This window comes from Pseudomonas neustonica, assembly GCF_003797945.1.
GTDB classification, from domain to species: domain Bacteria; phylum Pseudomonadota; class Gammaproteobacteria; order Pseudomonadales; family Pseudomonadaceae; genus Halopseudomonas; species Halopseudomonas neustonica.
Map to the genome: position 1 here is coordinate 1 of NZ_RKKU01000026.1, position 57,671 is coordinate 57,671.

The window sequence follows — 57,671 nt, forward strand, 5'->3', positions numbered from 1 at the left end:
CACACGTTCGTCCATAGGTTTCACTTCTCGCCAAGGCATGAGCACCTCCTGTCAGGTGCTCACTATTTAAGCAATGTGTTACCTATGTATTTGAATAGAACTGTTACCCATGTTCTTGAGTCGTACACACCCCCAGCCAAGCTGGCCTGCGGCTTCTCTGCGTTACTCGGATTCGAGCGGCGTCGCGGAAACTCGGCGCTTCGCACCTCAGACAGTCCGCCCCGCTGATCGCTCAAATCCTGCGTTACTCGACAGCTTGGAAGGGGGACGAAAGGCAAAGCATCGGTGGATTTCCGAATTCTATTCGTTTGGTTTAACTACGTATTACCTAACTGCACGGCCTACCAATTCCCATCTGAGCGGGCGAGTAGCGCAGAGCTGTCGGGGAAAAGGTCCTCGCGGTGTCTGAGCGAAGCGAGTTTGCGAGGGCTCCCGGCAGATCGAGCAACGCAGCGAACCCGAAGGGCCGCGCAGCTGGGTGCCCCGGGGGATTGCCAAGGGGGGATGGGCAAGCATCCCCCCTTGGCTCGCCTAGAGGCGAAATCGGTATCTAGTTAGTCAAAGAAAGTTGAACCCAACATAGATTAGTGCGAAATAAGCCCGGCGCGGCGGCGGCTAACCACCCTCCACTACAGCGCGCTTATCTGCACAAAAGCAGCAACCGCAGCACCTACCAGACATCCACTAACCAGGATAATAGCCAAAAACTGCCATACCAACGCAACCTGTTGTCGATCAGCCGCGTCGAGCAGCTTTAATAACAGGAATGTCCAGAACGAAAAAATGGCGAGTGTTGCCAACAAAGCGATAGCCGGGTTGTGAAAGCTCGCGAGCAGACCGCTAACCAGTAACCCCAATATGGGCCCAAGCACGCAGCTCCCATACCAGAAAAACTGAGCATAGCTGAGTTGCCCATGAGCAAAATCGCTGATTAAAGCGGTGACACGCTTAACAACAGAACGCCGGTCGGGTTGTTGCCAGGCGACCAGCTTTTTGCTCCAGTGGCGCAAGGGCAATACGGCAATCAGGCTGAAGCCGAGGGTGTCGAGTGGGCTGGCATAAAGTGCGTAAAAGGGTCTAACCAGGATACCCACAATACCGGTCGGCCACTCGCCAACACTTAGCTGTATCGCCACTGAGAATACCCAGCTGTAAATCAGCGCCCAGGCCAGCACCATGAGCGGTAATGTCCAAACAGTGGTGCGACTGAGAACGTGGCGTAACATGATGAAAGTGATAACAAAGCTGACGATGGGCGTGACGTGGAACTGCAGTTGGCCAGTAGTGGACGCAGTCCCTGACGCGTCGATTAGCGTATTCGCATAAACCAACTCAAAGTACAGGCTTTCAGCGGCGCCTATGGCCAGGCCCAAGGCAACCACCCAAATCAACTTAACCAGGGCGGCTTTGCGATAGGTCGGTTGGGTCGCGATAGCCAGTTCGAGGCTAGCAAGGGCCAGGGCACCCAGGCCTAACAGCACAGCTGCCGGCGTCTCCAACCAGCGGAGCTGATTATCGTAGGGGCTTGAGGTTACGACCAATAAGATATAGCTGCCAAACACCAGCAACTGAAGGGCGAGCGATCGGGCAATAATCCATGGTAGTGATGCGGGCTCTCGCTTATACCGCTCAAAAGCCACTTGCGATTGCGCCTCTGTCATGTCCATATGTACCTGTCCCTACTCATAAAAGTCGGCGGGGACTATACATTTGAAAGACGTGTGCGTCATGCAGGTCTGATCGTCTACCTCGACTGCTTCACGTTGGGAGCATAAGGTCAGGGTGAATAGCGTACTCGTGACCGATTCACGCTCACTCACCCTGCTTAGCACGCGAAAGCGGCTGCGCTGCCAACGCAGCGGTTAGCGCTGCATCGCTCCAGCCAGGGCAGTGGTCAATTCCAGCGCGGCAGCTTCACCGCCCTTGTTCATGGCCTCAACCAACGCCGACCCCACCACCACGCCAGTGGCGGTGCGGGCAAAGGCGGCAGCCTGCTCTGGCGTGCGCACACCAAAGCCAACGCAGATCGGCAAATCGCTCTGTTTGCGTATGTCGCTCAGCGCTGCATCTACCACGGCGTTGTCGGCTTGCCCTACCCCGGTGACGCCGTTTAGCGATACGTAATAGAGAAAGCCACTGGCATTGGCCAGCACGCGCGGCAGGCGTTTGGCATCGGTTGTAGGGCTGGCCATGCGGATCATGTCCAGGCCCAGATCGCGTGCCATGGGGCCCAGTTCGTTGTCGTGCTCGGCAGGCAGATCGACGATCAGCAGGCCGTCGACACCGGCAGCGTGCGCGTCGTTTAGGAAGGCTTCAGCACCGTAGCGATGGATCGGGTTGTAATACCCCATCAGCACCAGCGGGGTGGTTGTGTTCTCGGCGCGGAAAGCGCGGACCATCTCCAGCGTCTTGCGCTGCGTCTGGCCACTGTTCAGCGCGCGCACGGCGGCGGCCTGAATGGTCGGGCCGTCGGCCATCGGATCGCTGAACGGCATGCCCAGTTCGATGATATCGGCACCGGCGCCTGGCAGCTTTTGCAGCAGCGAGAGGCTGACGTCATAGTTGGGGTCGCCGCCGCAGATGTAGGTTACCAGGGCAGCACGGTTCTGCTCGGCGCACTCGGCGAAGCGTTGTTGTAAACGGTTACTCATGCTTGTTCCTCCATCAGGCGCAGCACGGTGGGCATGTCCTTGTCACCACGGCCGGACAGACAAACCACCATCAGGTGATCGCTGGGCAGGGTGGGTGCGCGGCGCGCCACTTCAGCCAGGGCGTGGGCGGTTTCCAGCGCCGGGATGATGCCTTCCATCCGGCAGCAGTTGTGGAAGGCGTCCAGTGCTTGCTGGTCAGTCACGGCGACATATTCGACGCGGCCTTCCTCATGCAACCAGGCGTGCTCGGGGCCAATGCCCGGATAGTCGAGGCCGGCGGAGACCGAATGTGCATCGTCAATTTGGCCGTCTTCGTCCTGCAGCAGGTAAGTGCGGTTGCCGTGCAGTACGCCCGGTACGCCGCCCTTGAGACTGGCCGCGTGCTTGCCAGAGTCCAGCCCGTGGCCTGCGGCTTCTACGCCAATCATCTGTACTTCCGGGTAGTCGAGGAAGTGATGAAACAGCCCCATGGCGTTGGAGCCGCCGCCGATGCAGGCGACCAGGCTGTCGGGCAGACGCCCTTCGCGCTCAAGCATCTGGCTGTGGGTTTCGCGACCAATGATCGACTGAAAGTCGCGGACCAGCGTGGGATAAGGATGCGGCCCAGCGACGGTGCCGATCATGTAAAAGGTATTATCGACGTTGGTGACCCAGTCGCGCAGGGCTTCATTCATGGCGTCTTTCAGCGTGCCCTTACCGGAGGTAACGGGGACGATCTTGGCGCCCATCAAGCGCATGCGTGCCACGTTGTCGCGCTGGCGATCAATGTCGGTGGCGCCCATGTAGACTACACAGTCCAGGCCGAAGCGGGCGCACACAGTGGCGGTAGCTACGCCGTGCATACCGGCGCCGGTTTCGGCGATGATGCGCGTCTTGCCCATGCGTCGGGCCAGCAGGACCTGGCCGATGCAGTTGTTGATCTTGTGCGCGCCGGTGTGATTCAGCTCTTCGCGCTTGAAGAAAATCTTGGCGCCGCCGTATTGCTCGGTCAGGCGCTCGGCATAGTACAGCGGGCTGGGGCGGCCAACGAACTCGGCGTTGAAGCGGTCCAGCTCGGCGATAAAGTTCGGCTCGGAGCGCGCCTGATTGTAGGCCTGCTCCAGGTCGAGAATCAGCGGCATCAGGGTTTCGGCAACGAAGCGCCCACCGAACTGGCCGAACTGGCCCTGTGCGTCGGCATCGCGGCGGTAATGTTGGTTGGCACTCGACATGATTTCACCTCCAAAGTTGATGCGCCTACATTAGGGCAGACAGCGCCGCGATAAAATCGATATGATGGCGCAAACCTGTGAGAAAAAGTGACGTATCCCATGGCCCGAGACTTACCTTCGCTGAACGCGCTCAAAGCCTTTGAAGTGGCTGCCAGACTGGAAAGCATGAGTCAGGCTGCGGATGAACTGCATGTCACGCACGGTGCGGTAAGCCGCCAGATACGGCAGCTTGAAGAGGAACTGGGGGTGGCCCTGTTCGACAAGGTCGGGCGCGGTATTCAGCTTACTGCCGCTGGCCGCCAGCTGCGCGATGCGTGCCGCGATGCCTTTGGCAGCTTGCGTGAGGTATGCGCCGAGATACGTCAGGCCGATCAACGCGGCCCTTTTCTGCTCGCCTGCCCCGGCAGCCTGTTGGCTCGCTGGTTCATTCCCAGGCTTGATCGGCTGAATGCCGCGCTGCCCGAACTCAATCTGCACCTGTCGGCCAGTGAGGGCGAGCTCGACCCGCGCCGCGCCGGTGTCAGTGGCACCCTGTTATTTGCCGCCCCGCCCTGGCCTGCCGATATGCAGGTTTACCCGCTGCGGCAGGAGCATATCGGCCCGGTCTTCAGTCCGCGCTATTCCGGCGCAGCGCGCCTGCACGGGCAACCGGCCACCGCGCTGCTGAATGAGAGCCTGCTGCATACCCAGTCCCGTTCGCAGGCCTGGGCGGATTGGGCACGATTGCAGCAGATCGATCCGGCCAAGCTGACTCAGGGGCAAGGTTTTGAGCATCTGTATTACCTGCTGGAGGCGGCTCTTTCAGGGTTGGGCGTAGCCATCGCGCCGCAGCTGCTGGTGGCCGATGATCTGGCCACCGGTCGCCTGCTGGCGCCCTGGGGGTTCGTTGAAACGCAGCATCAGCTGGGGCTCTGGGTGCCAGCGCGCCAGCCGCAGGGCGCCGCGCAACAACTGGCCGACTGGCTGATTACCCAGATGCAGGAGTCGTCGATATGAGGCGCATCGGCCTTCTGGTCATGCTGATGCTGCTACAGGGCTGCAGCTCAGTGGCCTATCTGCACCACAGTTGGCAGGGGCAGCGCGATCTGTTGTCGCGTGCGCAACCGCTAGAAGAGGTACTGCAGAACCCGGCCACCGATCCGCAGCTGGTCAAGCGGCTGCGCCAGGCGCAGCAAATAAGAGCCTATGCCAGTGGTCATCTGCAGCTACCCGATAACGCCAGCTACACCCGCTACGCCGACCTGCCCCGGCCCTACGCACTGTGGAATCTGTTTGTCGCCGAGCCACTGTCGATGGACGCGGTGGCGCATTGTTATCCCTTCTTCGGTTGCATTGCCTACAAGGGCTACTTTGATCAGGCCAGCGCGGAGGAAGCAGCCGAGCACTGGCGTGAGCAGGGCTATGAGGTCTATGTGGCTGGTATTCCGGCCTACTCCACGCTGGGCTGGTATGACGACCCGCTGCTCAGCTCGATGCTGCACTGGGATGACAACTACCTGGCTGAGTTGCTGTTCCACGAGTTGGCGCATCAGCAGTTTTACGTAAAGGACGACACCGCCTTCAACGAGTCCTTCGCCAGTTTTGTTGGCCAGCAAGGCCTGCGCGAGTGGCGCGCCGAGCAGGGGCTGGCTGCGCTGCCGGATGACCCGCGCGCGCAGGAGCGCGAGTTTGTGCAGCTGCTGTTGCACGCTCGCGAACAGTTGCTGGCGCTCTACGCCAGCGCGGCCAGTGATGCCGACAAGCTGGCTGGCAAAGCGGCGGTGTTCAGCCAACTGCGTGCCGATTATCAGCGCTGGCGAGACGCACGCTGGCAGGGCACAGGACCCTATGATCACTGGTTTGCCGGTGAGCTGAACAATGCCCGCCTGCTGCCGTTTGGGCTTTACGATCAGTGGATTCCGGCCTTCGCCGAGTTGTATCGCACGAGCGGCAGCTGGCCGGCGTTTTATCAGGCTGTCGAGCGCCTGGGCAACTTGTCTGATAGTGAGCGCACGGCAGCGCTGCTAGCTCTGCTGGAGCGCGGTGCAGAGCGGCCTTGAGATCTTAATCTGATTGATAATAATTGCTATTCAGAGTACATTGCGGGCCTGTTTTAGCCATCCCTTCCCCGGAGCCCGCATGTTCCAACTGGAGTCCGTTTCCTTTGCCGTACCCGAGCGGACGCTGTTGCAGCCGCTGGACCTGGTCCTGTCGTCGGGTCAGATGATCGGCCTGATCGGTCACAATGGCTCCGGTAAATCCACCCTGATCAAACTGCTGGCGCGGCAACAGGCTGCGACCGCAGGCCGTATTCTGCTGGACGAGCGGCCGCTGGAGGCCTGGGGCGAGCGCGAATTTGCCCGTCAGGTTGCCTATCTGCCGCAGCAACTGCCCGCCGCCGAAAGCCTTACGGTGCGTGAGCTGGTGGGCTTTGGTCGTTACCCCTGGCACGGCCTGCTCGGTCGTTTCAGTGTGGACGACCAGCAGGAAGTCGAGCGCGCCATGGAGCTGACCGACGTTACCCGCTTTGCCGATAGCCTGGTCGATACCCTGTCCGGTGGTGAACGCCAGCGGGTCTGGCTGGCCATGCTGCTGGCCCAGCACACCCGTTACCTGCTGCTGGATGAGCCGACGTCGGCGCTGGATATTGCCCATCAGGTCGAGGTGCTGGCGCTGGTTCAGCGGCTTAGCCGCGAGCTGGATCTGGGCGTTATCGTGGTGCTGCACGATATCAACATGGCGGCGCGCTACTGCGACCATCTGGTAGCGCTGCACTCCGGTCGCTTGCTGCTGCAAGGCAGCCCCGCCGAGCTGATGAACCCGCAGCATCTGGAGGCCATCTACGGCCTGCCAATGAGTGTTATCCCGCACCCGGATCAAAGCTCCAGCATCGCGGTAGCGCACGGGTGAGGCACCTCGGTCTGGCGCTGCTGCTGGCACTGCTGCCCCATCTGGCGATGGCCGACACGCCCGCCGAGCCACGCTACAGCCGCATTGCCGCCATCGACTGGGGGCTGGCGGAAACCCTGCTCGGCATTGGCGTTACCCCTATCGCTGTTGGTGGCCTGGAGAATTATCGCCGCTGGGTGGGTGAGCCAGTCATGCCGGATTCGGTGCAGGATCTGGGCCTGCGCACCGAACCCAATCTGGAGTTGCTCACGCAACTCAAGCCCGATCTGATCCTGATCACGCCGCAGTTCGAGGCCGCGCGGCCCTGGCTGGAGAAGATCGCGCCGGTCAAAAGCCTGGCCATTTACCGCCCTGACAGTAACCCGCTGCTCACCGCCGCCGAGGTGACTCGCGAGTTGGGTCGCCTGACCGGGCACGAGGCCGAGGCCGAGCGGCTGATCAGCGAGTTGGACCAGCACATTGCTGCCGTGCGTGCGCAGTTGTCCGGGCGCACGCTGCCACCCTTTTATCTGGTCAGCTTTATTGATGACCGCCACGTTCGCGTATTTGGCGACAGCAGCCTGTTTCATTCGGTGCTGGTGCGTGTCGGGCTGCGTAATGCCTGGACCGGCGAAGACAATTATTGGGGCTTCAACCAGGCGGGTATCGAGCAACTCACCGAGACGCCCGATGCCGCCCTTATCTACTTTGCTCCCATGCCATTAAACGCTGAGCGCACCCTGGCGCGCAGCATGCTCTGGCAGAACATGCCCTTTGTCCGGGCGCAGCGGGTGTATGCCTTTCCGCCCGCGTGGCAGTTTGGCGGCTTGATGTCGGCAGAACACTTTCTGCGTTTGCTGCAGGAGGCGCTGCCGCATGACTAATCCGAGCGCAGCATCACCCCGCCGTTGGGGCCTGACTATCTGCCTTTTGAGCCTGGCCATGGCGCTCTGGGTTCTGCAGCGCCAGCTGCCGCTGGCAGACCTGCCCGCCGCACTTTGGCAGCCGGACCTGTCTGATCTGGCGCAACTCAAGGTGCACTACAGCTGGTTGCCGCGCTTCTGTGTTGCCCTGCTCTGCGGCGCGGCGCTAGGGCTCGCTGGCCTGTTGATGCAGCAGGTGCTGCGCAACCCGCTGGCCTCGCCTACCACCCTGGGGGTCGCCAGTGGCGCGCAGTTGGCGCTGGCCCTCGCTACTCTCTATGCTCCCGGCCTGTTGATCGCGGGCGAGTGGGTCGCCTTGGCCGGCGGTGGTTTGGCCACCCTGCTGGCATTCGCATTGGCGAGGCGGCGCGGCCTGTCACCGCTGAGTCTGATCCTGGCCGGCCTGGTGATCAGCCTGCTGCTCGGTGCCCTGAACGTGATGTTGATGCTGCTGCAGCCCATGGGGCTGTCGGCGATGTTTATCTGGAGCGCGGGTTCACTCAGCCAGAACAACTGGGATGCGGTGCTCTTTCTGCTGCCACGCCTCGGTCTGGCGCTGGTACTGATCACCCTGCTGGTACGACCGCTGAGCCTGCTCGAACTGGATGACAGCGGCGCGCGCAGTCTGGGCTTGTCGCTGGACCGGTTGCGCGTGGTGGCGTTGGCGCTGGCCGTGTTTATGACGGCCTGTGTGGTCAGCAGCGTGGGCGTTATCGGCTTTATCGGTTTGGCCGCGCCCACCATCGCTCGGTTGATGGGCGCGCGCACCCTGCGCCAGCGACTGGTCTGGACACCGCTGCTGGGCGCCGCACTGCTGCTATTGACCGATCAGTTGGTGCAGGGCTTCGCTGGTCGCTTGAGCGAGCTGCTACCGACCGGCGGCGTCACCGCGCTGTTGGGTGCGCCCTTGCTGCTGTGGCTGATCCCGCGTCTGCGCTTGTCTACAGCCAGACCGCAAGCCAGCGCGCAGCGCACACGATCACTGCCGTTGGGCGGTCAGCGGCTATTGCCACTGCTGTTGCTGGGGCTGCTACTGCTCGCTGTGGTGGCGCTGTTGCTCGGGCAAGGACCGCAAGGCTGGAGCTGGAGTCTCGATCCGGAGTTATTGCAGTGGCGCCTGCCGCGCCTGTTTGCGGCCCTGGGCGCGGGCCTGCTGCTGGGGTTGGCCGGCTGTCTGTTGCAGCGTCTGACCGGCAACCCGATGGCCAGCCCCGAGCTAATGGGCATCAGCGCCGGTGCTGCCTTGGGATTGATGCTCACCCTCTTCGTCTGGATCGGCGCGCCCTTCTGGGTGCGGCTGATCATGGGCTTTGCCGGTGCCCTGCTGGTGTTGCTGGTGATCGTCGGCTTTGCGCGCCGCCAGGCCTACGCACCTGAGCGTCTGCTGCTGGTGGGTATTGCCATCAGCGCGCTCTTTGATGCGGTCAAGATGCTGGTGTTGTCGCTGAACGATCCACGCGGTCAATCGGTACTCAGCTGGTTGTCGGGCTCGACCTATTTCGTCGAGCTGCCGACTGGCATCATGGCGCTGCTTGCCGGTGTATTCCTGCTGCTGGTGAGCCTACCCTTGAGCCGTTGGCTGACGCTGCTACCGCTGGGTGAAAGCACGCCGCGCAGCCTCGGTGTGCCCATGCGCGGCGCGCGTCTGGGCATCATGCTTCTGGCGGCGCTTATGACCGCCATCGCCACCCTGCTGGTGGGTCCGCTGAGCTTTGTCGGTTTGATGGCACCGCACATGGCGCGGGTGCTGGGCCTGCAGCAGGCGCGCGCGCAATTGCTCGGCTCGGGTCTACTCGGCGCCTTGTTGATGGTGCTAGCCGATTGGCTGGGTCGCAACCTGATGTTCCCCGAGCAGATACCGGCTGGGTTGCTGGCGGCGCTACTAGGGGGTGGTTATCTGATTTGGGGGCTGAGTCGTAGGCGCTGAGGCTCTAGTCTTCACTGATGCTCAACGGCCTAACGATGTTTTCGCAGTTTCGATCCTCATTTCAATAAACCTAGCCGAATGCACGGAGCAAAACGTCCCATCTGAGCGGGCGAGTAGCGCAGAGCTGCCGGGGAAAAGATGCTCGCGGTGTCTGAGCGTAGCGAGTTTGCGAGTATCCCCGGCAGATCGAGCAACGCAGCGAACCCGTAGGGCCGCGCAGTTGGGTGCCCCGGAGGGATTGCTAAGGGGGGATGGGCAAGCATTCCCCCTTGGCTCGCCTAGAGGCGAAAAACGGAAATGAGATCAGCATAGAACTGACCGTTAAAGATTGCAGATAGCGATTACCCGTTCGCTGCCGTTTGCTCACCAACAATATTGATCGTTCCCATGCTCCAGCGTGGGAATGCAGCCCCGGACGCTCTGCGGCCATAATGCTACTCGCGCTACCGGGGCCTTCGCACCTACTCGCGCGACCTCGCAGTGGGTTGATCTGGTCAGCCTTTCGCCCTGATGGCGAGTCAGGGGAAATGCTTGGCCATTTCCCCCGACACCCCCTAGGCCACCCTAACTGCGCGGCCCTTTGGGTTCGCTGCGTTGCTTGGTCTGGTGGGGGCGCCTAGCCGGGGCCCTGCGGAACTCGCTTCGCTCAGACAGTCCTCGGGCTTATTCCCGCCAGCCCTGCGCTACTCGCCCGCTCAGATGGGGATTTTCAGCCCGTGCATGGGCTGGCATCGTCGCAAACCCGCAACCCCGCAACCCCGCAAACCCGCAAACCCGCAAACCCGCTTGGTCATTGGCTGCTATAACCCCTGACAAAACGCCGCCATCTCTCCCGCCAACTGCCTTAACGCCGGATTCAATCGCCGCCGATTGATTACCAGTAACATCAACGGCGATGGCTCGCCGGTTACGGCGGGTAATATCCGTACCAGTTCTCCGCTGGCCAGATGCTGGGCGATGTCCAGATAGGATTTGTAGGCGATGCCCTGCCCGCGCAGGGCCCAGCGGCGCACGGTGTCGCCGTCGTCGCTGCTGCGATCACCGCGCACGCGCAGGGTAATGGGCTCGGGCGCCTCGAAGTGCCAGCGGTCGTGCAGGCTTTCGCCCAAGCGAAAACACAGGCAGTTGTGCTGGCTCAGATCCTGAACGGACTGCGGTTCGCCGTGGCGGCTCAGGTACTCGGGTGACGCACACAGCACGCGGCGGTTGTCGGGTGCCAAGGGCAGGGCAACGAAGCTGGAGTCTTCGGGGATGCCGTAGCGCACAGCCAGATCAATGGGCTGCTGATACAGATCGGCGACGCGGTCGCTCACCTGCAGCTCCATGCGGATGCCGGGCTGGCGGGCCAGGTAGTCTTCCAGCCAGTCGAGCAGGTGGCTACGCGCCAGGTTCGAGGGCAGCGTCAGGCGCAGAGTGCCGGTCAAGGTGTTGGCGTCGGCTTCCAGCGCCTGCTCGGCATCGCGCAATGCTTGAAAGGCGGCGCGCGCATGCGGCAAATAGCGCTCCCCGGCCTCGCTCAGCCGCAAGCTTCGCGTGGTGCGTTCAAATAAACGTACCCCCAGCTGCTGCTCCAAGCGCTTAATACTGGCGCTGGCCACGGCGGGGGCTAGATTCAACTGACGGGCCGCGGCCGAGAAGCTGCCACACTCCAGGGTGTGCAGAAACACCCCGAGATCATCGATACGCTGTATTTTCATGATTTCCAATAAAGTGATTCGCTATAACGAATGTTTTTCTTTCTAAGCAATCAAGTCAAGCTATGTCCATGAATCGTTACCTATCCTGAATCAGAGGAGCAAACACATGAAAGCGGTTGCTTACACCCAGGCTGGCGCCCTTGACCGCGCCGATGCATTGATCGATATCGAGCTGGATAAGCCCACCCCTGGCCCGCAGGACCTGCTGGTCAAGGTCGCGGCCATTTCGGTCAACCCGGTGGATGCCAAGATCCGCAGCAAGCGCCCGGCCACGGTCGATGAGCCGCAGGTGATTGGTTGGGATGCGGTCGGTGAGGTGGCTGCGGTGGGCGCCAAGGTGCAGAATTTCGCGGTCGGTGATCGGGTGTTCTACGCCGGTACCCTTGACCGTCCCGGCAGCAACGCCGAGTACCAGCTGGTGGATGCACGCATCGTCGGCCACGCCCCGGAGTCATTGAGCGACGCCGAAGCTGCTGCGCTGCCGCTGACCGCGATCACAGCCTGGGAGCTGCTGTTTGATCGCCTCGGTGTGGCCGAAGGTGGTGGTGCCGGGCAGACCTTACTGGTGATTGGCGCCGCCGGTGGCGTTGGTTCGATTCTGGTTCAGCTGGCACGCAATCTCACCGAGTTGACCGTTGTGGGTACAGCTGCCCGCGAAGAAAGCGCTGAGTGGGCCAAGGAGTTGGGCGCGCATCATGTAATTGATCACAGCAAGCCAATGCTGGCGCAACTGCAGGCACTGGGTATTGAGAGCGTGGAGCTGATTGCCTCGCTGACGCACACCAAAGACCACTACGCTCAGTACATCGAGTGCATCGCACCCCAGGGTAAGCTGGGGGTGATTGATGACTTCGACAGCATTGATATCACGCAATTGAAGAGCAAGAGCGCGTCCTTCCACTGGGAGTTCATGTTTGCCCGCAGCCTGTATCAGACCGCCGATATGGCCGAGCAGGGTGTGCTGCTTAATCGGGTTGCCGAGTTGCTCGACGCCAGTGCGTTGCGTACCACCTTGGGTGAGCATTATGGGGTGATCAATGCGGCTAATTTGATGCGGGCGCATGCTTTGTTGGAGAGTGGTAAGTCACGCGGCAAGCTGGTGCTTGAGGGCTTCTAACTCGGACCTGATCGTTCCCATGCTCCAGCGTGGGAACGCAGCCCCGGACGCTCCGCGTCAATAACCCGCGCACGTTCAACCACGCAGCAGGTTGGTCTGATCAGCCTTTCGCCCTGATGGCGAGCAGGGGGAAATGCTTGGCCATTTCCCCCTGCACCCCCTAGGCCACCCCAACTGTGCGGCCCTTCGGGTTCGCTGCGTTGCTCGGTCCGGCGGGGACGCTTGCAAACTCGCTTCGCTCAGACACCGCAAGCGCCTTTTTCCCGCCAGCCCTGCGCTACTCGCCCGCGCAGACGGGGACTTGGGGTCCGTGCAGTGGTCATCTTTGATCGTTCCCATGCTCCAGCGTGGGAACGCAGCCCCGGACGCTCCGCGTCCATCCAACTACCCGCACTGCCAGAACCCGATCGTTCCCATGCTTCACCGAGGGAATGTACGCCTCGGTGGGTTGATCTAGTCAGCCTTTCGCCCTGATGGCGAGTCGGGGGAAATGCTTGGCCATTTCCCCCGACACCCCCTAGGCCACCCCAACTGCGCGGCCCTTCGGGTTCGCTGCGTTGCTCGGTCCGGCGGGGACGCTTGCAAACTCGCTTCGCTCAGACACCGCGCACATCTTTTTCCCGCCAGCCCTGCGCTACTCGCCCGCGCAGACGGGGACCTGGGATCCGTGCAGTGGTCGCGTCTTGCGTCTGACCTACTCACTCGCCACCAGATCGTTCCCACGCTCTGCGTGGGAATGCATCGCCGGACGCTCTGCGTCCATGCCCGCTGCGGCTATGAGCTTGCGCGAGCTGTGCCCGACTGCTAGCCTTCCTCTCGCTTTACCCCATTTCCTGCATGAGTTGCATGATGAACCATTCCTTGAGCATAGCTGTTGCTGTTGCCTGCGCCCCTCCCGGCGTCGGACGCGCGTGCTCGCAGGCAGTGGTTCTGTCACCGCCAGGCGCCCCTCCTCGGGTAGCCGGTGTCGTTGCTGCAGCGCCGCCTCGCGCGCTCTGAAGCACCAAAACATCCTTTTCTGTTCTTCGACGTTTCGCGCCAATTAGCGATTATTAGCGTCGGGAACCTGTGTTTTGACAGGTGATTGTCATGCTATTCAAACAACTGAACTGGGCCGCTATCGGCCCGACCGTGCTCTTTGTGCTGCTCTGGAGTGCGGGTGCGATCTTCTCTAAATGGGGGCTGGAACACGCCTCTGCGTTTGCTTTTCTGCTGCTGCGCTTTGCCCTGGCCTGTGTTGCCCTGGGGCTGCTGGCGCTTACTCGCCGCCGCTGGTTGCCGCAGCCGGGCACCCGCCGCCAGGTAGCGCTGGTGGGGGTGCTGATGACCGGCGGTTACACCATCTTCTACTTGCTCTCCCTCGACGCCGGGCTAACCCCCGGTGTGCTGGCAACCGTGCTTGGGGTGCAACCCATCCTGACGTTGATGCTGCTGGAGCGGCGCGCGAGCGTGTTGCGCGTGGCCGGGCTGCTGTTGGCGTTGGGTGGCCTGACGCTGGTGGTGCTCGATAGTCTGCTGGCGGCGCGATTCTCGCTGCTGGGCATTGGTTTGTCGTTGGCGGCGCTGTTGTGCATTACGGTGGGCTCCATCTTTCAGAAGGGTATTCAGCAGTCGCCGATGGATGTATTGCCGTTGCAATACGCCGTGGGGTTGCTGATGTGCGCTTTGGTTGCGCCCTTTCAGCCGTTCGAGGTGGAGTGGTCTGTTGGCTTTGTTGTGCCACTGTTCTACATGGGCGTGTTGATTTCAGTCGGTGCGACCTTGCTCCTGTACCGGCTGATTCGGATGGGTAATCTGGTCAATGTGACCAGTCTGTTTTATCTGATGCCGGGGTGTACGGCGTTGTTGGATTATCTGTTTTTGGGTAATCGGATGGCGGTTGGGAGTTTGGTGGGGATGGGATTGATTGTGGTGGGGTTGGTTTTGGTGTTTCGGCAGAAGGCGTGAGCCTTTCTCTGATCGTTCCCACGCTCCGCGTGGGAATGCAGCCCCGGACGCTCTGCGTCCATACCCACAACCTGCACCGCCAGAACCAGATCGTTCCTATGCTCCAGCGTGGGAACGCACACTTGGCGGATTGATCGGGTCTGTCTTTCGCCTTGATGGCGAGTCAGGGGGAATGCATGGCCATTTCCCCCGACACCCCCTAGGCCACCCCAACTGCACGGCCCTGCGGGTTCGCTGCGTTGCTCGGTCTGCCGGGGACGCTTGCAAACTCGCTTCGCTCAGACATCGCAAGCGCCTTTTTCCCGCCAGCCCTGTGCTACTCGCCCGTGCAGACGGGGTTTGAGTATGTGTGGGGCTTTATATGCGGTGTATACCGAATACAAAACTCAAAACAAATTCAAGGTTGGCAAAAGTGTAAGTTAGTAGCACTATAAAATCACAACAGTGATTCCAAACAGCCTCGTGGAAAGATTAGATGCCATGTGCCTTCTTTATTTTCCGAAAGCAGAGCGCGGAGCAGATGTAATGTCGAGAAGTTACGCTGATCCGAATTGTATAAAATCAGGTTATCGATGTGCTAACTAAATATAAATTTAAAATTGAAAGCGGGGTTAGGGTTGATCGTGTTTTTCCGTTAAGCGTCGATCAATATGTCATAAATTTTGAAATCAAAAACGAAGAGATTGTTGCAATAGAGATTCTGGAGCCAACTGATTTAACCCAGATTTCAAAGGTTACTAGTGAGGCTGGCAAAATAAAAAATATAGACGTTCGAGGGGTAGATCCTAATAAATTTCGCTCTCACTTAAAGCTCGCTGAGGGCTTGCTTTCAGTGTTTGGTATTAGGTCTATAGATGTAGACGGTTGCGTTGTGACATGGATTCCCGCAAATGAAGAAGAAAGTAAATTATTAGAGCTATATGAGTTTGGTTTTGGACTTATAGGCCCAGATGAGAATAAAGAAAAAATACCATTTTCCCTTGTGGCTCAGGCAGTCATAGCAGGATTTGATAACAAATGTTATGAGGTCTCGCTATCTTTTTATCGCAAAGGGAAAAATGATATGGCAGTTAGAGAATATGTTGATGCATTCTATGATTTTTACTTTGTTTTGGAAACCTTGTTTGGCGATGGAAAAACTAAAAATGCTCAAATTGAGAAAAATCTCTTGTCCTCAAAAAAGGTGTCTTTAGCTATAGGCGAGGCGAAAAAGCAGTCTCATCTAATTGAGCTGGTATCTAAAGAGATAGTAAGTCCTTTCGATTATATGAACTCCTCGCCGGAGGAGATTATAAAGCACATAGTTTTAAGAAGAGGATTTCTTCATCATCATAATCCAAGACACCCTAGGGCGTGGAGTCCAGATTTGCAGAAAGAGTTTCACCTTGATGCGGCCTTTATTATGAGCGTCGCGCATCATATAATTTGGGGAAAAGTAAAGAGTTACATTTATGCTGAAAAAGTCATAAGTACTCTCCAAACTTCGTACCGGCTAGGAAGGTAATTGCTTCGGGAGTTTAGGTCCGGAATTGGTGTAATGGAATTGGGATCAGATGAAAATTAATCGCGTATAAATTTTCATCTGATCTCCGTTTTCTAAAGGGATTTTCGGTAATTTACTTGGAGTATTGCTATGCCTCTTTATACGCGGAATGTCTTCATCGATACAGAGCCTTTTGTAAAAGCGGGCCTTGATTTTTCATCTAAAACCATCGAATCGTTCAAAGGGCTTTGTGGCGACGGAGAGCTTAAACATATCACCAGCACTATTGTGGTAAAGGAAGTACAAAGAAAAATTTCTGAGCAAATCAGAGAAGCGGTGAGTGGTGTTGCAGATTTTCGCAGAAAGGCAAAAACTTTAAAAAACTCTAATAATCAGGTTGTAAAAAATCTTTTTGAGGAGCTTGATCAGAAATTGATTGAAGATGAAGCCCTTCATGTATTTGGTGATTTCCTTTCTGCATCACGGACTAAAATAGTTGATTTGAAAAAGGTTGACGCGAACGAAGTAATGGATATGTATTTTGAACGCAAGCCTCCTTTTATAAATGAAAAAAAGAAAAATGAGTTTCGCGATGCATTTTCACTTCTAGCAATTAATTCTGCGATTCCGGACGGTGATAAAATTTATGTTATCTCTGCCGATGCCGACCATATCGCATACTGCGAAGAAAACCCGAAGTTTATAAGCGTTGATAGTCTTAGTAAATTTTTGGATCTTTATAACGCGCATGCTGATAATCGAACTCAGTTCATCAAGGAGTTCCTTGATGAGCAGGTTGATGAGATAAAGCAGGAAATTAAGTCTCAAATAGAGGCTGCTGAAGCTTATAATGATTCCGCTTGGGAGCATTCTGAGGTAGATAGTTTTTCGATAGAAGATGTCGAGGATTTTGAACCTGAAATCGTTTTTATCGATGATGAGGAATGTCAAATTGTTTTTGATGTAAATGTGAATTATGTGGTCTCTGTTACTGGGCCGGACTACGCTAACGGCACCTATGATAAGGAAGATGGAGTTACTTATACTTTTGATGATGCCACTAGAGTTGAAAATGGGGATAGGGAATTTTCTGTTGAGGTTTATCTTTCGTATGAGGCTGGTGGCGGCTGTTTTGTTAATAAAGATATGCAGATAATCGTTAAAGATCTTTCTGGCGGCATTGATTTTTGCGTAGAAGAAAACTCGAGTGATTACTATTATTAATATTTAGCAAGTATTGTTTGAGTTTTTTGAGGAAACTTAGGTCGGATGAACATTAATTACGCAGAAATGTTCATTTGACTCCGGTTTTATTTACTACACATCACACTTCCCGCTTCCCGCTTCCCGCTTCCCGCTTCCCGCTTCCCGCTTCCCGCTTCCCGCTTGACGCGCCAGCGTTCACCAGCTTACCTTTACGTTAACGTAAAGCAGTCATCAAAGACGACCCATGACCCAGACCTACAGCATTTCCGACCTCGCCCATGAGCTGGATATCACCACGCGGGCGATCCGTTTTTATGAGGAGCAGGACATGCTCTGCCCTGAGCGGCGGGGGTTGGAGCGGGTTTATAGCGCTCGGGATAAGGTGACGCTCAAGCTGATTTTGCGTGGTAAGCGCATTGGCTTTTCGTTGGCTGAGTGCAAGGAGCTGATCGAGCTGTACGACCCCAGTTATGGCAATCAGAAGCAGCTGGAAACCTTTATGCAGAAGATTGCCCAGCGCCGTACGCAGTTGGCGCAGCAGTTGCTCGATATTGAACAGATGCAGATTGAACTGGATACCGCTGAAGATCGGTGCCGCGCGGCGTTGGCGCAGACGCTCTAGTCTGGTGTTAGCCATCGTTTTGGACTGAACAACAACAATAAAAGCAGGTGGAATCATGCATTATCCGTCGCTCAACTTCGGTCTTGGCGAGACCATTGAAATGCTGCGCGATCAGACGCGCAGTTTTGTGGCTGCCGAGCTGGCGCCGCGTGCGGCGGAGATCGACCGGGAGAACCAGTTCCCGCAGGACATGTGGCGGCGTTTTGGCGATATGGGTCTGTTGGGTATTACGGTGCCGGAGGAATACGGCGGGTCCGGGTTGGGCTATCTGGCGCATGTAATCGCCATGGAAGAAATCAGCCGCGGCTCGGCGTCGGTGGGGCTGTCTTACGGGGCGCACTCCAATCTCTGCGTGAATCAGATCAACCGCAACGGCACGCCGGAGCAGAAGACGACATACCTGCCCAGGCTGATCAGCGGTGAGCATGTGGGCGCGCTGGCGATGAGCGAGCCGAATGCCGGGTCGGATGTGGTCAGCATGAAGCTGCGCGCCGATAAGCACGGCGACCATTACGTGCTCAACGGCAGCAAGATGTGGATCACCAACGGGCCGGAGGCCAACGTCTATGTGATTTACGCCAAGACCGAGCCGGACAAAGGCGCGCACGGCATAACGGCTTTTATCGTCGAGCGCGATTCTCCTGGTTTCTCGCGTAGCCCCAAACTCGACAAGCTGGGCATGCGAGGTTCCAACACATGCGAGCTGGTGTTCGATAACGTCGAAGTACCGGCTGAGAATATTCTTGGTGCGCTGAATGGCGGCGTTAAGGTGTTGATGAGCGGGCTGGATTACGAGCGTGTGGTGCTCTCCGGCGGCCCGACCGGGATCATGCAAAGCTGCATGGATGTGGTGGTGCCCTACATCCACGACCGCCAGCAGTTTGGCCAGAGCATCGGCGAGTTTCAGCTGATCCAGGGCAAGGTGGCGGATATGTATACCCAGCTGAACGCCAGCCGCGCCTATCTGTACGCCGTGGCGCAAGCCTGCGACCGCGGCGAAACCACCCGCAAGGACGCCGCCGGTGTCATTCTCTATACCGCTGAAGCGGCCACCCGCATGGCGCTAGATGCCATTCAGATTCTCGGCGGCAATGGCTACATCAACGACTACCCCACCGGCCGCCTGCTGCGCGACGCCAAGCTCTACGAGATCGGCGCGGGCACCAGCGAGATTCGGCGCATGCTGATTGGGCGGGAGTTGTTTAATGAGACGCGGTGACCCAGCCGCAAGCTATAAGCTGCAAGCGGCAAGCAGCACTGAGATGCCTTGGGGTTGGGTGCACCTAGTTAACGTGGGTGGCGAAGTCCTGTCTGGCAAAAATGGTGGAGCGGCTAGGGTTGGCTTGCAGCTTGCGGCTTGTGGCTTGCAGCTGGCCGGGGAGCAAAAGCGATGAGCGTCCTGCAAACCCAAATCACCCCCAGCTCACCGGAATACGCGGCTAACGCAACGGCCATGCGCTCCATGGTCTGCGAGCTACAAAGCCTGCTGGCAGGCATTGCAAAAGGCGGTGGTGAGGTTGCGCAGGGGCGGCATTTGGCGCGGGGTAAGCTGTTGCCGCGTGACCGGGTGGATGCGCTGCTGGATGCCGGCTCGCCCTTTCTGGAGATTGGCCAGCTGGCGGCGCATGAGGTGTATGGCGAGTCGGTGCCGGCGGCGGGGGTGATTGCCGGGATCGGGCGGGTCGAGGGGGTGGAGTGCATGATCGTCGCCAACGATGCGACCGTGAAAGGCGGCTCTTACTATCCACTCAGCGTTAAGAAGCACCTGCGTGCGCAAGCCATCGCGCAGCAGAACCGCCTGCCCTGTATTTATCTGGTGGATTCCGGCGGTGCCAACCTGCCCCGCCAGGACGAGGTATTCCCCGACCGCGAGCACTTTGGCCGCATCTTCTTCAATCAGGCCAACATGAGTGCGCAGGGCATTCCGCAGATCGCCGTGGTGATGGGCTCCTGTACTGCCGGGGGCGCCTATGTGCCAGCCATGGCGGATGAAGCCATCATGGTGCGCGAGCAGGCGACTATCTTCCTCGCCGGTCCGCCGCTGGTGAAGGCCGCGACCGGTGAGGTGGTCAGTGCCGAAGCCTTGGGCGGTGCCGATGTGCATTGCCGCACCTCCGGCGTGGCCGATCACTACGCCGAGAACGACGAGCACGCCCTGGCCCTCGCCCGCAGCTGCATCAGCAATCTGAACTGGCGCAAGCAGGGCGAGCTGAACGCCCGCGCTCCCATCGCCCCGCGTTACCCGGCAGGGGAGCTGTACGGCATTATTCCTGCCGATGCCAAGCAACCCTTCGATGTGCGCGAGGTGATCGCCCGGCTGGTGGATGACAGCGCCTTTGATGAATTCAAGGCGCTCTATGGCACCACGCTGGTGTGTGGCTTCGCGCATTTGCACGGTTACCCGGTGGCGATTCTGGCCAACAACGGCATCCTCTTTGCCGAGTCGGCGCAGAAGGGCGCGCACTTTATCGAGCTGGCCTGCCAGCGCGGTATTCCGCTGCTGTTTCTGCAGAACATCACCGGCTTTATGGTCGGCAAAAAGTACGAGGAAGGCGGCATCGCCAAGCACGGCGCCAAGCTGGTCACTGCCGTGGCCTGCGCGCGCGTGCCCAAGTTCACCGTAATTATCGGCGGCAGCTTTGGTGCGGGTAACTATGGCATGTGTGGCCGCGCTTACGACCCGCGCTTTCTGTGGATGTGGCCCAACGCGCGCATCTCGGTAATGGGCGCCGAGCAGGCCGCCGGGGTGCTGGTGCAGGTCAAGCAGGAACAGGCCGAACGCAGCGGCGATACCTTCAGCACCGAGCAGGCCAACGCCCTGCGTCAGCCGATCCTCGACCAATACGAAAAACAGGGCCACCCCTACTACTCCAGCGCCCGCCTCTGGGACGACGGCGTGATCGACCCGGCGCAGACGCGGGATGTGCTGGGGTTGGCGATATCGGCGGCCCTCAACGCGCCAATCGAAGACACGCGTTTTGGGGTGTTTAGGATGTAGCGGCGCGCACAGCGCGCCAGCTGGAAGCTGAAAGCGCGAAGCTGGAAGTAGTCCGAGCGATGCAGGTGTGAGGAGTTTTTGACAGACACCGCAGCCGCAAACCGGCATAAAGTTCGACTGCTGCACGAGCTGCTTCCAGCTTCTAGCTTCTGACTTCCAGCTGCGCGAGCAAGCCACCAATCGAGAAGAACCGAATGAGCCAGTACCAGACTATAGAACTCGAATTCACCGACAACGGCATAGCGACCCTCTGGCTTGCTCGCGCCGACAAGAACAACGCCTTCAACGCCTTAATGATCAGCGAGTTGTTGCAGGCGCTGGATGAGGTGGCGGCGGATGAGACGGTGCGTTTTATGCTGCTGCGTGGGCGGGGCAATCACTTTTCTGCCGGGGCGGATCTGGAGTGGATGCGTGACTGTGCGGCGCTGGATTACAACGCTAACCTGAATGACGCCCGCGAGTTGGCGCAGTTGATGGCCAGTCTGGCGCAGCTCAAAGTGCCGACGCTGGCGGTGGTGCAGGGTGCGGCCTTTGGTGGCGCGCTGGGGTTGATCAGTTGCTGCGATATGGCGATTGGCGCGGAGGAGGCCACCTTCTGTCTGTCCGAGGTGCGCATTGGGTTGCTGCCGGCGGTGATCAGCCCTTACCTGGTGCAGGCGATGGGCGCGCGCGCGGCGCGGCGTTTTGCGCTGACGGCAGAGCGTTTTCATGGTGAGCGTGCGCGCGAGGCAGGGCTGTTGGCCGAGTGTTATCCGGCGGCGGAACTGGAGGATGAGTTGCTGCAGTGGCTGGATCGCCTGCTGCAAAACAGCCCGCAGGCCATGCGCGCGACCAAGGCGCTGCTGCAAGAGGTAAAGCAGGGTGAGATGAGCACTTCACTGCGGCGTTACACTGAGGCCGCCATCGCGCGTATTCGCGTCAGCCCCGAGGGGCAGGAAGGGCTCAACGCCTTTTTGCAGAAACGCGACCCCGCCTGGCTGCCGCCCAAGCCTTGAGTCCTGACCAATACCACCATGGATAACCCGATGATCGACACCCTGTTGATTGCCAATCGCGGCGAAATCGCCTGCCGCATCATGCGTACCGCCCGCGAGCTGGGCCTGCGCACGGTGGCTGTGCATAGCGATACCGACCGCAACGCGCGGCATGTGCGTGAAGCCGATGCGGCGGTGAACCTGGGTGGCGCCAAGCCAGCCGACAGCTATCTGCGCATCGAAGCGCTGATTGCCGCCGCGCAGCACAGCGGCGCGCAGGCGGTGCATCCCGGTTACGGGTTCCTCTCGGAGAATGCCGACTTTGCCCGCGCCTGTGAGCAGGCCGGGTTGCTCTTCGTTGGCCCGCCCGCCAGCGCCATTGATGCCATGGGCAGCAAGTCGGCGGCCAAGGCGTTGATGCAGCATGCTGGCGTACCGCTGGTGCCGGGCTATCACGGCGACGATCAGCAGCTCGACACCTTCGCCCGCGCCGCCGAGGCTGCCGGCTATCCGGTGCTGCTCAAGGCCAGCGCCGGTGGCGGGGGTAAGGGCATGAAGGTGGTCGAGGCTCCCGCCGAGCTGGCCGATGCTTTGGCCTCGGCGCAGCGCGAAGCCAAAGCGTCCTTCGGTGATGCACGCATGCTGCTGGAAAAGTACGTGCTGCAGCCGCGTCACGTGGAGATTCAGGTGTTTGCCGACAGCCAGGGCAACGCGGTCTATCTGCACGAACGCGACTGCTCGATCCAGCGGCGGCACCAGAAGGTGGTGGAAGAAGCGCCCGCGCCCGGCTTGTCGGCCGAGCTGCGCCAGCGTATGGGAGAGGCAGCGGTCAAGGCGGCGCAGGCCATCGGTTATGTGGGGGCGGGTACGGTAGAGTTTCTGCTTGATGCGCGTGGCGACTTCTTCTTCATGGAGATGAACACCCGGCTACAGGTCGAGCATCCGGTCACCGAGGCGATCACCGGGCAGGATCTGGTCGCCTGGCAGCTGCGCGTTGCGGCCGGCCAGCCGCTGCCGCTGACCCAGGCGCAGATTCCGTTGCATGGCCACGCCATCGAGGTGCGGCTGTACGCCGAAGATCCCGAGCAAGACTTTCTGCCAGCCAGCGGCACGCTGACCCTGTATCGCGAACCGGCTGCCGGGCCAGGGCGTCGGGTGGATAGCGGCGTGAGCGAGGGCGACAGCGTCTCGCCCTTCTACGATCCCATGCTGGCCAAGCTGATAGCCTGGGGCGAGGACCGCGAAACCGCGCGTTTGCGCCTGCTGGCGATGCTGGACGAACAAATGATCGGCGGGCTGCGCAGCAACCTGCCCTTTCTCAAGCGAGTACTGGCGCACCCGGCCTTTGCCGCCGCCGAGCTGGATACCGGCTTTATCGCCCGCCATGCCGACACCTTGCTGCCGCCACCCGCCGAGTTGCCCGCCGCGTTTTGGGCGTTGGCCGCGCGGGCCTGGCTGCTGAGTGAAGCGTCTACCGCGCGCAGCGATGATCCGCATTCGCCTTGGGCGGCCAACAACGGCTTGCGTCTCGGTTTGTCGAGCGCCCAGACGCTGCATCTGCGTTGCGAGCAAGAGACCCGGCGCGCGCTGCCGGTGGACGATGCGCTGCTGCAGGGCGATCAGCTGCTGTGGCAAGGCCAGCGCTACCCGCTGCAGCGCCGTGGCGAACGGCTGTTTCTCGGTTGGGGCGGACAGTTGCGTGAGCTTACCCGCGTTGATCCGATCAGCGCCGCGCAGCAGGCGCAGGCGCCGCAGGGTGGCCTGACGGCACCGATGAACGGCAGTATCGTGCGAGTTGCTGTGCGTGTGGGTGAGCAGGTTGAGGCTGGCACCTTGCTGGTTGTGCTCGAGGCGATGAAAATGGAGCACAGTATTCGTGCCCCGTACGCGGGCGAAGTTATAGCGTTGGGCTGTGCCGAAGGTGATCTGGTTGAAGAAGGCCGGCTGCTGATTGAGTTGCAGGCGCTGCCAGAGCCCAAGCGAGAGGAGATTCTTGAATGACCATGCCACAACAGGTTCGCCTGGTTGAAGTGGGCCCGCGCGATGGCCTGCAGAACGAGCAACAGCCGATCAGTGTGGCCGACAAGGTGCGCCTGGTGGATGATCTGAGCGCTGCCGGATTGAGCTATATCGAGGTCGGCAGTTTTGTCTCGCCCAAGTGGGTGCCGCAGATGGCCGGTTCGGCCGAGGTATTTGCCGCCATTGCGCAGCGCCCCGGCGTGACCTACGCCGCGCTGGCGCCCAACCTCAAGGGCTTTGAGGCCGCGCTGGCCGCTGGGGTGAAAGAGGTCGCGGTCTTTGCCGCCGCCTCGGAGGCCTTCTCACAGAAAAACATCAACTGCTCGATTGCCGAGAGTCTGCAGCGCTTTGCGCCGCTGATGGCGTCAGCCAAGGAGCACGGCGTGCGGGTGCGCGGTTACATTTCCTGCGTGCTGGGCTGCCCCATTGATGGCGCAGTAGCGCCCGAGCAAGTCGCGGCCATCGCCCGTGAGCTGCTCGATAGCGGCTGCTACGAAGTCTCGCTGGGTGACACCATAGGTGTCGGCACCGCCGGTGAAACCCGGCGGCTGATCGAGGTGGTTGGCCGCGATATTGACCGGCAGCTGCTGGCCGGACACTTTCACGATACCTACGGTCAGGCGTTGGCCAACATCCACGCGAGCCTGCTGGAAGGCGTGGCAGTATTCGATAGCTCGGTCGCGGGTCTCGGCGGTTGTCCCTACGCCAAGGGCGCTACCGGCAATGTGGCGACCGAAGACGTGCTTTATCTGCTTAACGGTTTGGGTATCCAAACCGGCGTCGATATGGCGGCACTGGTGCAGGCCGGGCAGCATATCTGCAACGTGCTGGGCATCGAGAACGGCTCGCGGGTGGCGCGCGCGCTGCTGGCGCGGGAGCAGGCATGAGCACGCCGCTGTGGTCGCCGTCAGCTGAGCGGGTGTCGGCCACGCAGATGGATGCCTTCCGCTGTCTGGTCAATCAGCGCCACGGACTGGCATTGGCCGATTACGCGGCGCTGCACCAGTGGAGCATTGATGAGTCGGCGACGTTCTGGCCCTTGCTGGCCGAGTTCTTTGCGGTCGATTTCAGTCAGCCGCCGCAGCAGGTGCTGCGTAACCCGCAGGCCATGCCCGGTGCGGAGTGGTTTGTCGGCGCCGAGCTGAATTTCGCCGCGCATCTGCTGCGCCGACGTGACCAGCACACGGCCCTGGTGGCCATCAGCGAAGACGGGCAGCGCGAGCAATTGAGCTACGCCGAGCTGGCCGCGCGCGTAGCTGGCCTGCAACGGCATCTGCTGGCGCTGGGCGTGGCACCCGGTGATCGTATCGCCGCGCTGATGCCCAATACCTGGCAGACAGTGGTGGGCATGCTCGCCGCCGCCAGCCTTGGCGCTATCTGGTCCTCCTGCTCACCGGACTTTGGCACCCAGGGCGTGGTCGACCGTTTCGGCCAGATCAAACCACGGGTACTGATCGCCTGCAGTGGTTACCGCTACGCTGGCAAGACGCTGGATATGAGCAGTAAGTTGCGCGAGATACTGCCGCAGCTCGCAGGCTTGCAGCAGTTGATTCTGGTGCCCTACGGCGGCGTGCCCGCTGACACCACGGACTTTGAATCCGTGGTGCCTGCTGTGGCCTGGGGCCGCGCCTGTGCGCCCGGTGGTGAGCCGGTTTTCGCCGCCCTGCCCTTCAATCATCCGCTCTACATACTCTATTCCAGCGGTACCACCGGCGTGCCCAAATGTATTGTCCACGGTGCTGGCGGTACGCTGCTGCAGCACCTGAAGGAACATGGCCTGCATACCGATCTGCGCAGTGATGATGTGCTCTTTTACTTCACCACCTGCGGCTGGATGATGTGGAACTGGCTGGTCTCCGGTCTGGCGCTGGGCGCTACCCTGGTGCTTTACGATGGCTCACCGTTTCATCCCGCGCCTGAGCGCTTGATCGATCTGATCGACGCCGAGGGCATCAGCATTTTTGGCACCAGCGCCAAGTACCTGGCCGCACTGGAGAAGGCTGGGATCGAACCCCGGCGCACGCACCAACTGAGCCGCCTGAAAGCCGTATTGTCCACTGGCTCGCCGCTGGCGCACGAAGGTTTTGATTACGTGTATCGCTGCTTCAAGACCGATCTGTGCCTGTCGTCGATCTCGGGTGGTACCGACATTGTCTCCTGCTTTGCTCTGGGTAATCCGACCCTGCCGGTCTGGCGTGGCGAGTTGCAGAGCAAAGGGCTGGGCATGGCGGTTGAGGTGTGGGGTGACGAGGGGCAGCGGGTGAGTATGGGTAAGGGTGAGCTGGTCTGCACCCGCCCCTTTCCGTCCATGCCGCTGGGCTTCTGGCAGGACGAAGACGGCAGTCGTTTTCACGCGGCCTATTTCGAGCGCTTTGCTGGCGTCTGGGCGCACGGCGATTACGCGGAAGAAACCGCCCACGGCGGCCTGATTATTCACGGTCGCTCTGATGCGGTGCTCAATCCCGGCGGTGTGCGTATTGGCACGGCGGAAATCTATCGGCAGGTAGAACAGGTCGAGGTGGTGCTGGAGTCCTTGGCCATTGGGCAACAATGGCAGGATGACGTGCGCGTGGTGCTCTTTGTGCGCCTGCGCGATGGTGTATCGCTGGATGAGGCACTGGCCAGCGAGATACGTCAGGTGATCCGCAGCAATGCCACGCCGCGTCATGTGCCGGCAAAGATCATCGCGGTAGCGGATATTCCACGCACCCTGAGCGGCAAAATAGTCGAGCTGGCCGTGCGCAACGTGGTGCACGGCCAGCCGGTGAAGAACACCGACGCGCTGGCCAATCCCGAGGCGCTGGCGCTGTTTCGGGATTTACCGGCGCTGGCTGATTAGGCAGGCAAGGCGTCACCTACCAGTGGCTTACAGTGGTTTAGTCCCACTCGGGGGCAAAGTCGGGATTGGCAATCCGCTCACCGTCGTCCAGCTCGCGGATGAACTTCAGATCATCGGCGGTGAGCTGCACGCGGTCGGCCTCCAGATTGCTCTCCAGGTGCAGGCGCTTGGTGGAAGACGGAATCACCGCAATACCCTGCAACATCAGCCAGGCCATGACCACCTGCGGTGGCGTGGCGCCGTGTTCTTCGGCAATGCGGTCCAGGGTCTTGTCCTTCATTACCTTGCCGACCGCCAGAGGCATATAGGCGGTCAGGTGCAGACCCTGTTCGCGCGCGAACTCGACCATCTTGCGGTTTTGCAGGAAGGGATGAATCTCCACCTGGTTGGTGGCGATATTTTCTGGCCCGACCAATTCAAAGGCTTCGTTCAAATTATCGATAGTGAAGTTGGATACCCCGGTCAGACGCGTCATGCCCTGCTCGCGTGCCTTCATCAGTTCGCCCAGATACTCCTGCATGGGCACCTCGCCCTTGGGCGACGGCCAATGGATCAGGGTCAGGTCGACCTGATCGAGCTGCAGTTTGTCGAGGCTTTCACGCAGGCTGGGGATCAGCTTGTCCTGGGTGAAGTTATCGGTCCAGATCTTGGTGGTGACGAACAGTTCGTCGCGCGCTACGCCGCTGTCGGCGATGGCGCGGCCCACGTCCTGCTCATTGCCATAAATCTGTGCGGTGTCGATGTGCCGGTAACCCAGCTCCAGTGCGGTGCTCACAGCCTGGTAGGCGTCATCACCCTTGAGGCGGAAAGTACCCACGCCAATGGGTGGCATGCTGAGGTTGGAAGTCGTGCTCATAATGCGGCCCTCTCGATGGTATTGCTTGTATCTGCGGTGCGCTTGCGGTCCAGGCGCTGACTGAGCAAAGTCAGTGCAGCGGCGACCATTACGGTCAGCGCGCCAATGCAAGTGGTATGCAAGAGACCGGCGTTGGCCACAATAATTCCGCCAATTCATATCCAAGGGTAAATCATCACGTCGATGGAATTTATCAGTACGCAAACGAGTCACTGAATAGTGGACCAAAACTTTGCGCACCTCTGGCGGCTGATCTCAGCCAAGGATAGACGATGACTTTTTTTATATTTCTACTTGCCTGCGGCGCTGCAGCCACCACGGGTATCATCTTCAAACCGGGCCAATGGTACGAAAACCTCATCAAGCCTGGATTTACACCGCCCAATTGGCTTTTTCCCGTTGCCTGGACGCTTATTTATATCCTGCTGGCCTGGGTTGGTTACCGACTGGCGGCGATACCGGGTAGCCAAGTAGTACTGGCGTTGTGGGCTGCGCAAATTGCACTTAACGCGCTCTGGACGCCGGTGTTTTTCGGCGCACATCGTGTGTTTACCGCTATGGTCATCATTGCCCTGCTCTGGCTGGTCGTCGCGGTGATGGTATTGCTGGCGTTCAAGCTCGACTTTATTAGCGGCCTGCTCTTGCTGCCTTACCTGGCTTGGCTTTGTGTCGCGGCGGCGCTCAACTTCTTCATCTTGCGCAAGAATCGTTGGTGATGAATGTCGAACCAGCTTGCAAGGCACTATGAGCCGCTAGCCAGCGGTAGCCTGAGCAGGTAGAGGCATTTAATGGAAAGTGGGCCTGGTTGCCGCGCTTCATTTTACGCGGGTGATCGGGCGCTGTTATTGGATAACATCTGTATGCTGGCTGACCAGTTGCACAGATCAGCAGAGGTTGAATTTCAAGCCTTGCCGTCATCATACTCAAACGCGGTGCGCGCGCCGAGAATCTGCACTTGTGTGATGTCGGCTTGCCGCTCGTCTGTGACATCGGTTGCCGCTGTCCGATTAACGCCGTACACCACCGCCCCGCTGAGCCCGCCATTGCATCAGGAGAACCCCCATGCGTCTTGAACAACTGCTCGGTACCCAACTACCCATTATTCAGGCGCCCATGGCTGGCGTGCAGAACAGCGCTTTGACGCTAGCGGTCTGTGGTGCCGGTGGGCTCGGTTCGCTGCCCTGCGCGATGCTCGGTGCGGAGGCGTTGCAGCAGGAGTTGCGGCTGCTAAGCGAGCAGGCGCAGGGCCCGTGGAATCTTAATTTCTTTGCCCACAGCACGCGGCCGGAAGACGCGGTGCGCACGCAACGCTGGCGCACCGCACTCGCGCCCTATTACACCGAGTTGGGGCTGGACATCAACACGGTCCAGCCGGGCGCCGGGCGGCGACCCTTTGATCGCGAGACCCTTGAGCTAATCGCGCCCTTTCGCCCGCCGGTGGTGAGCTTTCACTTTGGCCTGCCGGACGCGGACGTGGTGGACCGGATCAAGGGCTGGGGCGGCAAGGTGCTGTCGACTGCCACCACGCTGGCGGAGGGCAAATGGTTACAGGCACAGGGCGCTGACGCGGTGATTGCGCAGGGACTGGAGGCGGGCGGTCATCGCGGGCACTTTCTGTCCACTGACCTGAGCTTGCAGATGGGTACTTTTGCGCTGTTGCCGCAAATGGTGGCGGCGTTGGATATTCCGGTGATCGCCGCTGGCGGGATTGCCGATGCCAGCGGCGTGGCGGCGGCCATGGCACTGGGCGCCGCTGGGGCGCAGGTCGGTACGGCTTATCTGCTTTGTCCTGAAGCGACCACTACGGACCTGCATCGCACCGCGCTGAAGAGCAAGCGGGCGCAGCACACGGCGCTGACCAACGTCTTTTCTGGCGGCGCAGCGCGCGGCATCGTTAACCGCATCATGCACGAGTTGGGTCCCATGAGTGAGCTGGCTCCGCCCTTTCCACTGGCTGGCAGTGCCAGTGCACCGCTGCGTAGTGCGGCAGAAAAGGCTGGCAGCAGCGATTTTTCACCGCTCTGGTCAGGCCAGAACAATAGCGGCTGCAAAGCCATACCGGCAGCTGATCTAACCCGTGAAATGGCGGCTAAAGTGCCGCCAATGGCGTCGATAAAGCAGTAACGTCAGGTTAGTCGTTACGCCCGGCCGGGTCGTATCCAGCGGGCGGCTTATCCAGGTGGGGACAGTTGTCGCATAGCGCTTTGTCGGGCAACAGGTAGCGAATGCAGCAATGCTTGCGCTGTCGATGCAGGGTGCTTTGCCCCGCCCGTGGTACGTAGCGAACCATGTCGTATAACGGGTTGCGGGTGCCGTCGGGCCGCTGGCGCTCGCTGAGCAATTGCCTGGCCTGGGCAACCGGCTCGGGAGCAAGCCCCAAGGTACCTATTTCACCCAGAATCCATTCGTAGTAGTGGCCTACGCTGCTCCAGAATACCTTGGGTGCGACTTTGTAGCGGGCTGCCAGCTCGCGGATCAACACATCCAGATGGCCAGCGAACAGCGTGTCGAAACGCGCAAAACCATCGCTCGGCGGAGACTGCCAAACGCTGCCCTGATGCGGCAATTGAAAGGCGCTAGGCAGGCCGTCGTCGCCGACAATCACGGCGATCTCATCGAAGCTTACCGGCAAGCGCCAGTTCATCAGCAGGCTGGCAGCCACCGTGGGAGCAACCAGCCGCATAAAGTGATACTTGCCCCAGAGCGATACCAGCCCGCGTTGGTCGGCGTTCGCATACTGCGGCGCAAAGCGCTGCAACAAGTCGCCCAACTGATCACCATTGAGGTACTCGGCCATGCTCAGCGCGGGGCGCGGATCATCGTCCAGCGCCAACCACGCGCCAAGCGGCGCCAAGGGACCTTTAAACAGCGGCTCGAGTGCAGGAATCATTAGCTAACTCGGGGTTATTGCGCGGAGGGGAGACGGGCCGACAGGGTCGGCCCGGTGCACTTACCAGCGATAGGTCAGACTGGCGACGACATTACGACGGTTGCCATACCAGCAGTAGTAGTCGCAGGTGGCGACGTACTCTTTGTCGGCCAGGTTGTTAGCATTCAGTTGCAGTGTGGTGTTCTGCCAATCGTAGCTGACAACGGCGTCGTACAACGTATAGGACGGGACTTTCAGCGACTCGGTGTTATCGCCATAGCTGGCACCGACGTAGCGTACACCGGAGCCAAAGCCGAGGCCGTCGAGCGGACCGCCCTGCACGTCATAGTGTGCCCAGAATGAAGCCATGCGATCTGAGACCTGCGAGGGTGTTTTGCCCTTTTCTGCAGTGGCAGTGCCGGTCTTGGTGGTTTCCGCATCCAGCAGCGTGTAAGAGCCCACCAGGCTCAACTCGCGGGTCAGGTTGGCGTTGGCTTCCAGTTCAAGGCCGCGTACGCGCACTTCGCCCACTTGCTCGCTAGCGCCGCCTGCCACCGCCTTGCGCACGTTCTCCTGAGTCAGCTGAAAGAGCGCAGCATTGAAGCTGGCATCCAGACCGGGTGGTTGATACTTCAAGCCCAGCTCGTACTGCTCACCGGATTCCGGTTTATAAGCCTCGCTGGTGACGGTATTGACGTCGGTCACCGGCTGGAAAAATTGCGAGTAGCTGGCGTAGGGCGTCAGGCCGTTATCGAACAGATAGGCAATGCCGCCGTTCCAGGTGATTTCGTCGTCTTTGGCTTCGTTGCCGCTACCGGTAGTGCGGTTATCAAACTCGAACTCGGCGCGGTCATGGCGCACGCCGGCCAGAAACACCCAGCGATCATCCAGCTTGAGTTGGTTCTGCGCATAGACACCGATCTGGTTGACCTTGGTGTGCTTGTCTTCAAGCGCAAAGGGGGTGGTAAAGTCCCGGTTAACCGGGTTGTAAATATTCACCGGAACGGTATCTCGTGGGTAGCCGTCAGGACTGCTGTCGTTGACTTTCAACTGTTGATAATCAGCGCCCAGTAACAGGGTGTTTTCCCAACGCCCAGACTGCCATTGGCCGGTCACGCGGTTGTCCACAGAGAGATTGTCAGCGTCGCCATTGGCGTAGCTAAGACCGCGCCCCAGTAGACCTGCAGACTCGTTAACCCAGCCGAGAAAGAACAACTGCCGCAGGTCCATATCGATATGGCCGTAGCGCAAGTTCTGCTGCAGGCTCCAGGTGTCGTTGATGCGGTGCTTGAACTCGTAGCCCAGAGTGTATTGCTCGCGCTCGAATCGCTCGTAGCTAGGATCGCCTATGGGGGTATCGGTATCGATCCTGCCATTGGGGTTGTAGGTCAGCGTTCCGCTGGCTGGTAGAAACTGCAGCATGGGCTCGCCGCTGTCTTTCTGGAAGCTGGTCAGCAGGGTCAGTGAGGTGTCTTCGCTGAAGTTCAGGGTCAGGGCCGGTGCGATGGCCATACGGTCATTGTCGACGTCGTCTACCTGCGTACCAGACTCACGGACCAGACCAGTTACCCGAAAGAGTACGTTGTCGTTGTCAGTCAGCGGGCCGCCCACATCAAAGTTGATCTGTTTACGGTTATAGCTGCCGTACTGCAGGCCGACTTCACCAAAGCTGGACTCAGTGGGCCGCTTGCTGACCAGGTTGATCACGCCGCCGGGTGGGCTTTGGCCGAACAGGACAGATGATGCGCCGCGCTGCACTTCCACGCGCTGAAGCAGGTAGGGGTCAACCTGCCAGCTGTAAAAGCCGCTGGAGTAAACGCGGGTGCTGTCCTGGAACAGGCCGAAGTTGGCCTGCTTGAAACCACGAATGATAAACCAGTCCTGCTTGTTGTCTTCGCCAAAGTAACCGGCCTGTACACCGGGAGTATATTTCAGTGCGTCACTGACACTCAGTACCTGACGGTCTTCCATCTGCTCTTGTGTTACTACCGAAATGGAGCGCGGAATTTCTGCCAGAGGAGTATCGGTCTTGCTGCCAATCAAGCTGTCTTTGGCCACATAGCCGGTATCTGGACCCAGTGGTTGGCTGCGCTGTCCGGTTACGGTCAGGGCGTCCAACTCGACCGGCGCCTCGTTTTCAGCGGCGTGCAGGCTGGTGGCTGTGCAGCCGATCGCCAGCCCGATAGCGAGTGGTAATGGCTTAAGTAGGCTGCTTAGCGCGATCTGTTGACGAGACATCTGAAACTCCCCAATTGGTAAAAAGGGAGCTAATGTAAACCATTATCATTCATAATACCAACAGGCTATCTCGGCTGGCTTGTTGCCGTTGCTCTTGGCTCAGCTCATGCAGCTGGCCGCGATCCATACGCAGAATGCGGTCGGCCTGATCAAAATAGTGATCATCGTGGGTAATGGCGACCACGGTAATACCGGCGGCTTTGATGGCCGGTAACAGTTCGCGGTAGAACAGCCGACGGAACAGCGGGTCCTGGTCTGCTGCCCACTCATCCAGCAGCAGGATGTCGCGCTCCTCAAGCAGTCCGAGCAGCAGCGCCAAGCGCTTGCGTTGGCCCTGTGACAGCTTTGTGTCCAATAGCTTGCCACCAGCCACCCTGACCTTCTGATCCAGGTGCAGTTGGCGCAGCCAGTGCTGCACTTTCTCCGGGTCGGCCTCTTCGGCGTCAGGGCCCAGCAGTCGGTTGAACAGGTGAAAGTCAGTGAATACGCTGGCGAACAGTTGGCGATAGGCAACCCAGTGCTCGGCATCAACCGCCTGGTCATCGAGCAGAATGCGGCCGCTCTCGGGACGGTAGAGCCCGGTCAGCAGGCGTGCCATGGTCGACTTGCCGCTGCCATTGCCGCCGATGACAAAGACCACCTCACCGCGCTGCAGCGTCAGGTTCAACGGGCCCACATCAAAGCCCTCGCCTTCCTCGGCGGGATAGCGATAGGTCAGCCCGTCCAGCGTCAAGGTCTGCCATTGCGGTTGCAGTTTTTTCAGTCGTGCAAAGTCCTGCTGGTGCGGCGCCAGCGCCAGCTCTTCCAGCTTTTGCAGTGATACCTGTGCGGTGATCAGGTGCGGCAGCGTGCCCACCGCAGAGACCATGGGCGTGCGCAGAAACAGCATGGTCAGCGCATAGGTGGCCGCCACGCTGGCGCTGGCCCAGCCCAGTCCACCCGCGAGGAAAAAGACCAAGCCAATCAGCCCCAGCACCATGATATTGGCCCAATTGCCGGACAAACCGTGGAAGGTATCGGCGCGGATAATTTCATCCCGGTAGGCGCGGGCGTTGTCGTCAAAATCCTCTTGGTAGAGCAGGTGGGCGCGATCCCGATTCAGCGCCAGCTCCTTGCGACCCTCAATGACATCCTGGTAGTTGCCGTACAGACGATCTTCGGCATTGCGCATGCGTTGGATATGCCGGTGCACGCGGCGTACCAGTAACCAGCCGATCACAAAGGTAACACCTAGCCACAGCAGGGTGGTGATGAACAGCGGCGCCGACAGCCAGGCCAGATAGCTGAAGGCAGCGATGGTTAGCGCCAGCCCGTAGAGCATTTCCGGCATGCCGACAAAGGCGATGGTGATGTTGCGGATGTCTGCCGACAGGCTGGCCAGAATCCGCGCGCCACCAATCTGCTCCAGCCGCTCGATATCGGTATCCAGTACCCGCTTTACCAGTGACCGTCGCAGTCGGTAGACGAAGCGATGGGCGAGATAGTGCAGGCAGAGTTGTGCCGCCGTGGCGCACACCAATAACAGCGCCAGTAGGCCGAGAAAACCCAGCAGCGCCTGCCCCAGGTCGTCATTACCGGCGATCAGCCGATTGTTGACGTAGGCGATGACGGCGACGCTGAGCAGTGCGCTGCTGATGCTCAGCAGCATAATGCCGAGTAAGGGCAGACGATTATCGCGAAAGAGTAGGCTGAGAAGCTTCATGGTATGGATCCGGGCAGAGAAATCTGGCGCCGATTAAACCATATCCATGCTGAGAATGAGATTCGTTTTGTAGATTGGTGGTGTTCTCGGTTACAACGCAGTGGCAGAGCTGCGCCCCGGGGACCTTGGTCGCCGGGGCAGATTGTGGCTAGCTCTTTTGCGGACCGTCTTGCGGTCCTGAGATACAGTTACGCCCGGCATGCTTGGCCACGTAGAGGCGCTTATCGGCCTTGCCCAGCAGGTCACGCGTGTCCCACGTAGGGCCCTCACAACCGCTGATTCCTGCGCTGAAGCTGCAGAAAAAGGGCTGGTTGTTCGCAGTGAACGCCAGTGTGTTGAAGGCCTGACGTATTTCTTCGAGTATCAGCCAGGCGTCGCGGGTTCCGCAGTTGGGCAGCACGGCGACAAACTCTTCGCCGCCGTAACGACCCAGACGGTCAACTTTGCGCAGGCGCTGGCGCAACAGATTGGATAAGCCGCGAATGACGCTATCACCCACGGCGTGGCCATATTCATCATTCACCTTTTTGAAGTGATCAATGTCGATCATCACCACGCTCATGGGTTGTTCGCAGCGTTTGGCGCGCTCGATCTCAATATCGACCTGCTCCTTGATATCGGCGTGCTTGAGTAGCCCGGTCAGGCTGTCACGCGCCAGTGCTTCGCTGACCATACGTGCACGCTGGGCGCGGGCGTACACGGTGGTGAGCAGCGCGCTGTCGCTGATGGGCTTGGTGATGAAATCGTCACCGGCTTTGAGCAGCGCGGACATTTGTCGTTCGGCATTGGTTTCTGCCGAGAGATAAACAATCGGGATGCGCAGCCAATCATCATTCAGGCGGATGACTTGTGCCAGCTCAGGACCGCTGTATTCCGGCATGCTTATGTCCATCAGCACCACATCTGGGCTGAACGTGTGCATTTTTTCCAGCAGCAGGTTGGGTTCGGAATTGATATCCACCAACATGCCGGCGTTGCTGAGGACCAGTTTGTAGCGTGCTGCCAGGTCGGTATCGTCATCCACAATCAAGACCCGGAATGGACCGCCCTGATGGGTGTTGAAGCAGCGCTCCAGGCGACTTTCCAGCGCTGGCAGGTCGACCGGTTTGGTGAAGTAGCCGCGCGCACCAGCGCGCACAGCCTGCAGCCGACTGATAAAGCTGTCCTGCGAGCTGATAACCAGTAGGGGCGGCGCATTTACTCCGCGTTCAGCGAAGGGGGCGCTTTGCAGCATGTTGTAGCCTTGCGGGCTGGTATCAACTATCAACGCGTCAAGCTTGGTATCTGGCGCTATTTCGGGCTGCTTTTTGTACAGGCTGATGCGGTAACCAAAACTGGTCAGTGTGTGGCTCATCTGCAGGCCCAGTGCGGTATCCTGGATCAGCAGGCCAATATGTCTGCGGTCAACCAAGGCGGCGTCTGTCTTGGCCTGCGGCTCTAGCTCTGGCTCTTTGGTCAGGCGGCTCTGTTGCAAGCTTCGCAGGCTCGGGATCGCGCTGCACAAGGCCATCATTGTGGCGTGGTCGGGATTATCTGCGGCCATCTGGATACGGGCTTTTTCTTCCAGCTCGCGGCAGCGTGACCCCAGCTCGGCGTAGCCGAAGGTGCCAGCAGAGCCCGCCAATTTATGCAGCCGATCGCGCATTTCAGTGAGCAGGTTACTCCCTGTTTCAGGCTTTTCCTGCAGTTGACTGGCGAGGGTTTCCAGTGCTTGCAGATCACCTTTCAGGCGCTCCCGAAAGCGAGCGTCCAGTGCGGCCAATTGAGTGCCAAGCTGTTTGGATTTAGGCATGCATCTGGTTCCATATCTCGATGATCTGCTCTGACAGCGTCATAGGATCAAATGGCTTGATGATCACACCGGCGGCGCCCAGTTCACGGTAGGAAGATACCTCCTGGGTTTGTGCCTTTGCGGTCATGAAGACCACGGGTACGCCAGTCATGCAGGGTAGTTTCTGCAGTTCGGCCAGGGTTTGCGGACCGTCCATGCCCGGCATCATGACATCGAGCAGGACCAGCTGCGGATTAAAATCGGCGACTTCGGCCAATCCTTGTGACCCCGATTCGCAGCTTTTGACCGTAAAGCCGCCAACGATCTCCAGGGCGACGCGTGCCACCTCCTGAATAGAGAGGTCATCCTCAATGTGCATTATTCGTTCAAGCTTGCTCATAGGCCTTGGCTCCGTTGCTGTCGAGCACCTCAGGGATACGGTGGGCGGAAGTGGCGCTAACTGATGCGACTGGCAAGCTAATCCAGAAGCAGCAGCCCTGGCCAGGTGTTGATATGAAGCCTATACGGCCGTGCATGGCGCGCATCAGAGAGCGAGAAATCGCTAACCCCAGTCCGGTGCCGCCACGCTGTCGGGTTGCGGTAGCATCGGCTTGGGCAAAACGCTTGAATACGTTGGGCTGGAATTCCAGCGGTATACCGTCGCCCTGATCGGTGATAGACACGCGGACCTGCTGCTGTTCCTGTTCAGTACTCAGGGTGACAATCCCACCCAGGGGCGAAAATTTGATCGCATTGCTCAGCAGATTGGCCAGCACTTGCTGTAGACGGTGCTCATCGGCCACGACCTGCAGAGTGCAGGTGGCAGGCAGGCGTAAATCCACACGGGCATCGTAGGCCATAGACGATAGCATGCCTTTGGCGGCCTGTAGCTGCGCGTTTAAATCAAGCGGCTTCAGCTGCAACTGCAGCTTGTTTGCCTCGAGTTTATCGATATCCAGCAGGTCGTTGATCAGCGCGGTCAAGCGCTGGCTGTTATCTTCGGCACTTTTCAAAAGCGATGCAGCCTGCTCGGGACTGTTATCTAATACTCCACTGTTGACCAGCCTTAAGGTGCCATAAATGCTGGTTAGCGGCGTACGCAGCTCATGACTGACAGTGGATACAAAATCGTTTTTCAGCTGCTCGTTACGCAAGCGTTCTGAAATATCGCGCAAGTTAAGCATCAATTGATATTCGCCCGGCAAGCCCACGCGTGCCGCCGTCACTTCACAGTGCACACTGCCACCAAACTGCCGCAACAAGATGATTACACATTGTCCCCCTGCGGTCATCGCCTGGGACACCAGTTCCGGCAGAGGCGCTTGGCCTTCTTCCAGTAAATAGGCAAACGGCAGGTCATGCAGGCTTTCGACACTGTAACCCAATAGCTTCGACAGTTCAGGGTTTGCTCGCGATATCAGGAGCGTATCGATAGTCAGCAGCAGTATCGCATCGGAGGACTGCTCGAACTGGCTGCGCAACAGGTCACGCTCGCGTTCCAGCTCCAGTGCCTGCTGTTGTTGGCGCTGGGTCAGTTGGTTGAAAACACTGACCAGATAGCCCACTTCATCGGTGCGATCGATCTCGATCGGCTGGATGGGGCGGCGCCCCTCCATCATATCGGTGATCTGTTGCGCGGCTGAGCTGAGCGGACCCATGGCACGGCGCAGCAAGAACACCAGCGCCAGGCTAAGCAGCAGAAAAAATACTACGCCAATGAGCAGATTCTGCGTAAGAATCGGATCAAGCTTGTCGGTTATCCGTTTCAATGGTGTGAGACTGACAACTCGCCAACCGAGATAGGGCATCTCATCGGCTATGAACAGGTCTTCTCCGCCGGTTTCGACGTTGGCCAACAGGCCCATGTCCTCACCTCTGCGCAGCTTGGCCAGTAAAGCGCTGGCCCCGTCGTCGGGCAGGGGCTGCATCGCCAGCTCCGGATCGGATGCCGTGACATACATCTGGTGCGTCATGTCCATCACGAATAGCCGTGATGGGGAGCCCAGGGTTGTGTTTACTGCCACATCAAAGAGGTTTTCCTGCTCTAGTTGTATGCCCCCGGCGATCAGCCCAATGACTCGCCCTTGGGCGTTCTTGACTGGCGCGCTGATGCTCAGGATGGGGGTGCGCGTGGTGCGCCCCATGATTGGCTTGCTGATGCCCGGCTGCCCGCTATCCAGCGCTTGGCGGATATGCGGTCGGTCGGCATAGGACGTACCCAGCCGACCCTCCACCCGAGTGGACTCGCCGACCGCGATACCTGAGGCATTCAAAATCAGCACCCCACCGGGGAAGTACAGATCAATGCTTTGCTGTTGGCTAGCGATCAGCTTAGCGCTGCTGGTATAGCTTACCTGACCATCCAACGCTTGCTGTGCGGCAAGGGTAGCCAGGAAGTGTTTGCGTATATCAAGCTCACGCTCGATCAGTCTTACCGCATTGCCGTTGAGGCGCTTTTGCTGCTCAATCAGCAGGCTCTGCATATCACTGCGGAGTCCTTGCTGGGTCACTATCCCGGAGAGCAGGACCTGTAGCAATCCGGCACCGAGAATCAATAACAGTATCTTGGCGGTCAGGCGACTGGAGCGGGGCTGTTTCATTAATATTCCGGTTGGGAGTTCAGCGGTAGGCGAAACCAGAAGGTAGCGCCCTGTCCTTCTGCAGATAATACCCCGACCTCGCCGTGCATGTGCTCAATCAGCTCCTTGCAAATGGATAATCCCAGCCCCGTACCGCCCCGTTTACGGGTATCGCTAAGATCCAGCTGAGAAAACTTCTTAAACAGCTTGTCGTGTTGGTCTGGTGCGATTCCTATGCCTTGATCGATTACCCTTACCTCTACACACTCCGGGAAACGTTCACATTCCACCCGCACCGTGCTTTGTTCGTGGGAAAACTTGGCGGCGTTGGACAGGTAATTGGCCAGCACCTGCAATAATCTGCGCTCATCGACAAAGACACTCGGATTGTCGCACGGCTCGCTCAATTGCAAACTGACCTTAAAACGTTGGGCATAGGGTTTAATCGCTTCAAGTGCTTTTTCCAGTAGCGACCTGATTGGCTGCTCGTGGAACAGGAACTGCATTTTACCTGCGTCCAATTGCTCCATGTCGAGCAGGTCATTGATCAACTCGTTGAGACGGATGGTGTTCTCGTGACCTATTTCAAGCAGCCGCTGGGCTGACGCTGGCAGCGGGCCACAGGTTCCGGCACGGAGCAAGCTTATGGAACCGCCGATCGAGGTCAGGGGAGTGCGCAACTCATGACTTACGGTGGCCAGAAAGTGTTTTTTCAGCAGAGCGGTGTTACGTAACTCCGTGATGTCGTGCATCACCACCATGGCGGAGTGTGCTCCGGATTGGCCTTTTAGCGGTCCGCCGTTGCAGAGCAGAAAGCGGGGTGCCTGATGGCGGCTGTGCAGGCAGATTTCCTCGTTCTCGATTACCTCACCGCGCCAGGCGCGCGCGAGTGGAGTCTCATCATTACGCAGCTCGGTGACGCCGTCGGCACGGTAGAGGCTGTAATGCGTTGACCACTGCTCTGGCGGCAGCTGGCGCACATCCAGCCCATGCCAGAGTACGGCGGTATCGTTGAAGCGGGTCAACTCGCCCTGCTCGTTACACACCGCCACGCCAGCCTTGATATTGTCCAGCAGGCCTTCAGCCAGGGCGCGTTGCTCGCTTAACTGCAGCTCTCGCTCTACTGCCTGCAACAGGTTAAGACGTAACTCCAGTTGGTATTCGACCATGCGCGTAAGACGTTCCATAGTCTCTTGCTGCTGGCGGTTGAGCTGCCGGGGCTTGGTATCGATTACGCAGAGCGTTCCCAGGCGATAACCCATAGGTGTGGTGATCGGCATACCGGCATAAAAGCGGATGTGCGGATCCTCGGTGACCAACGGATTATTGCTGAACCTGGAGTCGAGTTGGGCATCAGGCACCTGCATCAGCTCACTCTGTTTGATCGCATGGGCACAGAAGGCGAGATCACGTGGCGTTTCCTCGGCCTCCAGGCCAACCTTGCTTTTGAACCACTGCCGGTGGTCATCGACTAACGAAATCAGTGCGACCGGCATCTCCAGCCAGAGCGCAGCCAAAGCGGTAATGTCATCGAAGGCCTGCTCACTGGCGCTATCCATGATCTGGTATTGCGCCAGCGCCTGTAGCCGCCGCTGCTCGCTATCGGCCTGGTTGTGCTCGGTCACGGCGAGCTCTCCTGCCTGGTGTTGTCATGCGGGGGCGAGCTGAGCGGAATGCAGAACCAGAAGCGCGAACCCTCGCCGACGTTGGATTCAAAGCCGATATCGCCCCCCATGTGCAAGACCAGTTCACGGCTGATCGCCAGCCCAAGCCCTGAGCCGCCGCGTTGGCGGGTATTGGAGCCGTCCAGCTGGGTGAACTTTTGGAAAATGCGGTCGTGAAAGGCCTCAGGTATGCCCTGGCCCTGATCGGTGACGCTGATGCAGACGCTATTGCCGCTCAACTGGCTACTCAGCCGAATATCGCCGCCAGACCTGGAAAACTTGGCAGCGTTAGATAAAAGATTGCTCAGCACCTGTCCCAGCCGCATCGCATCCACCTCAACCCAAACCTCCTGCATTTCGCCAGTGCTCTGACTGACCTGGTATTGATCAGCGTAGCTCTTGTTGAGCTCTAGTGCTTTTTGCAGGATGGGTATTAGTGGTTGCGAGCGCAGCTCAAAGTGCATTTTGCCCGCAGCCAGCTTATCTATGTCGAGCAGGTCGTTGATCAATAGGGTGAGTCGCCAGGTGTTTTGCTCGGCTGTCGCCAGCAGGCTTGCCATCTTTTCCGGTACAGCACCCAAGACACCTGCGTTAACCAGCTTGAGTGAACCGAAGATGGCTGTCAGCGGCGTGCGCAACTCGTGGCTGACGGTGGAGACAAACTGCGATTTGAGCTGATCCACTCGCACTTGCTCGGTCACATCCCAGATAAAGCCGTCGAACCACTTGAGATTGCCGGCACCGTCGTACTCGGCGCGGCCTTTTTCCCTTACCTGCACTACATGACCCTGGGCATGCAATATGCGATAGGTCAGTTCAAAGCTGGCGTCGTTGGTGCGAGCACGGTGATTCGATAGCCGCGCTTTGCTAAGGTCGTCAGGGTGAATAATACTGGCGAAGCTGCGCTGCTGATTATTGACGAAGTCACTCGCCGGATAGCCCGTGATGCGCTCCACTTCATCGCTCAGGTAGGACATGGTCCAGAGCTGATCGATATGGCACCGGTAAACCGCGCCGGGTAGATTGCTGACCATGCCGCGAAAGCGCGACTCACTCTTCTGTAGTGCGCGGGTAGTCTGAATCAGGTCAGTAATGTCGGTCGCCATGCCGAGGAAACCGGTCAGCTCGCCATCACTGTCGGCAATTTGCGTCACGGTCAGGTTGACCAGGCGATGGGCACCGTCCTTGCGCACATAGGTCCAGGGCCGGATTTCGGCTTTTCCCATACGGGCTTCGTGCAGGAATACTTCCATTCCCCCTACTTTAGCCCCCCTGGCCTCGCTGATCTCCTCGCTGCGGCGCTGAACTTCGCTGGGTAAATGAAACTGCTCGGGTGTGACTTTGCCCATAACCTCTTGCGCAGAGTAGCCCAACAGATTCTCTGCGCCCGAATTGAACAGCGTCACGCTCCCGTGCGGGTCGGTGGCAATGATGGCAACCTCGGTGGCGGCGTTAATCACGGCATCGAGGAAGGAGCGTGCTTGGCGGATTTCTTCTTCACGCTGCATCTCGGCGCTAATGTCGGCGTGGGTGCCGCTCATCCACAGCGGATTGCCTGCAGCGTCACGCTCTATCACCTGGCCTCGATCCTGAATCCAGATCCATGCGCCGCTACGGTGCTGCACGCGGTATTGGCAAGAGAAGAACTCACTGTTACCAGTCAGGTGACGATGCAGGCGCGCAAGCGCCTGCTCGCGGTCAGCCGGGTGTATTTTGTTATTCCAGGTATCCACTGTGATGGGGGCGAGTTCTTCGCGCTGGTAGCCGAGCATGTTGGCCCAGCGTTCGTTGACCTCCAGCGCGTTGCTGTGCAAGTCACACTCCCAGGTGCCGATGCCGGTGGCAGCGATCACCCTTGCTAGCCGATGTTGCTCATTGGCCAGGCTTTGTTCGATGTGCTTGCGGGCGGTGATATCAGCAATAAAGCCATGCCAGACGGTATCACCGTTGGCTAGCCGCTCGGGACTGGAATAGCCGGCCACCCATATTTCGCCCAGCTTGGGGTGCCGCACACGGTACTCGGCGCGCCAGGTGGACAGGTTGCGTGCCGATTCGCTTATCTGCGCGGTGACTGCCTGTATGTCGTCAGGGTGAATGCGATTGATGGCAGCACTCGCGTCCTGGCTGCCTTGTTCCGGTGTGATGCCGTAAATCTGCCGTATACCTTCACTGGTATAAGGGAACCAGGCATGGCCGTTGGCGCTTAACTGGTACTGGTAGACCATCCCTGGCACATGCTGGGTGATCTTGCTGAAGCGCTCCAGCAAGGCTTCACGCTGCTGCTCGGCGGCCGCGCTTTCCACTAGTGCGGCGGTCCAGCGCGCACTCAGACGCATGAACTCCAGGTCGGTCTCATCAAAGGTGCGCTGGCGGCTGGTGGCACTGGAGAAATTGAGCGTGCCGTAACGTACACCCGCCAACATCAGTGGAACACCAATATAGGCCTCTAGTTGAAAACTGCGGTAGCAAGGGTGGCCGCTGAACTTCGAGCTGCCCATATTATCGATGGCCATCACATCATCGTTTTGATAGGCCAGGCTGCAGTAGGTGTTGTCGAAGTCGAAGCGGGTACCGGGAGCGGGACTGTTCGGGCTGCTGTTAGCGGCAATCACGTAGTAGTCTGGCCCCTCGATACGGCTAACCAGGCCAAGGTCGAGCTGCAGGTAGTTGCATCCCAAATCAAGCAGGCGAGTGAGCCTGTCCTGGTTGCTCACGTTTGGCGCTGCGGCGATCTCGTTGAGCGACCGCAAGGCCTGACGTTGGCGTTCCAGGCGCTCTTGAATCTGCTGCCTGACCCGGGCCTGGAGCATTGCATTGATGAGCTGGCCGAGGGTGGCGATTAGCGGTGTAAGAAACTCAACCATATCGGCGGTGTAGCGTGAGTCACGGTTGCCCAGCGCCAGCACGCCGACCAGGCGATCGCCGTAGTGGATCGGCAGTCCCAAAAAGGAGCTAAGCCCCTGTCCGGCTGCCGGGTTTTGCTCAATGACTGCGCTGGCGCTACTTATCACGCTCGCGATGAGCACGGTGTTGTCCGCCAGTGTTTGTCTGGCCTTGGCGGGGTCTGATTGCAGCTCTGAGCTGTCAGGGCTTTTGCTCAGTTGGCAGCTGGCAAAAGGGGCCAGTTCAGGTTGCTCTTCTGCGTTGAGTTTTACCTGGCCTACCGCGCCAAAGCGGCTGTCGGTCAGGAAAAGTATCTGCTCCAACAGCTTTGTATAGCCTTGCTCGATTTGATCGCGCTGGATATAGGACGACTGTGCTCCGGCGATGATAGCCAGGAGTTGACGGTTGCGTTCACGTTGTTGGCTCTGCGCCAGTATCGCTTTTTCATGGGTGGCGATCTGGTGGCGACTTCTGTTGCGAAAAGCCCATATCAGTACAGCTAAAAACAGGCTGGTGGCCAGGTATGCCAGTAGCCAGTTGATCAGCAGGCGGGTCTGATCCTGGCGGTGAGCCGCTGCGGCTGCCGAAATGTCGTGCCAGGCAATGATAAGGCCAGCAACATCTCCCTGGCTGCCCGGTGCAGCGGTTGCGAGTAGCGGCAATGAGGTGATGTGAAAGACCTGATTATCGACTGGCAGCTGTTGGTGATGTACCTGATCCAGCCCGGTTGTGAGCCTGGCAGCGGCAAGCCATTGAGCGAACGCCGGATTGGAGTCCCGCCCGATTAGCCAGCGTCCATCCTCGGTGAGATCGAGTTTGCTCTCCTTCAGGCCTTCGCTGGGTGGCATGAGCAGGGCCAAATCGGTATCGGACGTTGCACCCTGGGCGATATGGCCGGGCAACACAGAAAAGCCGACCGCAATAAGCGCGACCAGCTCGTTGGTGCCGTTGTGTGGTGACAGAATGGGGACCACTGCCGCCCGGAGCACGCCGAGCGGGCCGCTCTCTATGCCGGTCTGCTCTTGCCCCGACTGCAAGGCGTTGTTTAACAAGGGGCGAGCTTCCTCGCCGGGCCCATCCATTGGCCGGTCAGGGTGTTGCATGCGCAGCAGTGTCTGAACCGGGTCGGCTAAATGGACTTCCAGCATCTGCGCGCCACCGCTCTGCAGGACTGACCACACGCGGTTCAGGTCGGTACGTAGTTGGCCGCGCAGGCGTTGTATCTCGGCCTGGTTGTCTGTCTGATTGTTATCTGCAAGTGCCTTGATGCGGGCAAGCAGCTCGCGAATCCCCGGTTCTTCGGCCAGGCTGCGAGCCGCCAGCATGGCCTGGTTGCCCAATGCTATCTGGCTGAGCTCAATGCTTCTTTGCGTCAGTTCAGCATGCATTGCTTGCTGCCTGTCCCACTGTTGCTCGCGTTGCTGCCAGCTACTGGTGGCGAGAAACACAAAGAGCAGGCCGATAGCGATACCGCCGATCAGCAGCGGTATCTGACCTGTTTTGAGCTGTTCTGGGTTAGCCATGAAAACATCCGGGAATCTATTGGCCTGACAATAGCCCTTAGCGCGTCAGGCTGCCAGCCCGGAGGCATTGCGCTTACAGTTTTGCAGGACAAATTCAGAGGCTGTTGCTGAGGTGTCCGCCATCGACGTTTAGCACGCTGCCGGTCATGAATGCGCCAGCCTCACTGGCGAGCAACAGCAACGGGCCGTCGAGCTCTTCCAGCTGACCCAGGCGACGCATGGGCACCTTGCTGCGAATATAGTTCTGGCCGTGTTCGGTATCGAAGTAGTCAGTGTTCATTTCGGTACGGAAATAGCCCGGTGCTATGGCATTGACGCGAATATTGTTGCGCGCCAGTTCCAGCGACATGGCTTTGGTCAACTGCACCACACCGGCCTTGGCCACGGCGTAGTGACTCAGTGCAGTGCCCACGCGCAGGCCAAGGATCGAGGCGATATTGATCACGCTGCCACCCTGCCCGCCCTTGGCCATCGCCACGCAGGCCCGGTGAGCGACGCGCCAGGCTCCATCGAGGTTGGTATCGAGCATGCTGCGCCAGTTGCCTTCGTTCATTTCCAGGAAGGGTACCGGGTCACCGATGCCGGCGTTGTTGACCAGAATGTCGCAGACGCCAAAGGCTGCTTCGGCGGCGCTGAACCCCGCCTCCACGCTGTCGCTGTCGGTCACATCCATGGTCACGGCCAACGCGCTGTGGCCCTGTTGCTCAAGTTCTTCAACCAGTGCCGAAAGCCGCTCGGCGCGGCGTGCGGCCAAGACCACGCGAGCGCCAGAGCTGGCCAGTACACGGGCGAAATGCGCACCCAGGCCGCTGGAGGCACCCGTGATCAGGGCGGTTTTTCCGGTCAGGTCAAAGCGTGTGTTGCTCATTGGGTGCTCCTGCAATGTGGTTGGTCAGGCGCCCAGTATCAGTCAAGCGTCTGGCTGAAACCAGCAATGTGCATGACCGTGATGATGCACGATTCAGTGGCTGCTAGATTGGCCACTCGACCCGCACCATCAGGCCGCCGAGCGGGCTGTCGTTCAGGCTCAGGTTGCCGCGATGACGCTCGACAACGCGTTGTACTATGGATAGCCCCAGACCGGCACCCGGGCTGCTGCCCTGGGCGTGGAAGCGTTCTAGTAAGCGTTGCCGATCCGCCTCTGGCACGCCTTCACCGCTGTCCTCGACGCTGAGCACGATCCGTTGTTGCTGGCTGCTCAGGTTGACCCGTATCTGGCCGCCAGCGGGTGCATGCTGGATAGCGTTGCCGATCAGGTTCTGCAGCAGCATGGCCAGGCTGCCCGGCTCCATTTGCAGCTCGGTTGGCAGGTCAGGCGCGCTGTCAAAACTCAGCTCCTGCTGTTTGCGTAAAGCCAGTGGCAATAGTTCGGCGACTTCGTTGCGACAGGTCTGCAGCAGGCCGACGCTGATGCGCTGGCGCTGTTGCTCATCGGCCAGGCGCGCCAGCGTCAGCATCTGTGAGACCAATCGGGTGGCGCGTTCCACCCCTTTACGCAGGTGCTCAAGGGCTTGATCACGCTCTGCCGGGTCACTGCTTTGCAGGGCGTTTTCGGCGTGTATCTGCAGCACTGCCAAAGGGGTACGCAGCTCGTGCGCGGCGTCGGCAATAAAGCGTTGTTCACGCGCCAGCAGTTGATTCACCTGCTCCAGCATACGGTTGAGCGCCGCCTGCATGGGCTCCAGTTCTTGCGGTAGATCGCTGAGCATCAGCGGCTTGAGGCTATTGGGTTCGCGCAGACGAATCAGCCGCGCCAGTTCATCCAGCGGCTTGAGACCTGAGCCGATGGCCAGCCAGACCAACAGCAGCAAGATGGGAATGCCGACCAGGTCCGGCACCAGGGTGCCGCGCACTATCTTGTCGACCAGCTCGCCGCGCACATCGCTGCGCTCGCCGACCCAGACGGCCAGCCCCGTTTCTGGCGATTGCAGGACATAACCGCGCCAGCGCCGACTGCCCTTTTGCGTATCCGCAAAGCCGGGTTGCCAGTCGGCGTCGGTCAGCTGTGGCACATTGAAGGAGCGCGCAATCACGGTACCGTCTGCGTTGCGTACCTGGTAGGCGAGTTTGCTTTCATAGGGATGCCCCAGCTTGGGATGACTGCTGGTGGTTTCGATCAGGGCCTGGGCCAGCTCTTCGGGTGCAATACTGGTTTGCGAGGTACTCAGCAGGGCGATGAGTACGCGCGCGCTTTGTCCGAGCTGGGCATCGAAGAGTTCTTCAACCTCGTGGCCGGCATCGTGATAGCCGACCCAGCCCATGGCCAGCGAGCCAGCCAGCAGCAGGCCCAGCACCCTGACCAGGATGCGTTTGCGAATCGACCTCATGCCTGGCGCTCAATCATGTAGCCGACACCGCGCAGGGTACGAATCAGTCCGCTGAAGAGTTTGCGCCGCAGGTGATGGATGTGGACTTCCAGGGTGTTGCTGTCGACGTCTTCATTCCAGCCATAGAGCGCTTGCTCCAGCCGATCGCGGGTCAGCACCCGGTCGGGCTGCGCCATCAGCTCATGCAGCAGAATAAACTCCTTGCGTGACAGGCTGACCGGTTTGCCTTCCAGGGTGACCTGCTGGCTTTGCGGATCAAGTACGACGCCACGCAGGTTGATTAGCGGCTCGGCTCGGCCATTGCTGCGGCGCAGCAGGGCGCGCAGCCGGGCTTTTAATTCAGCGCTGTCGAACGGCTTGATCAGGTAGTCATCGGCGCCAGCGTCCAGCCCGGCGATGCGGTCCTGCACGCCGTCGCGGGCGGTGAGGATCAATACCGGCACCGCATGATGACGGTCGCGCAGGGCACGCAGCACGGTCAGACCGTCCATGCGCGGTAGCCCCAGATCAAGAATCGCCAGGTCGAAGGGCTCGCTGCTCAGCGCGTGCAGCGCGCTGGTGCCGTCTTTCAGCCAGTCCAGGGTATAGCCCTCGTTTTTCAGTGAGGTCAGGATGCCCTCGGCCAGAGAGGTATCGTCTTCAACCAGCAGCAGTCGCATGCGTTATCCGTTTGTCAGTTTGGTCAGGCGCTCACGGATTTCGGCTTGTCGGCCTTGATCAGCCAGCGGGCGTTCCGGGCGTGGCGCGGCAGCCTGTGCTTTGAGCAGTGCCGCTTTGGCTTCAGCATAGCGGTTCTGGTCGAGCAGGTAATCCGCCCAGAAGAAATTGCTGTCGATGCCGTCCGGGTTCAGCTCCAGTGCGCGCTTGAGCAACGCCTCTGCCTGATCATCGTCGCCAAAGCCGATCGGCCAGCCGGGCACCTGGTAATAGAGTGCGCCGAGGCTGGTATAGGCCGAGCCGTTGAGCGCTTCAGGATCGATTGCCAGCGCTTTCTCCAGTTCGGCTTTGGCCTGTTTGACCTTGCCCAGCGCACCCAGACCACCTTCGGCTCCGGCCCAGCTGCTGAGAATGATGCCGTGCCAGATTAACGCGGGAGCGCTATCGGGTTCGTTTTGGCTGACTTGTTCAGCCTCGGCGGCGAGGGCTTCGAATGCGGCGGGTTTTTCCTTGTCGGGCAGTTGATACTGAATTTCCGCCCAGCGCTGTTGCAGCGGCGCAATATCGGCGGCCTGGCTGGTCAGGGTGAAAACGGTCAGCAGGCCGGTGACGAATAAACGAATCAGGGTGGGCATGTTAGTGGTCCTTGGCAGTGGAGAGGGTGCTAGCGGGTATGGCTGGGGTGGCATAGTGCTGAATGGTCGGCAACTGGCGGCGTAGCGCCTTGTCGATCAGGCGCGGCAGCAGGCCATTGAGACGCACCAGCAAGCGCTCGGGAAAGCCCAGATGCACTTCGCGCAGATCGGTCTCCAGCGCTTTTACCAGTTGCGCCGCAACCAGCTCGGGGCTGTCCATATTGACCTGCAGCTCTGCATTCATGGCTTCTACGGCGGCGCTGTTCATATCGGTTCGGGTCGCGCGCGGCGACATGTAAAGCACGCCTACGCGGGTATCCGCCAGCTCCCGGCGCAGGGCTTCAGAGAAACCGCGCAGGGCGAACTTGCTGGCGCAGTACACGCTGAAGCCCGGATAACCGATGGAGCCAAAGGTCGAGCCGATATTCACCACACCACTTTGCGGCTGCGCCCGCAGCAACGGCAGTAGCGCACGGGTCAGTTGCAGGGTAGCGATCAGATTGGTCTGGATCAGATCCTCTATGGCGCTGTCCTGCATGGCTTCAAACAGGCCAAAGTGATTGATGCCGGCGGCGTTGATCAGCAAGTTGAAGCCGTCCATCAGCTGCGCTTCTTGCACGACGCGGGCGCGGTCAGCGGCGTTGCGCAGATCAGCCTGCAAACAGCTGACCTGGCCATCAAAACGGGCAACCAGCGCCTGCAGGGCCTTATCCTGGCGGCCAACGACCAGTACCTGAGCACCGGCAGCGCAGAGCTCGGCGACCATCGCCTGGCCCATACCGCCGGTGGCGCCGGTGAGAATGACACGACTAGCCGAAAGCTGCATGGGGCACCTCCTGCTCGATATTGCCTGGCAGGCTGCGGAACATCTCGGCATACAGGCGGTAGATCACCTTGGCGGTGTGCAACACGGCGTCCCGGTCGGTATCGTTATCAATGCGGTTCACCAGGGTTTCGAAGAACTTCATGTGTTCCAGATCCAGCGAGCCGTGCGAGGACAGGTAACTGAAGGCCTGTGGCGGCAGCCCCAGACCTTGCTTCAGGCTACCGGCGGCCTGGGTTGCCAGGGCAATGCTGGTGCCTTCCAGTACAAAGACCATGCCCAGCATGGCGATCGGGTTAAGACGGTTGATCCGGTCGTACATGGTGCTGACCATGAGTTCGGTGGCCAATCCCGGCTTGCCATGGCGCACCGCCTCAGGATCGCCGCCGCAGGCGCGAATATCGTTGAGAATCCACTCCTGATGGCCGATCTCTTCTTCGATGTACTCGGCCATGGCTTCGCGCAGCCACTCGTGGTCCGCATCCAGACGGGATCCGCAGGCCATCAGCAGCGGCACGGTATGGCGTACGTGATGGAATGCTTCGCTCAGAAAGGCGACGTAGCTGTGCTTTTGCGCTTCGCCGCGCAGGGCGGCCTGAATCATCGGTGACGCAAACAGGTACTCGCGTTCGGTTTGGGTTTGTTCTTGCAGGGTGTCGAAGAAGTTCATAGGGCAATGTCCTCGTTGATCAGACCCAGCAGCGCCGGGCGATAGTGTTCGATGATGTAGTTGCGGCGCAGGCGACCATTACTGGTCAGCTGGCCGTTAGCTGCTGAAAAGGGTTCGCTGGCGGTCAGCCAGGCGCCGATTTGCGCGTAGTCGGGTAACTCGCTGTTGGCACGGGCGATGGCCTGGGTAATGTCGTCGACACTGAAAGCAGTGCTGCGCGGGACAATCAGGGCCAGGTTGGTAGGCAGTGCTTCGCCATAGACCAGCACCTGAGCAATGGCCGGATGGCTGGTCAGCTCGGCCTCAACCCACTCGGGATTAACGTTGCGTCCGTAGGCGGTAATGAACTGATTTTTCTTGCGCCCGAGAATGCTTAGATAGCCATCCTCCAGCCGCCCGAGATCGCCGGTAGGCCAGTATTCGTCGCTACTGGCGGGTTCGCCGAGATAACCCAATGCGCGGGCGCCGCGCACCAGAATCTCGCCGTCGTCGGCCAGCTTGATATCGACATGCGGCAGTGGTTTTCCGACCGTGCCAGCGCGCTGGTAACCGGGACGGTTAAGGCAGACCACAGAAGCACACTCGGAGAGGCCGTAGCCCTCAAATACCGGCAGCCCCAACTGCGTGGCACGCTCCAGCAGCGCGGGCGCGACCCGACCGCCGCCCACCGCGATAAAGCGCAGGCTTTGCGGCAAAGGTGCACCTGCATCGGCAGCCTGCAATAGCGCCTGCAGTAGTTGCGGGACCAGAATCAGGCTGTGTGGCTGATGTTGATTGAGCACCTGTAGCAGGCGCGGCATATCCAGTTGGCTGCCGTGCAGGCCGCTGTCTGCCGGTACCGTGATGCTGGCGCCGTTGAGCAGCGCGGTGTAGGCGCCCAGGTTATCCAGCAGTACGGCCAGCGGCAGCAGAATCAGATGTTGCTGCGGGTCCAAACTGCTGCAGGCGTCGCGCAGGCTGTCGGCCACTTGCAGCATAGCTTCGGCGGACAGGCACACGCCCTTGGGCGTACCGGTGGTGCCAGAGGTAAAGGTAATCTTGGCGGTGCCTGCTGGCATGCCTACTCCGAAGGGCGCACGTTGCCAGCCCAGTGAGGTGCTGGCAAAGCCTTGCTCGCGCATCAGCACGCCGTCGTCAGGCAGGCCAATCAGCGTGTCCACGCCAGCCGTGTGGAGCAAATGGCGGCGCTGTGCCGCAGTAAAGAAAGGCGCGATGGGCACGCAGGTCAGACCCGCGCGCAAAATCGCCAGATCCCACAGCAACCAGTCACGGCCATTGTTCAGCGCGAGGGCCACACAGCGGCAGCCGAGCGCGCGCAGGCGCTCGGCGCGCTGCTGAACCTCTGTGCTCAGGTCGGCATAGGCGATACTGCCCTGCTCGTCGGCCAGCGCGATCTTGTCGGGACGCTGCTGGACGTGTTGCTCCAGCTGGTGCCAGAAGTGCTCAAGCGCAGTCATGGGCGACCTCCTGTTGGTCGGGCAGGTAGCAAGGTTGGTAGCTAAGTCGCTCGAAGGTGCCACGGCGCTGCAGCTGCGCCAGACCTTCCGGAATGTAGCCAGCCATGACGCGTGGCTGAGTAGCGTAATAGCTGCCCCAGTCGTGACGTGCCTCACCCAGGCGAGCAGGGTCGGCCGGGCCCAGATCGATAGGACTCAAGGTCAGGCGCTGGAAGCTGTTGAGTAACATCGGGGTGCCAGTAAACACCACCCAGGTGTAGCCGCTGGTGGCCAGATAGTGGGTGAGAGCGATGATCAGCAGGCGTCCAGCCCCGGGTGCCAGCGCCGCCAGATTGCCAACTTCGACGACCTGCTCGCGGTGGACTGGCAGATCGGTGCGCTGGCGTAGGATGTCGCCCACCGGCTGATCCAGGTAGTGCTCGAGAAACAGCGCGCCACTGGCGCCGCCGCGTATGCCGACGCTGGCTTGCAACTCGCCGCCCTGGCACAGGCCAAGCAGCTCGGGCATAAAATGGTGAACATCGGCACCGTAGGTGTCGGCGAAGCAATCGTGAACAAACTGCTCCAGGCGGCCGCGCAGTGGGCCTTTGGCGCACTCCGGGGCGTGCAGCAGTGCGGCGTTATCGCCAAGGCGGGCTAGTTGCCGAGCCAGTAATGCAGGGGTCTGTGACATGGCGTTCCTCCTCATGTTGGGGAGGAGAATGGCGGGTGAATCTTAAGATCGGCTTAAGTGAAGCTCTGTTGATCGGCGTTTGCTGAATTTCTGTCATTCCAGCGCAGGCGGAGGACGTGGTTTCGGGTTTCAAGCGTGAAGGGGTTGTTGGTCGTGCGAGTTTTTGATTACCAATCAGATGGTCGAGTGTGCAGCTTGGCTCGTCGTAAAGGCGAAATACGCGGATGAAGAGCGCACCGATAACCATCCAAAAGCAAATGGCGTTTGCTCGCCTCCCCGCTCCTGTGTATATGCTTGTCCCCTGCCACTTATCGCCACCAACCCGAGACCTGTCATGGAACAGACTGCCCTGCTGATCAATACGCCGACCACGCTGGCGCTGACGGTAATTGCGTTGTGGTTGGGTTACTGGATCAACCAGCGGGTGAGTCTGTTCAGCCGCTATAACATTCCGGCGGCGGTCAGCGGCGGGCTGCCGGTCAGCGCGTTGGTGGCGCTGATTCAGCTGCTGAGCGGGCGCGAGATCCAGTTTGATCTGGAGCTGCGCAACCTGCTGTTGATTGCCTTTTTCAGCAGCATCGGCCTGTCTTCCCGGCTACGGCAGTTGCTGGACGGGGGCCGCGCGCTGGCGATCATGCTCGGGCTGGCAGTGGTATTTCTGCTTTGTCAGAACCTCGTTGGCACCTTGCTGGCGCTGGGGCTGGATCAGAGCCCGCTTTACGGCCTGATCGGTGGCAGTATTTCGCTGGCGGGAGGGCATGGTACGGCGCTGACCTGGGGGGCGCTGTTTGAGGAGCACTTTGCGCTGGCCGATGCCAGCAGCCTTGGGCTGGCGATGGCGACTGCGGGACTGATCAGCGGTGGCCTGCTCGGCGGGCCGGTCGCGGCCTGGCTGATTCGTCGTCATGGTTTGGTCAGTACCGAGGTGGAAGCCGAACTGCCGCATCTGGCATCGCCAGGCAGAACCACCTACCTGATCGACCTCGATCATCTGCTCACCGCCGTGCTGCTGATCGCCCTGTGCTTTGCCCTTGGCGCCAGCGTCTATGACTGGCTGTCCGGGCTTGGACTGCGGCTACCGGCTTTTCTGACCTCGATGTTTCTTGGCATTCTGCTGGCCAATCTGCTCGATATTGCCGGCGTCGAGGTAGATGCCAGACCTGTGCAACTGGCCGGCGACCTGAGCCTGCAGCTATTTCTGGGTATGAGCCTGATCAGCCTGCCGTTGCTGTCGCTGCAGAGCGCCTTTGGCTTGATCGGCGTGATGCTGCTTATCCAGGGCGTGGTGACGGTATTGTTTACCGTTTTTCTGGTCTTTCCGCTGCTTGGTCGTAACTACGATGCGGCGTGCATCAGTGCGGGCTTTATCGGTATGGGGCTGGGCGCAACGCCGGTCGGCATCGCCAACATGGACGCGCTGACCAGTCGCTATGGACCCAGCCCCAAGGCCTATCTGGTGATCCCGCTGCTGGGCGCCTTCTTTATCGATATCGCCAACGCCACGCTGGTGCAGATGTTGCTGGGTTTCAAGCTGTTCAACCCTTGAGCAGCACGCCCTCGCTATCAAGCACCTTGAGCTGGATCGGCAGCGCGGTAACCACACTCTGGGATACCGTACAGAACTGCTCAAACTGATCGAGAATGCGCTCCAACCGCTGAAACTGGGCGGCGGGGTGGCCCAGATGCAGGGTTACGTCAACGCCCACCACGCGCAGATGATTATCATCGTTGCGGCCTAAATGTCCGACCGCCTCAGTGCGGATACCGTCATTGGGCTGATGGAACTTGCCCAGCGCAAACACCAGGCTATCACTCAGACAGTTACCCAGTGCAGTGACCAGCAACTGGGCCGGGCTCGGGCCCTGGTTGCCGCCCAAGGGGGCTGGTTCATCGGTAATCAGGTCGGGGGTATCGCCCTCGTACTGGGCCAGAAAGCGATAGTTCTCCTGCTGCTGCAAAGCCACTTCAACGCGGTTATCACCCATGATGTGCTCCGAAAGTGATGAGTTGGTTGCAATCAATCTATTTTTTTATATATTGTATGTCAATAAAGTGTTCACGAGACCCTGCCCGACTGTATGAATAATCAAATCGATATCAATCGCCTCTCCAGCGCCGCTGATCAGGCTCAACAACTGCTCAAGGCGTTAGCCAACCGTGACCGCCTGCTGCTGCTCTGCCAACTGGTGGAGGGCGAACGCAGCGTCGGTGAACTCGAGCAAATGCTGGGCATTATGCAGCCTACCCTGTCGCAGCAGCTGGCGGTATTGCGCCGCGAAGGTTTGGCGGCTACTCGCCGTGAAGGTAAGCAGGTTTATTACCGTGTCGCCAGTGCACAAGCGCTGGCGGTTCTTAACACCCTCTATGGCCTGTTCTGTGCCGAGGAAACATCTAATGCAGATTGACTGGGTTGCGTTCACCCCCTGGAGCGCGTTGGCCGGTGGTGCGCTGATTGGTGCGGCTGCCGCCATGCTGATGCTGTTTAACGGCCGGATTGCTGGTATCAGCGGATTGGTCGGCCGCCTGCTGATACCGCAGGCCGGTAACCGCGAAGCCCTGCTCTTTGTGGTTGGGCTCTTGCTGGCGCCCTGGCTGTATCAGCTGGCGGGGGGCGATATCAAAGTGGAGGTTGCCGCGGGCCCCGTGGCGCTGGTGATTGCCGGCCTGCTGGTGGGCTTTGGTTCACGGCTTGGCTCGGGTTGTACCAGTGGGCACGGGGTATGCGGCCTGGCGCGCCTATCGCCGCGCTCGTTGGCGGCTACGCTGAGCTTTATGGGCGCCGGTTTTATCTGCGTTTTCGTCCTCCGTCACCTGTTGGGAGTCTAAGCATGCGCGCATTGATTGCATTGGCCAGTGGGCTGGTATTCGGCTTCGGCCTGCTGCTCTCGGGTATGGCCAACCCGGCCAAGGTGTTGGGCTTCCTTGATCTGGCTGGCGCCTGGGACCCTTCGTTGGCGCTGGTAATGATCGGGGCCATTGCCGTGGCCTTTATTCCTATGCAGTGGACTCAGCGCAGTGGCGTGACCCTGCGTGGTGAAGCAGCGCAAATACCGACTAATCGCCAAATCGACCGGCGGCTGATCATCGGCAGCCTGGTGTTTGGTGCTGGCTGGGGCGTAGCTGGATTCTGCCCCGGTCCGGGGCTGGTCGCCGCCTCGGCGCTGGTGCCGCAGGCGCTACTGTTCGTGGCCGCCATGCTGGCGGGTATGTGGTTGTTCAGCTGGTATGAGCGGCGGGGGACTGCATGAGCGATAGCCCGCGTCTGCAGCCTCCCGGCAGCGACGCGCTGCTCGGCTGGCTTACGCATTACCGTCGCGCCTGGTTCGGTGGCGATCTGACCGCCGGTCTGGTGCTTAGCATTATGGTGATTCCGCAGAGCATGGCTTACGCCATGTTGGCGGGTATGCCGGTACAGGTAGGTCTATACGCCAGTCTGCTGCCGTTATTGGGTTACGCGCTCTTTGGCAGCAGCATGAGCATGTCGGTCGGCCCGGTGGCGGTGACCGGGTTGATGACGGCCACCCTGTTAGCGCCGCTGGCAGAGGTCGGCTCGGCGGATTATATGCAGCTGGCCATCTGGCTGGCGCTGTTTTCCGGCGCATTGCTGTTTGCCTTTGGCCTTCTGCGGCTGGGCTTTCTCGCCAACTTTCTCAGCCACCCGGTGATCAGTGGCTTCATCAGCGGCGCGGCGATACTCATTGTGCTGAGTCAGGTGCCCAAGCTGGCGGGCCTGCGTAATTGGCCCGATAATCCGGCAACTTTGCTCGACAGCTGGCACACCAGCAACAGCCTGGTGCTGGCCATGGGCATCGCTGCCCTGCTCTGGCTGGTCTACGCACGCGCCTGGTTAGCCGGGCATCTGCGCAGCATGGGGCTGCCCGAGCTGCTGGCTAATCTGGCCGCCCGGCTGGCGCCGATTCTGGTGGTCGTGCTGGCCGTGGCCGCTACCCTGCAGTTTGGTCTCAGCGCGCACGGGGTGCCGGTGGTGGGTGAGATTCCCGCCGGGCTGCCGTCGCTGGTGTGGCAGACGCCGGATACCGGAGCGCTCCGCTCGCTATTGATCCCGGCGGTGCTGATCAGTCTGGTGACCTTTGTCGAAAGCGTGTCTATCGCTCAGTCGCTGGCGCGGCGCAAACGCCAGAGTATTAACCCCGACCGCGAGCTACTGGGGTTGGGCGCGGCCAACCTTGGCTCCGGCTTGACTGGCGGTTTTGCTGTGGCCGGGGGCTTCTCGCGCTCTAGTGTGAACATCGAGGCGGGCGCCAATACGCCGCTGGCGGGGGTGATTGCTGCGGTGATGATTGCCGGTATTCTGCTCACGGTCGCGCCCTTGTTTGCCTACCTGCCACAGGTGATGCTGGCCGTGGTGATCATAGTCGCAGTGGTGCCCTTGATTGATTTGCGCAGCCTGGCGCGGGCCTGGCGTTACGACCGCGCAGAGGGCCTCACGCTGCTCAGCACCTTGTTGGGTGTGCTCATACTCGGCGTTGAAGGCGGCATTATTCTTGGCGTGTGCTGGTCCATCGTCGCGCAGTTGTGGCGCGGCAGCCGCCCGCACGTTGCTGTGGTGGGCCGGGTGCCGGACACCAACTACTTTCGCAACACCAAGCGCCATCTGGTGGAAACCGTGCCGCAGCTGCTGGCACTGCGCATTGACGAAAATATCTTCTTCGCCAATACCAAAGCGGTGGAACAGGCCATTTATCAGGCGCTGGCAGACTATCCTGACACCCGAGAAGTGTTACTGATTTTGTCAGCGGTTAACCATATCGACAGTACCGGACTGGACATGCTCAGCGAGCTGACCGAAGGGTTGGCCGAGCGCGATATCCATCTGCATCTCGCGGAGGTCAAGGGCCCGGTGATGGATCACTTGCAGCAAACCGACTGGATGCAGCGTCAGGTAGACGAGCTGTTCCCTAGCACTGATATTGCATTCAACACCCTGGGCAAGCTGAAAAGGCCCTCTCCTGAACCAACAGAGTCATAGTCATGAAAACCAATGTAGGTACTATTGATCGTGTTATACGCATTCTTCTGGGTCTGCTACTGATTGGCCTGAGCCTGACCGGAACCATAGGTCTCTGGGGGTGGATCGGTGTTGTGCCACTGGCTACCGGAGTGATGCGTTTTTGCCCGCTGTATCCGCTGCTGGGCATCAGTACCTGCAGCAAGTGAGCTGCTGGCACATCAAAAACGAAAAGGAGTTTTATATGAAATCCGTGATTACTACGCTACTTGGCGGTACTTTGCTGGCCGTCAGCCTGTCGGCTGCGGCAGCTCAGCTGTCTCCGGAAGATCAGATCGAAACCCGCAAGGCCGGTTTTACCTACATGGCCTGGAATATGGGCAAGATCAAGGCGCAGGTGATTGATGAGAGCGTCGAATACAATCCCGAGCAAGTCAGTGCGGCGGCCAATGCCATCGCCGCTATCGCCAACTCCGGCATGGGCGCGCTCTTTGGTCCGGGCACCGACCAGGATGTAGGCAAGCAGGTAACCCGCGCCGATCCGGCGTTGTTTGCGAACATGAACGATATGGCCGAGCTGGCCGGTAACCTGGGTACCGCATCAGATAATCTGGTCGCTGCCGCAGCAACGGGCGATGCTTCAGCCGTGCGGGTCGCCTTTGGTGAAGTGGGCAAGAGCTGCAAGGCCTGCCATGACAAGTACCGCCTGGACTGAAGCGCGGTTTACCAGGCAGGTACCGCCGGAGCCGGCGGCGGGGCAGGAATCCAACTGCCCCACGCCAGCCAGACCATGCCAATGGCAATGATCAGCGCAATGCTCAATGCCAGCCCGCCACCGCTTTCAACCTCGGTTTGCGGTTGCTGCGTCAGCGTCTTGCGACCATGTAGCATGG

At 59.7% G+C, this 57,671-nt stretch carries 48 protein-coding genes (1 of these 48 running past the window's edge); 25 read left to right on the forward strand and 23 right to left on the reverse strand.

Annotation, left to right across the window (positions count from 1 at the left end):
* Positions 1-629 precede the first annotated feature (629 nt).
* The 3 genes from EF096_RS16315 to trpB form a co-directional block, all read right to left on the reverse strand.
* Positions 630-1,667 carry a hypothetical protein gene (locus EF096_RS16315; protein WP_123890863.1) on the reverse strand — a complete coding sequence of 346 codons (1,038 nt, stop codon included), beginning with the start codon at positions 1,665-1,667 and terminating at the stop codon, positions 630-632.
* A 195-nt stretch (positions 1,668-1,862) separates the two neighbouring features.
* Complete coding sequence (gene trpA, locus EF096_RS16320; RefSeq protein ID WP_123890864.1) at positions 1,863-2,651, reverse strand: tryptophan synthase subunit alpha; 789 nt, start codon at positions 2,649-2,651, stop codon at positions 1,863-1,865.
* Positions 2,648-3,862 carry a tryptophan synthase subunit beta gene (trpB, locus tag EF096_RS16325; protein ID WP_123890865.1) on the reverse strand — a complete coding sequence of 405 codons (1,215 nt, stop codon included), beginning with the start codon at positions 3,860-3,862 and terminating at the stop codon, positions 2,648-2,650. Before trpB ends, trpA begins: the two co-directional genes overlap by 4 nt.
* Before the next feature lie 99 nt (positions 3,863-3,961).
* Here trpB and EF096_RS16330 point away from each other — a divergent pair, with 99 nt between their 5' ends.
* The 5 genes from EF096_RS16330 to fhuB all read left to right on the forward strand — a co-directional run bounded on the left by EF096_RS16330 (position 3,962) and on the right by fhuB (position 9,580).
* A complete protein-coding gene (locus EF096_RS16330) occupies positions 3,962-4,858 on the forward strand; it encodes a LysR family transcriptional regulator (protein ID WP_123890866.1) in 897 nt (298 codons plus the stop codon).
* A complete protein-coding gene (locus tag EF096_RS16335; RefSeq protein ID WP_123890867.1) occupies positions 4,855-5,901 on the forward strand; it encodes an aminopeptidase in 1,047 nt (348 codons plus the stop codon). Before EF096_RS16330 ends, EF096_RS16335 begins: the two co-directional genes overlap by 4 nt.
* 79 nt (positions 5,902-5,980) lie before the next feature.
* On the forward strand, positions 5,981-6,751 hold the full coding sequence (locus EF096_RS16340) for an ATP-binding cassette domain-containing protein (RefSeq protein WP_123890868.1): 771 nt from the start codon (positions 5,981-5,983) through the stop codon (positions 6,749-6,751).
* Positions 6,748-7,614, forward strand: a complete 867-nt coding sequence (gene fhuD / locus EF096_RS16345) for a Fe(3+)-hydroxamate ABC transporter substrate-binding protein FhuD (RefSeq protein WP_123890869.1) — start codon at positions 6,748-6,750, stop codon at positions 7,612-7,614. The genes EF096_RS16340 and fhuD overlap by 4 nt, the downstream gene beginning before the upstream one ends.
* Complete coding sequence (fhuB, locus tag EF096_RS16350; RefSeq protein ID WP_123890870.1) at positions 7,607-9,580, forward strand: Fe(3+)-hydroxamate ABC transporter permease FhuB; 1,974 nt, start codon at positions 7,607-7,609, stop codon at positions 9,578-9,580. Before fhuD ends, fhuB begins: the two co-directional genes overlap by 8 nt.
* Before the next feature lie 800 nt (positions 9,581-10,380).
* Here the strand turns inward: fhuB and EF096_RS16355 are convergent.
* The gene (locus EF096_RS16355) at positions 10,381-11,271 is read right to left on the reverse strand and encodes a LysR family transcriptional regulator (RefSeq protein WP_218565781.1); all 891 of its coding nucleotides are present in this window, start codon (positions 11,269-11,271) and stop codon (positions 10,381-10,383) included.
* A 112-nt stretch (positions 11,272-11,383) separates the two neighbouring features.
* On the opposite strand from EF096_RS16355, the gene EF096_RS16360 reads away from it, so the two are divergent.
* The 11 genes from EF096_RS16360 (at position 11,384) to EF096_RS16415 (ending at position 26,482) form a co-directional block, all read left to right on the forward strand.
* Positions 11,384-12,394 (forward strand): zinc-binding alcohol dehydrogenase family protein, encoded by a 1,011-nt coding sequence (locus EF096_RS16360; protein WP_123890872.1) that lies wholly within the window; start codon positions 11,384-11,386, stop codon positions 12,392-12,394.
* A gap of 1,089 nt (positions 12,395-13,483) precedes the next feature.
* Entirely contained in the window at positions 13,484-14,341 is an 858-nt protein-coding gene (locus EF096_RS16365; RefSeq protein WP_123890873.1) for a DMT family transporter, read from the forward strand.
* A gap of 574 nt (positions 14,342-14,915) precedes the next feature.
* A complete protein-coding gene (mauJ, locus tag EF096_RS16370; RefSeq protein WP_123890874.1) occupies positions 14,916-15,845 on the forward strand; it encodes a methylamine utilization protein MauJ in 930 nt (309 codons plus the stop codon).
* 129 nt (positions 15,846-15,974) lie between these two features.
* A complete protein-coding gene (locus EF096_RS16375; protein WP_123890875.1) occupies positions 15,975-17,048 on the forward strand; it encodes a PIN domain-containing protein in 1,074 nt (357 codons plus the stop codon).
* Between the two features lie 226 nt (positions 17,049-17,274).
* On the forward strand, positions 17,275-17,652 hold the full coding sequence (locus tag EF096_RS16385; RefSeq protein ID WP_123890876.1) for a MerR family transcriptional regulator: 378 nt from the start codon (positions 17,275-17,277) through the stop codon (positions 17,650-17,652).
* A 55-nt stretch (positions 17,653-17,707) separates the two neighbouring features.
* A complete protein-coding gene (locus EF096_RS16390) occupies positions 17,708-18,871 on the forward strand; it encodes an isovaleryl-CoA dehydrogenase (protein ID WP_123890877.1) in 1,164 nt (387 codons plus the stop codon).
* Between the two features lie 171 nt (positions 18,872-19,042).
* Positions 19,043-20,650 carry a carboxyl transferase domain-containing protein gene (locus EF096_RS16395; RefSeq protein ID WP_123890878.1) on the forward strand — a complete coding sequence of 536 codons (1,608 nt, stop codon included), beginning with the start codon at positions 19,043-19,045 and terminating at the stop codon, positions 20,648-20,650.
* 194 nt (positions 20,651-20,844) lie between these two features.
* Complete coding sequence (locus tag EF096_RS16400) at positions 20,845-21,645, forward strand: gamma-carboxygeranoyl-CoA hydratase (protein WP_123890879.1); 801 nt, start codon at positions 20,845-20,847, stop codon at positions 21,643-21,645.
* Positions 21,646-21,663: 18 nt separating this feature from the next.
* On the forward strand, positions 21,664-23,625 hold the full coding sequence (locus EF096_RS16405; protein ID WP_372237927.1) for an acetyl/propionyl/methylcrotonyl-CoA carboxylase subunit alpha: 1,962 nt from the start codon (positions 21,664-21,666) through the stop codon (positions 23,623-23,625).
* A complete protein-coding gene (locus tag EF096_RS16410) occupies positions 23,622-24,530 on the forward strand; it encodes a hydroxymethylglutaryl-CoA lyase (protein ID WP_123890881.1) in 909 nt (302 codons plus the stop codon). The genes EF096_RS16405 and EF096_RS16410 overlap by 4 nt, the downstream gene beginning before the upstream one ends.
* Positions 24,527-26,482 (forward strand): acetoacetate--CoA ligase, encoded by a 1,956-nt coding sequence (locus EF096_RS16415; RefSeq protein WP_123890882.1) that lies wholly within the window; start codon positions 24,527-24,529, stop codon positions 26,480-26,482. Before EF096_RS16410 ends, EF096_RS16415 begins: the two co-directional genes overlap by 4 nt.
* A 37-nt stretch (positions 26,483-26,519) precedes the next feature.
* On the opposite strand, the gene dkgB is transcribed toward EF096_RS16415, so the two are convergent.
* Positions 26,520-27,338 carry a 2,5-didehydrogluconate reductase DkgB gene (dkgB, locus tag EF096_RS16420; RefSeq protein WP_123890883.1) on the reverse strand — a complete coding sequence of 273 codons (819 nt, stop codon included), beginning with the start codon at positions 27,336-27,338 and terminating at the stop codon, positions 26,520-26,522.
* A 272-nt stretch (positions 27,339-27,610) separates the two neighbouring features.
* On the opposite strand from dkgB, the gene tspO reads away from it, so the two are divergent.
* Both tspO and EF096_RS16430 read left to right on the forward strand, forming a co-directional pair.
* A complete protein-coding gene (tspO, locus tag EF096_RS16425) occupies positions 27,611-28,054 on the forward strand; it encodes a tryptophan-rich sensory protein TspO (RefSeq protein ID WP_123890884.1) in 444 nt (147 codons plus the stop codon).
* Between the two features lie 346 nt (positions 28,055-28,400).
* Positions 28,401-29,462: an NAD(P)H-dependent flavin oxidoreductase gene (locus tag EF096_RS16430; protein WP_123890885.1), complete on the forward strand. Its 1,062-nt coding sequence runs from the start codon at positions 28,401-28,403 to the stop codon at positions 29,460-29,462.
* Between the two features lie 7 nt (positions 29,463-29,469).
* Here EF096_RS16430 and fhuF read toward each other — a convergent pair whose 3' ends face one another.
* From fhuF to EF096_RS16510, 16 genes are all read right to left on the reverse strand, one after another.
* Positions 29,470-30,228: a siderophore-iron reductase FhuF gene (gene fhuF, locus EF096_RS16435; RefSeq protein WP_123890886.1), complete on the reverse strand. Its 759-nt coding sequence runs from the start codon at positions 30,226-30,228 to the stop codon at positions 29,470-29,472.
* A gap of 60 nt (positions 30,229-30,288) precedes the next feature.
* Positions 30,289-32,445 (reverse strand): TonB-dependent siderophore receptor, encoded by a 2,157-nt coding sequence (locus EF096_RS16440; RefSeq protein ID WP_123890887.1) that lies wholly within the window; start codon positions 32,443-32,445, stop codon positions 30,289-30,291.
* A 49-nt stretch (positions 32,446-32,494) separates the two neighbouring features.
* Positions 32,495-34,147 carry a multidrug ABC transporter permease/ATP-binding protein gene (locus EF096_RS16445; RefSeq protein ID WP_123890888.1) on the reverse strand — a complete coding sequence of 551 codons (1,653 nt, stop codon included), beginning with the start codon at positions 34,145-34,147 and terminating at the stop codon, positions 32,495-32,497.
* Positions 34,148-34,295: 148 nt separating this feature from the next.
* Positions 34,296-35,939: a diguanylate cyclase gene (locus EF096_RS16450; protein WP_123890889.1), complete on the reverse strand. Its 1,644-nt coding sequence runs from the start codon at positions 35,937-35,939 to the stop codon at positions 34,296-34,298.
* A complete protein-coding gene (locus EF096_RS16455; protein ID WP_123890890.1) occupies positions 35,932-36,318 on the reverse strand; it encodes a response regulator in 387 nt (128 codons plus the stop codon). The genes EF096_RS16450 and EF096_RS16455 overlap by 8 nt, the downstream gene beginning before the upstream one ends.
* The gene (locus tag EF096_RS16460) at positions 36,305-38,518 is read right to left on the reverse strand and encodes a sensor histidine kinase (protein WP_123890891.1); all 2,214 of its coding nucleotides are present in this window, start codon (positions 38,516-38,518) and stop codon (positions 36,305-36,307) included. Before EF096_RS16460 ends, EF096_RS16455 begins: the two co-directional genes overlap by 14 nt.
* Positions 38,518-40,122: a GAF domain-containing sensor histidine kinase gene (locus tag EF096_RS16465; protein ID WP_235869778.1), complete on the reverse strand. Its 1,605-nt coding sequence runs from the start codon at positions 40,120-40,122 to the stop codon at positions 38,518-38,520. The genes EF096_RS16460 and EF096_RS16465 overlap by 1 nt, the downstream gene beginning before the upstream one ends.
* On the reverse strand, positions 40,119-44,567 hold the full coding sequence (locus tag EF096_RS16470) for a PAS domain-containing protein (RefSeq protein WP_123890892.1): 4,449 nt from the start codon (positions 44,565-44,567) through the stop codon (positions 40,119-40,121). Before EF096_RS16470 ends, EF096_RS16465 begins: the two co-directional genes overlap by 4 nt.
* 94 nt (positions 44,568-44,661) lie before the next feature.
* On the reverse strand, positions 44,662-45,435 hold the full coding sequence (locus tag EF096_RS16475; RefSeq protein ID WP_123890893.1) for an SDR family NAD(P)-dependent oxidoreductase: 774 nt from the start codon (positions 45,433-45,435) through the stop codon (positions 44,662-44,664).
* A 103-nt stretch (positions 45,436-45,538) separates the two neighbouring features.
* On the reverse strand, positions 45,539-46,894 hold the full coding sequence (locus EF096_RS16480) for an ATP-binding protein (RefSeq protein WP_123890894.1): 1,356 nt from the start codon (positions 46,892-46,894) through the stop codon (positions 45,539-45,541).
* Entirely contained in the window at positions 46,891-47,553 is a 663-nt protein-coding gene (locus EF096_RS16485) for a response regulator (protein WP_123890895.1), read from the reverse strand. The genes EF096_RS16480 and EF096_RS16485 overlap by 4 nt, the downstream gene beginning before the upstream one ends.
* Before the next feature lie 3 nt (positions 47,554-47,556).
* A complete protein-coding gene (locus EF096_RS16490) occupies positions 47,557-48,186 on the reverse strand; it encodes a tetratricopeptide repeat protein (RefSeq protein ID WP_123890896.1) in 630 nt (209 codons plus the stop codon).
* A gap of 1 nt (position 48,187) precedes the next feature.
* The gene (locus EF096_RS16495; RefSeq protein WP_123890897.1) at positions 48,188-49,012 is read right to left on the reverse strand and encodes an SDR family oxidoreductase; all 825 of its coding nucleotides are present in this window, start codon (positions 49,010-49,012) and stop codon (positions 48,188-48,190) included.
* Positions 48,996-49,679 carry a TenA family transcriptional regulator gene (locus EF096_RS16500; RefSeq protein WP_123890898.1) on the reverse strand — a complete coding sequence of 228 codons (684 nt, stop codon included), beginning with the start codon at positions 49,677-49,679 and terminating at the stop codon, positions 48,996-48,998. Before EF096_RS16500 ends, EF096_RS16495 begins: the two co-directional genes overlap by 17 nt.
* Positions 49,676-51,136: an AMP-binding protein gene (locus EF096_RS16505; protein WP_123890899.1), complete on the reverse strand. Its 1,461-nt coding sequence runs from the start codon at positions 51,134-51,136 to the stop codon at positions 49,676-49,678. The genes EF096_RS16500 and EF096_RS16505 overlap by 4 nt, the downstream gene beginning before the upstream one ends.
* Positions 51,123-51,809, reverse strand: a complete 687-nt coding sequence (locus tag EF096_RS16510; RefSeq protein ID WP_123890900.1) for a thermostable hemolysin — start codon at positions 51,807-51,809, stop codon at positions 51,123-51,125. The genes EF096_RS16505 and EF096_RS16510 overlap by 14 nt, the downstream gene beginning before the upstream one ends.
* 334 nt (positions 51,810-52,143) lie before the next feature.
* Here EF096_RS16510 and gltS point away from each other — a divergent pair, with 334 nt between their 5' ends.
* Complete coding sequence (gltS, locus tag EF096_RS16515) at positions 52,144-53,355, forward strand: sodium/glutamate symporter (RefSeq protein WP_158611305.1); 1,212 nt, start codon at positions 52,144-52,146, stop codon at positions 53,353-53,355.
* On the opposite strand, the gene EF096_RS16520 is transcribed toward gltS, so the two are convergent.
* Positions 53,345-53,794 (reverse strand): OsmC family protein, encoded by a 450-nt coding sequence (locus EF096_RS16520; protein ID WP_123890902.1) that lies wholly within the window; start codon positions 53,792-53,794, stop codon positions 53,345-53,347. The genes gltS and EF096_RS16520 overlap by 11 nt on opposite strands.
* A 93-nt stretch (positions 53,795-53,887) precedes the next feature.
* Here EF096_RS16520 and EF096_RS16525 point away from each other — a divergent pair, with 93 nt between their 5' ends.
* Genes EF096_RS16525 through EF096_RS16550 form a run of 6 tightly spaced genes read left to right on the forward strand, consistent with a single transcriptional unit; the run spans position 53,888 to position 57,493 of the window.
* Positions 53,888-54,214 (forward strand): ArsR/SmtB family transcription factor, encoded by a 327-nt coding sequence (locus EF096_RS16525; protein ID WP_123890903.1) that lies wholly within the window; start codon positions 53,888-53,890, stop codon positions 54,212-54,214.
* A complete protein-coding gene (locus tag EF096_RS16530) occupies positions 54,174-54,635 on the forward strand; it encodes a YeeE/YedE family protein (RefSeq protein ID WP_328588843.1) in 462 nt (153 codons plus the stop codon). The genes EF096_RS16525 and EF096_RS16530 overlap by 41 nt, the downstream gene beginning before the upstream one ends.
* 2 nt (positions 54,636-54,637) lie before the next feature.
* Positions 54,638-55,057: a YeeE/YedE family protein gene (locus tag EF096_RS16535; RefSeq protein ID WP_123890905.1), complete on the forward strand. Its 420-nt coding sequence runs from the start codon at positions 54,638-54,640 to the stop codon at positions 55,055-55,057.
* Positions 55,054-56,799: a SulP family inorganic anion transporter gene (locus tag EF096_RS16540; protein WP_123890906.1), complete on the forward strand. Its 1,746-nt coding sequence runs from the start codon at positions 55,054-55,056 to the stop codon at positions 56,797-56,799. Before EF096_RS16535 ends, EF096_RS16540 begins: the two co-directional genes overlap by 4 nt.
* Before the next feature lie 2 nt (positions 56,800-56,801).
* Positions 56,802-56,987 (forward strand): YgaP family membrane protein, encoded by a 186-nt coding sequence (locus tag EF096_RS16545; RefSeq protein WP_123890907.1) that lies wholly within the window; start codon positions 56,802-56,804, stop codon positions 56,985-56,987.
* A gap of 35 nt (positions 56,988-57,022) precedes the next feature.
* Complete coding sequence (locus EF096_RS16550; RefSeq protein ID WP_123890908.1) at positions 57,023-57,493, forward strand: c-type cytochrome; 471 nt, start codon at positions 57,023-57,025, stop codon at positions 57,491-57,493.
* 8 nt (positions 57,494-57,501) lie between these two features.
* Here EF096_RS16550 and EF096_RS16555 read toward each other — a convergent pair whose 3' ends face one another.
* Positions 57,502-57,671, reverse strand: partial view of a cytochrome b/b6 domain-containing protein gene (locus tag EF096_RS16555; RefSeq protein WP_123890909.1) — the 3' portion only. Its footprint extends 508 nt past the window's final position; only the last 170 of its 678 coding nucleotides appear in the window; its start codon lies beyond the right edge, outside the window — the gene reads right to left on this strand; its stop codon occupies positions 57,502-57,504.

What these genes read in the sequence shown, in the direction of transcription:
- EF096_RS16535 (WP_123890905.1), top strand. Translation starts at nt 54,638, where the DNA reads ATGCGCGCATTGATTGCATTGGCCAGTGGGCTGGTATTCGGCTTCGGC.
- EF096_RS16475 (WP_123890893.1), bottom strand. Translation starts at nt 45,435, where the DNA reads ATGAGCAACACACGCTTTGACCTGACCGGAAAAACCGCCCTGATCACG.
- tspO (WP_123890884.1), top strand. Translation starts at nt 27,611, where the DNA reads ATGACTTTTTTTATATTTCTACTTGCCTGCGGCGCTGCAGCCACCACG.
- EF096_RS16410 (WP_123890881.1), top strand. Translation starts at nt 23,622, where the DNA reads ATGACCATGCCACAACAGGTTCGCCTGGTTGAAGTGGGCCCGCGCGAT.
- EF096_RS16445 (WP_123890888.1), bottom strand. Translation starts at nt 34,147, where the DNA reads ATGAAGCTTCTCAGCCTACTCTTTCGCGATAATCGTCTGCCCTTACTC.
- EF096_RS16485 (WP_123890895.1), bottom strand. Translation starts at nt 47,553, where the DNA reads ATGCGACTGCTGCTGGTTGAAGACGATACCTCTCTGGCCGAGGGCATC.
- EF096_RS16470 (WP_123890892.1), bottom strand. Translation starts at nt 44,567, where the DNA reads ATGGCTAACCCAGAACAGCTCAAAACAGGTCAGATACCGCTGCTGATC.
- EF096_RS16545 (WP_123890907.1), top strand. Translation starts at nt 56,802, where the DNA reads ATGAAAACCAATGTAGGTACTATTGATCGTGTTATACGCATTCTTCTG.
- EF096_RS16340 (WP_123890868.1), top strand. Translation starts at nt 5,981, where the DNA reads ATGTTCCAACTGGAGTCCGTTTCCTTTGCCGTACCCGAGCGGACGCTG.
- EF096_RS16505 (WP_123890899.1), bottom strand. Translation starts at nt 51,136, where the DNA reads ATGACTGCGCTTGAGCACTTCTGGCACCAGCTGGAGCAACACGTCCAG.
- EF096_RS16495 (WP_123890897.1), bottom strand. Translation starts at nt 49,012, where the DNA reads ATGCAGCTTTCGGCTAGTCGTGTCATTCTCACCGGCGCCACCGGCGGT.
- trpB (WP_123890865.1), bottom strand. Translation starts at nt 3,862, where the DNA reads ATGTCGAGTGCCAACCAACATTACCGCCGCGATGCCGACGCACAGGGC.
- EF096_RS16490 (WP_123890896.1), bottom strand. Translation starts at nt 48,186, where the DNA reads ATGCCCACCCTGATTCGTTTATTCGTCACCGGCCTGCTGACCGTTTTC.
- EF096_RS16520 (WP_123890902.1), bottom strand. Translation starts at nt 53,794, where the DNA reads ATGGGTGATAACCGCGTTGAAGTGGCTTTGCAGCAGCAGGAGAACTAT.
- EF096_RS16530 (WP_328588843.1), top strand. Translation starts at nt 54,174, where the DNA reads ATGGCCTGTTCTGTGCCGAGGAAACATCTAATGCAGATTGACTGGGTT.
- fhuF (WP_123890886.1), bottom strand. Translation starts at nt 30,228, where the DNA reads ATGATTCCTGCACTCGAGCCGCTGTTTAAAGGTCCCTTGGCGCCGCTT.
- EF096_RS16390 (WP_123890877.1), top strand. Translation starts at nt 17,708, where the DNA reads ATGCATTATCCGTCGCTCAACTTCGGTCTTGGCGAGACCATTGAAATG.
- EF096_RS16385 (WP_123890876.1), top strand. Translation starts at nt 17,275, where the DNA reads ATGACCCAGACCTACAGCATTTCCGACCTCGCCCATGAGCTGGATATC.
- EF096_RS16415 (WP_123890882.1), top strand. Translation starts at nt 24,527, where the DNA reads ATGAGCACGCCGCTGTGGTCGCCGTCAGCTGAGCGGGTGTCGGCCACG.
- EF096_RS16400 (WP_123890879.1), top strand. Translation starts at nt 20,845, where the DNA reads ATGAGCCAGTACCAGACTATAGAACTCGAATTCACCGACAACGGCATA.
- EF096_RS16365 (WP_123890873.1), top strand. Translation starts at nt 13,484, where the DNA reads ATGCTATTCAAACAACTGAACTGGGCCGCTATCGGCCCGACCGTGCTC.
- fhuB (WP_123890870.1), top strand. Translation starts at nt 7,607, where the DNA reads ATGACTAATCCGAGCGCAGCATCACCCCGCCGTTGGGGCCTGACTATC.
- EF096_RS16450 (WP_123890889.1), bottom strand. Translation starts at nt 35,939, where the DNA reads ATGCCTAAATCCAAACAGCTTGGCACTCAATTGGCCGCACTGGACGCT.
- EF096_RS16540 (WP_123890906.1), top strand. Translation starts at nt 55,054, where the DNA reads ATGAGCGATAGCCCGCGTCTGCAGCCTCCCGGCAGCGACGCGCTGCTC.
- EF096_RS16460 (WP_123890891.1), bottom strand. Translation starts at nt 38,518, where the DNA reads ATGAAACAGCCCCGCTCCAGTCGCCTGACCGCCAAGATACTGTTATTG.
- EF096_RS16430 (WP_123890885.1), top strand. Translation starts at nt 28,401, where the DNA reads ATGCGTCTTGAACAACTGCTCGGTACCCAACTACCCATTATTCAGGCG.
- EF096_RS16455 (WP_123890890.1), bottom strand. Translation starts at nt 36,318, where the DNA reads ATGAGCAAGCTTGAACGAATAATGCACATTGAGGATGACCTCTCTATT.
- EF096_RS16525 (WP_123890903.1), top strand. Translation starts at nt 53,888, where the DNA reads ATGAATAATCAAATCGATATCAATCGCCTCTCCAGCGCCGCTGATCAG.
- EF096_RS16360 (WP_123890872.1), top strand. Translation starts at nt 11,384, where the DNA reads ATGAAAGCGGTTGCTTACACCCAGGCTGGCGCCCTTGACCGCGCCGAT.
- EF096_RS16480 (WP_123890894.1), bottom strand. Translation starts at nt 46,894, where the DNA reads ATGAGGTCGATTCGCAAACGCATCCTGGTCAGGGTGCTGGGCCTGCTG.
- EF096_RS16375 (WP_123890875.1), top strand. Translation starts at nt 15,975, where the DNA reads ATGCCTCTTTATACGCGGAATGTCTTCATCGATACAGAGCCTTTTGTA.
- EF096_RS16395 (WP_123890878.1), top strand. Translation starts at nt 19,043, where the DNA reads ATGAGCGTCCTGCAAACCCAAATCACCCCCAGCTCACCGGAATACGCG.
- dkgB (WP_123890883.1), bottom strand. Translation starts at nt 27,338, where the DNA reads ATGAGCACGACTTCCAACCTCAGCATGCCACCCATTGGCGTGGGTACT.
- EF096_RS16405 (WP_372237927.1), top strand. Translation starts at nt 21,664, where the DNA reads ATGGATAACCCGATGATCGACACCCTGTTGATTGCCAATCGCGGCGAA.
- EF096_RS16440 (WP_123890887.1), bottom strand. Translation starts at nt 32,445, where the DNA reads ATGTCTCGTCAACAGATCGCGCTAAGCAGCCTACTTAAGCCATTACCA.
- EF096_RS16330 (WP_123890866.1), top strand. Translation starts at nt 3,962, where the DNA reads ATGGCCCGAGACTTACCTTCGCTGAACGCGCTCAAAGCCTTTGAAGTG.
- EF096_RS16315 (WP_123890863.1), bottom strand. Translation starts at nt 1,667, where the DNA reads ATGGACATGACAGAGGCGCAATCGCAAGTGGCTTTTGAGCGGTATAAG.
- EF096_RS16335 (WP_123890867.1), top strand. Translation starts at nt 4,855, where the DNA reads ATGAGGCGCATCGGCCTTCTGGTCATGCTGATGCTGCTACAGGGCTGC.
- EF096_RS16550 (WP_123890908.1), top strand. Translation starts at nt 57,023, where the DNA reads ATGAAATCCGTGATTACTACGCTACTTGGCGGTACTTTGCTGGCCGTC.
- trpA (WP_123890864.1), bottom strand. Translation starts at nt 2,651, where the DNA reads ATGAGTAACCGTTTACAACAACGCTTCGCCGAGTGCGCCGAGCAGAAC.
- EF096_RS16510 (WP_123890900.1), bottom strand. Translation starts at nt 51,809, where the DNA reads ATGTCACAGACCCCTGCATTACTGGCTCGGCAACTAGCCCGCCTTGGC.
- EF096_RS16500 (WP_123890898.1), bottom strand. Translation starts at nt 49,679, where the DNA reads ATGAACTTCTTCGACACCCTGCAAGAACAAACCCAAACCGAACGCGAG.
- gltS (WP_158611305.1), top strand. Translation starts at nt 52,144, where the DNA reads ATGGAACAGACTGCCCTGCTGATCAATACGCCGACCACGCTGGCGCTG.